The organism is Streptomyces thioluteus, assembly GCF_039535865.1.
This window is the reverse complement of sequence record NZ_BAAAXZ010000126.1, coordinates 1-46606: the sequence shown is the minus strand read 5'-3', so window position 1 is coordinate 46606 and position 46606 is coordinate 1. Positions and strand designations below refer to the sequence as shown.

The window sequence follows — 46606 nt, the reverse complement described above, 5'->3', positions numbered from 1 at the left end:
GCTTGATCAGCACGCCGAAGACGTCCGAGACCGACTCGTTGAGCGCGCCGGACTGGCCGTAGTACTCCAGGTTGGCGGTGTACTGGGTGACGCCGTGGGTGAGCTCGTGGCCGATGACGTCGAGCGGGATGGTGAAGTCCAGGAACATCGTGCCGTCGCCGTCGCCGAAGACCATCTGGTCGCCGTCCCAGAAGGCGTTGTCGTACTTCACGCCGTAGTGGACGGAGGCGTTCAGCGGCAGGCCGGCGTCGTCGATGGAGTGCCGGCCGAAGACCTTGAGATAGAAGTCGAAGGTGGCGCCGAGGCCCGCGTGGGCGCGGTTGACGGTGGCGTCCTTGCCGGGCGGGTCGCCCTCGCCGTGCACCCGGGTGCCGGGCAGCTGCGTCAGGTGGTGGGCGTCGTAGACCGTGCGCTGTGCCTTGTCGGACGGGGTGCCCGTGGGGGCGGCGAAGCCGCGGGCGGCCGTGACCCGGCGGCGGGTGCGCAGGGCGCCGTCGTGCTCCAGGGTGCGGCGGGCGGGCTCGTGGTGCAGGGGGTCCTCGGACTCGGCGAGGCGGTCGAGGACGTGGGGAGGAATGATCGTGCAGAAGGGACGGTGCGCCGTCCCGGTGGGGTCGTCATTCATGGCCCGAATGTGGCACCGGGTCACCCGCATGTCACTCCCTGGTGCCATGATTAATGAAATCGAGTGTTTGGGCGGCTTTGACCGGCAGATTCCGTTCCGCACTGGTAGATGCCGTGGACGCCCAGGTGGCCCCGGGCGTCCCGCATGCTGAAACGCCCCTCCGCAATCCGTCGGCGCTCGGTTAGTGTGCTGCACATCATGCGCTACGGGCTGCTTCTTCTTAGCTGCCGCGGCGAGGGTTCGCAGTCGTAGGCCGACGCCCTCCCCGCGGGATCCGGTGCTGCGGTCAGGCTCAGCACCGCGTCGGTCGACCTCCTTCCGAGCCCGTACGAGGAGCTCCGCGCAGATGCCCGCGACCACCGCCCCCTCCGCCTCCGTCGGCCGTCCCACGCCCCTGACCGCCGCCACCGTCACCCAGCGGCCGTCGGGGATGCCCGTCCACAAGTACGGCCGCTACGAGGCGGTGGACCTGCCCGGCCGCACCTGGCCGGACCGCCGCATCACCAAGGCCCCCCGCTGGCTCTCCACCGACCTGCGCGACGGCAACCAGGCGCTGATCGACCCCATGTCGCCGGCCCGCAAGCGGGAGATGTTCGACCTGCTGGTGCGCCTGGGCTACAAGGAGATCGAGGTCGGCTTCCCGTCCTCCGGCGCCACCGACTTCGCGTTCGTCCGCTCGATCATCGAGGACGGCGCGATCCCGGAGGACGTGACGATCTCCGTGCTGACGCAGGCGCGCGAGGAGCTGATCGAGCGGACCGTGGAGTCCCTGCGCGGGGCGCACCGCGCCACCGTGCACCTCTACAACGCCACCGCGCCGGTCTTCCGCCGGGTCGTCTTCCGCGGCTCGCGCGAGCAGGTGAAGCAGATCGCGGTCGACGGCACGCGGCTGGTCATGGAGTACGCGGACAAGATCCTCGGTGACGACACCGTGTTCGGCTACCAGTACAGCCCCGAGATCTTCACCGACACCGAGCTGGACTTCGCCCTGGAGGTCTGCGAGGGCGTGATGGACGTCTGGCAGCCGGAGGCCGGCCGCGAGATCATCCTCAACCTGCCCGCCACGGTGGAGCGTTCGACCCCGTCCACGCACGCCGACCGCTTCGAGTGGATGTCGCGCCGGCTGTCCCGCCGGGAGTTCGTCTGCCTCTCCGCGCATCCGCACAACGACCGCGGCACCGCCGTCGCCGCCGCCGAACTGGCCGTGATGGCCGGGGCGGACCGCGTCGAGGGCTGTCTGTTCGGCCAGGGCGAGCGCACCGGCAACGTCGACCTGGTGACCCTGGGCATGAACCTCTTCTCCCAGGGCGTGGACCCCGGAGATCGACTTCTCGCAGATCGACGAGATCCGCCGCACCGCCGAGTACTGCAACCCAGATGGAGGTCCACCCGCGCCACCCCTACGCGGGCGACCTGGTCTACACCGCCTTCTCCGGCTCCCACCAGGACGCCATCAAGAAGGGCTTCGAGGCGATGGAGACCACGGCCGCGGCGGCGGGGAAGACCGTGGACGACATCGAGTGGGCCGTGCCGTACCTGCCCATCGACCCGAAGGACGTCGGCCGTTCGTACGAGGCCGTCATCCGCGTCAACTCCCAGTCGGGCAAGGGCGGCATCGCCTACGTCCTCAAGCACGACCACAAAGCTCGACCTGCCGCGCCGGATGCAGATCGAGTTCTCCAGGATCATCCAGGCCCGGACGGACGCGGAGGGCGGCGAGGTCACCCCGCAGGAGATCTGGTCCGTCTTCCGCGACGAGTACCTGCCCACGGACGACAACCCGTGGGGCCGCGTCGAGCTGCGCGCCACCCCACACCTCGACGGCGAGCGACGGCACCGACGCGCTGGACCGTCGAGGCGGTCGTGGACGGCGCCGAGACGGTGCTGACCGGTACCGGCAACGGTCCGATCTCCGCCTTCTTCGACGCGCTCGGGGCGACCGGCATCGACGCCCGCCTGCTGGACTACACCGAGCACACCATGAGCGAGGGGGCCAGCGCCCAGGCCGCCTCGTACATCGAGTGCGTGATCGACGGCCGGGTGCTGTGGGGCATCGGCATCGACGCCAACACCACGCGGGCCTCGATCAAGGCGGTCGTGTCGGCGGTGAACCGGGCGTACCGGCCCTGACGGGCGCCCGGTTGACGGCCGTTGGTGCCTGCTGACGGGCGTCGTCCCCCGCCCGTCGTCAAGTGCGCGCCGCCCAAACCCACCGCATCCGGTGGGCCCGGCGGCGCGCGGGGCCGACAGGCACCCGAAGACCGCGCACGAGGTACTGACGCCACATCATCGATGTGGCTAACAATCACGTCAACGCGGCGACGAGGCCGTGGCGTTATGGAGGTGTGCGCCGTGATGCACGCGCAAGGCCGACCACAGCCCCGACCGGTGTGTGCTGGGCGTACGTACCGTGTGGCGCACCGTCGGGGGACGGCGAGTTCTTCTGCCCCGGCTGCGGCGGGGACCGCAACTACCACCGCCGCACGGGCCGCCGGCGCCTCGTCGTGCTGGGCGTCCCGCTGCTGCCGCGCGGGCCGGTGGGGCCCGGTCGTGGAGTGCACGGCCTGCGGCGAGCGGTACGGGACGGACGTCCTCGACCACCCGACGACGACGCGGTTCTCCGCGATGCTGCGCGACGCGGTGCACACGGTGGCGCTGGCCGTGCTCGCGGCGGGCGGCACCGAGGCCCCCACGGTCCGCCGGGCGGCGGTCGGGGCGGTGCGCGCCGCGGGCTTCGCGGACTGCAGCGAGGAGCAGCTCGTCACGCTGATCGAGGCACTGGCCGCGGACACGGGCCGGCTGCCGGGCAGATACCCGGCGCCGGCGGTGGCCGGGCGGGACGGCTTCGATCCGTGCGGGACGGCGCTGGCGATCGAGCTGCACGAGGCGCTGGAGCCGCTGGCGCCGCACCTCGCGCCGGCCGGGCGGGAGTCGATCCTGCTCCAGGGCGCGCGGATCGCCCTGGCGGACGGGCCGTACCGGCCGGCGGAGCGGGAGGTTCTGGCGACGGTGGGGCGGGCGCTGATGCTGTGCCCGGAGGACACGGATCGTCTGCTGACGGCGGCGCGGACGACTCCGTCGTAGGGGTTTTGTCCTCAAGCGCCGGACGGGCTGAATCAGCCCGTCCGGCGCTTGAGGACGAACGCGGCGCAGCCGCGTTGCCCCGCGCGGAGCGCGCGAGAAACGGTGAAAGGGCGGGGCGGGGAGCAAAACCCCTACGACGGAGTCGTCCGCGCCGTGCGGGAGAATGGCCCCATGACCCTCTTCCGCGACGACGGCATCGTGCTGCGCACCCAGAAGCTGGGCGAAGCGGACAGAATCATCACCCGCTTCTCACCCGCACCCAGCGCGCGTCAGCGGACTCGAAAAGACTCCCCCGTACGAGTGATGCACCGAGACGCCGAACGCGTAGGAAGGCAGCGGATGGGTCGCCATCGACGCTCTGCCCCCTTGACCTCCGATGAAGCGGCAGCCGGCCCCCGGGCGGCCAGGGAACCCCTGACGAGCGAGACGACCGAACACCTCGACCCCGCCGAAGCACCCACCGTCCCGATCCCCGTCGTCCCCCCCGACCCCGGACCTCCGTCCCGGCACCGGACGGCACCGCAGCCCGCACCGGCCGGTGCGCAAGGACCGCGAACCGGAAGGGGCCCCGCAGCCGCGGAAGCCCCCCGAGCCGGCCCCGGCCCCGGCCCCCGCCGCAGCCGCGGCCGCAGCCGGGACAACCGCCAAGGCTCCCACCAAGAAGGCCTCCGCCAAGACCTCCACCAAGGCACCCACCAGGAAAACCTCCGTCAAACCCCCTGCCAAGGCGTCCGCCAGGACGAAGGCGCCCGCGCGGACCGGACTGCTCGGCGCCTCCGCGGCCGTGGCGATGGGTGCGGTGGCGATGGTCTCGGGGCTGCTGCCCGGCAATCCGCTGTCCGTCGGCGACAGCAACGGCGCCGGCCACGGCGGCACCAGCGGCCAGGTCCGCGCCGACGCGCCCATCGACGTCCCGTCCGCCGCGCGGCAGCAGAAACCGCCCGCCGCACGCCACTTCGGCCCCACGGTCCCGGCCGCGCGGCCGGAGGCGGCGGCCAGCCGGGCCTACGAGCGCGAGGCCGCCCCGGCCACACCGGCCGCTCGCGTCACCCCGGCCGTCGTCCGTCCCTCCACGACATCCGCCCCCAGATCCGCCGAGGCCACCCCGGCCGAGGCCCGGACGACCGGCGCGAGCGCTCCCCGCAGGCCCGGATCGGGCGGGCCCACCGGGACCCCGGAAAGCGCCCCTTCCACGGCCGCGTCGCACCAGGCCGCAGCGGCCTCCGCGGCCGCGTCCGCTTCGGCGTCCGCGGCGGTGCTGCCCGCCGCGGCCGACGACGACCCCGCGGCCCATGCCGCGGCCAGAGCGGCGGAGGGTCTCCGGGGCTCGGCCGCGCGCACGGTGGTCGCCCTGGTCAACGCCGAGCGGGCGAAGGCCGGTTGCCGTCCGCTGCACACGGACGCGCGGCTGACGTCGCTGGCCCAGTCGTTCAGCGACGACATGGCCCGGCGGGGGTTCTTCGACCACACCGACCCGGACGGCCGGTCCCCCTGGGACCGGGCCACCCGCCGGGGGCATCAGAAACCTCGGCGGGGAGAACATCGCCCGCGGCCACCCCGACCCGCACACGGTGGTGGAGGCCTGGATGCGCAGCGCCGGGCACCGGCAGAACATCCTCAACTGCGATTACCGGTCGCTCGGGGTCGGTATCCACCACGGTCCGGGCGGCCCCTGGTGGACGCAGGACTTCGGCTACTGAGCCGGCACGCCGGAAGGGCCGCCGGGCCGGACGCGCGGCGGCCGCTGGCAGCGCGGGCAGAAGTAGCTGGACCGGTTCATCCACGGCCTGCGGCGCATGGGCGTGCCGCAGCGCCGGCAGGGCTCGTCCTCGCGTCCGTAGGCGTCCAACGACCGGTCGAAATAGCCGGATTCGCCGTTGACGTTGACGTAGAGGCTGTCGAAGCTGGTGCCGCCGACGGCCAGGGCCTCGTTCATGACCTCGCGGATGTGCGTCAGCAGCTCGGCGGTCCGCGGCCGGGTGAGGGCGGCCGTCGGGCGGTCGTAGTGCAGCCGCGAGCGCCACAGCGCCTCGTCGGCGTAGATGTTGCCGACGCCGCTGATCAGCGACTGGTCGAGCAGGGCCCGCTTGATCGTCGTCCGTCTGCGGCGCAGCGCGGTGTGGAAGGCGGCGTCGTCGAAGGCCGGGTCCAGCGGGTCCCGGGCGATGTGCGCGATCACCTCGGGGAGGCCCTCGTCGCTGCCCGGCACGGTGTCGTGGAGCGAGAGCCCGCCGAAGGTGCGCTGGTCGACGAAGCGCAGCTCCGTACCCGCGTCGTCGGTGAAGCGGACGCGGACGCGCAGGTGCTTCTCGTCGGGCGCGTCCTCGGGCTGGACGAGGAGCTGGCCGCTCATGCCGAGGTGGGCCAGGACCGACAGACCCGCCGTCTCCAGCGGCAGCCACAGGTATTTGCCCCGCCGCCGCGCGGGCCCGAGCCGCTGCCCGGTGAGCCGGGCGGCGAAGTCGGCCGCCCCGGCCGGATGGCGGCGGACGGCCCGGGGGTGGAGCACCTCGACACGGTCGACGGTGCGGCCGCACACCCATGCCTCCAGGCCGCGCCGGACGACCTCGACCTCGGGCAGTTCGGGCACGTTCTTCCTCCACGGGTGGGACGCGTCGACGAAAACGGCCGGCCCGGGGCACATGTCGTGCCCCGGGCCGGCCGGTGGTTCAGCGGGAGGAGTCCGCCTCGCCCGAGGGCGCGGCGCCGTCCTTCTCCGCCTTGGCGCGGGCCTCGGCCGCACCGTTGATCGCGCGCCAAGCGGACTCGGCCGCCTGCTGCTCTGCTTCCTTCTTGCTGCGGCCGGTGCCGGTGCCGTACTCGACACCACCGACGCGGGCAGCAGCCGTGAAGGTCTTCTCGTGGTCGGGCCCGGTCTCGGTGACCAGATACTCGGGAACCCCCAGCCCCTCCGTCGCCGTGAGCTCCTGGAGGCTGGTCTTCCAGTCCAGGCCGGCGCCGAGGTTCGAGGACTTCTCGATCAGCGGGTCGAAGAGCCGGTGCACGAGCTCCCCGGCGGCGTCCAGCCCCTGGTCGAGGTAGACGGCGCCGATCACGGCCTCGAGGGTGTCCGCGAGGATGGACGCCTTGTCGCGTCCCCCCGTGCCCTCTTCGCCGCGGCCGAGCCGGATGAAGGACCCGAGGTCGAGACCCCGGCCCACCTCGGCCAGCGCCCGTGAGTTGACCACCGCGGCCCGCAACTTGGCCAGTTGGCCCTCGGGCAGGTCCGGGTGCTTGCGGTACAGCGTGTCCGTGACCACCAGGCCGAGGACGGAGTCACCGAGGAACTCCAGTCGCTCGTTGGTGGGCAGCCCGCCGTTCTCGTAGGCGTAGGAGCGGTGGGTCAGCGCACGCACCAGAAGGGCGGTCTCGAGTCTGTACCCGAGCCGCCCTTCCAGAAGCGTGAGAGACGAGGCTGCGTCCTGCGGCGCCTGTGCATTCCCGCGGGAGCGGGACGGCGTGGTGGCGTCTGACATGAAGCCTGTCACCCGCCGATCAGACCTCGAGGACCTGGCGCTTGTTGTAGGTGCCGCAGCTCGGGCACGCGATGTGCTGCTGCTTCGGCTCGTGGCAGCGCTCGCACGCCACCAGGGTGGGGACCGCAGCCTTCCACTGCGACCGGCGGTGGCGCGTGTTGCTGCGCGACATCTTCCGCTTCGGAACAGCCACGGCTACTTCTCCTGTGAGTCATCCCCGCCGGAGCGGGGTGCGTTGTCCTTCTCGCCGTCCTGGTCGGAACCGGCGAGTCCCTGCAGTGCCGCCCAACGAATGTCGACGGTCTCGTGGTGGTGGTCCGGCTCGTCCGCCAGCCGCGCCCCGCACTCGGAACACAGGCCCGGGCAGTCCTCCCGGCACACCGGCTGCAGCGGCAGTGCGAGCACCACCGCGTCACGCAGCACGGGTTCGAGGTCGAACAGGTCGTCCTCGAGGAAGAGGATGTCACTCCTCGTCGTCCTCGGCGTCGTCGTCCGCGGCCGCGATGCGGCCCCGGGCGTCGGCGTCGGGGTAGGAGTACATCTCCTGGAAGTCCGCTTCGAGCTCGTGCTCGATCGGCTCCAGACACCTTACGCACTCCCCGGTGAGCGGTGCACGGGCGGTGCCTGTGACGAGCACCCCTTCCATGACCGACTCCAGACGGAGGTCGAGCTCCACGGTCGCGCCCTCGGCGACTCCGATGACCTCGATACCGAGGTCGGCCGGGGCCGGGAGGGAGCGGGAGAGCCGCTTCAGCGCACCGGGACGCCGCCCCAGCTCGTGTGTGTCGAACACAAGAGGGAACGGTGATCGAGGCGGGCGTTCAGGGCTTCCTGCTTTCTACGCTGCGGGCGGCGGCCGCACTCACTGCACACCGTGAGGTGCGCCGAGGGCAGCCCGGATCGCGGACGTACTCGCGACCGAAGAGCCAGATACTTGACGGTCCGCGATCGGCCCAATCCGCGCCTTCCGCCCTTCCCCGCCGGAGGCGGGTCCGCGGGTGGCGGCGGGCGTCAGCGCCCCTGCTCGTACCGGCGGAGCTGCTCCAGGTCGATCATGCTCGTGTCGAAGAAGCTGGTCTCGTCGAGCGCACCGCCGCCGCGCTGCGCGGCCCCCTGCCGCCCTCCACGGGCTGCTCCTGGCCCTGCATGTCTGCGGGTACGCGCCGTAGCCCGGGCGCCGCCCTGCCAGGCGTACGGGTCGGCCTGCTGCTGCGGGTAGCCGCCCGCGGCGTACGGGTCCGTCTGCTGCGGGAACTGCTGCCAGTCGTACGCGCACGGGCTGCGGCTCGTGCTACGGTAGCGGAGCGGGGGGCTGGTAGCCGGGGTACTCCGGCGCGGAGGTCCGCTCCGGAGCCTGTGCGGGCTCTCCGCCAGCCGGCGAGAAGTCGCGCGTCGCTGGTGGGGCTTCGGCGGCGGAGCCGTCCGTCCGCCAGGGCGCCAGTTCGTCGGCGGGGCGGGCGCCCAGCAGGTTCTCCGGCCGCGCGGCCGACCGCCTCCAGGGTCTTGGCCAGCACGGCGGAGACCCGCCCGAGCTTGGCGTCCACGTAGGCGTGGCGTTGTGCCGCTGCGCGGCGGGGTCGGCGCTGCGTCGGGACAGTCGTGCCGTCCGGGTCCTCGGGGTCGTAGCCGTCGCCGAGGCCAGAGCAGCTTCTCGCGGCGCGCTCGACCGAGCACGGGTCTTGGTGAGGACGACTCGAAGTTGGCCAGCTTGCTGTCCACGTAGTCGTGCGGCCTCGGCGCGGTATCTCTCGCGGCCTCTCCCGGCGGGCCTCGGCGAGGAGCGGATGCGCGTGCCTCCTCGCGGGACTCCCGGCGACATCGGTGTCGTGAATGATCAGCGAGCCGCGGTGGGGCCCGGGCGGACTCGATGATCCGCTCGGCCTCTTCGCGCGGGCCTCGGCGACTCAGCCTGCCTCCGGTCGCGATGAGCTCCCGTGCCGCGCCAGCGAGCCGGTGCAGGGCGTCAGCGCCACCTCCTCCAGGAGGTGTCGAGCAGCTCGGCCGGTTGATGACTGCAGGAGTCCGGACATCGGCATGGAGCGGGCGCGCGGCAGACGGTCGCGACGATCTCGGTCTGAGTCTTCTTCTGTACGTCCACACTGACGATCGCCACTCTCTTCCGTCTGCCGGCTGCGAACGGCACGGACTGTACGGCCGGGGCCGGCCGCCCGGCGTTACTGTACGGGTCGTCAGGTCACACGCGGGAGCTCAGCGCCGGCCGAGCCGCTCGGTGAGGGCCTCCAGCACGGGCGCCGGGACCAGGTGGGAGACGCGCGCCGCCCCAGGCCGCGACCTCCTTGACCAGCTGGACGAGAGAAGCTGTAGGTGGGGTTGTGGGGACGTAACAGGGTCTCGACGCCCGAGAGGCCGTGTTCATCTGGGCCATCTGCAGCTCGTAGTCGAAGTCGCTGACGGCCCGCAGCCCCTTGACGATGGCGGGGATGTCGCGCTGCTTGCAGAAGTCGACGAGGAGGCCGTGGAAGGCCTACCACCTCCACGTTCCGTACTCGGCGCGGTGACCCGGCGCAGCAGGGTCTATCCGCTCCTCGACGGTGAAGAGGCCTGCTTCGACTGTTGATCATCACGGCCACGTGCACGACGTCGTTACAGCCTGGAGGCACGGGCGATGATGTCGAGGTGTCCCATTGGTGACGGGGTCGAACGACCCCGGACAGAGGCGCGGCGCAAACACGGTGGTTCCTCGCTCTCCGGTCCATTCATGGATCGTGCGTGGCGCGTCCTTGCCGCCGCGAACGCCGAGAGCGGCGCGACCGTACCAAAACGTGCCTTCGCCGTAGCGACGGGCCTCTCAGTGCCTCGAACCCCGCCGGCCAGCGGAACTCGCACGCCCCTGGTGCTGCGCTCACCCCACGGTGACAGGGCCTCCTCGGCGATGCCAGCTGCCGACGCCGAGTGTGAGGAGGATCTCGCGGAGTTCGTCATCGGTGACCGAGTAGGCGGGTCGAGGAAGACGACGTCGTAGGGGGCCGCCGGGACCGACGGGACCGGCCGCGACACTGCCTCCGCCCGGCCGGCCCGGACCTCGGCGCCGGGCAGCGACGGACCGGACGTTCTCCCGGATCACCGGACCGCGCGCGCGCGTCGGCCTCCACCAGCAGGGCGTGCGCCGCGCCGCGCGACAGCGCCTCCAGGCCGACGGCTCCGGAGCCGCCGTACAGGTCGAGGACGCGGGCGCCCTCCAGGGAGCCGAGCAGCGACGACCAGGTCGAGAAGAGGCCCTCGCGCGCCCGGTCGGAGGTGGGGGCGGGTGCCGGTGCCCGGCGGGACGGCGATGCGGCGTCCGCCGGCGGTTCCGGCGATCACGCGGGTCATGGGGGTCGGTGGTCCTTTGCGGGGGCGGGTGGGGACGGGTGCGGTTGCGTGTTCCCTCAGCGTAGGCCGTGCGGGAGGCGGGGACCGGTACGGGAGGCGGGGACCCGTGCGCGGGCAAACAAAAAGCCGGCCCCGTAGCCGGGACCGGCTGTGCAACCGAAAGGCTGCGCCACTGGCGAGAAGCCGCTAGCGCGAGACCTTGCCGGCCTTGATGCACGAGGTGCAGACGTTGAGCCGCTTCGGCGTCGCACCGACCTTCGCACGCACCCGCTGAATGTTGGGGTTCCAACGGCGGGAGGTACGGCGGTGCGAGTGCGAGATGCTGTTGCCGAAGCCCGGCCCCTTGCCGCAGACGTCGCAGTTGGCAGCCACGGGTTACTCCAAAGACGGGTCACCCCCGCTTACGCGGGAACGACAGGCACGTACGGTGAATCCCTGCGTGCCGAGAATCTCAGTGAGTGACCGGCATTGTCAGGGGATGGCCTGACTCTCGTCAGGCAACCGGAGCAGCATACAACGACCGCTCCAGGACAACGAAACTACCATGACCGGCCCGTATCCCGCCCATCCGGACCCCCGGGGACCCCGGCACGGCTAGGGTGCCCAGCGTTGTCCACAGCCGATGGTTCACAGCCGACAGGAGGAGCGCGGGTGGCGCGATCGCTGGACGCCGCTGCGGTACGCGACTGGTGCGCCCTGGCGCTCGACGCGCTCGGCCGCGCGCGCGAGGAGATCGACGCGATCAACGTCTACCCCGTCGCCGACGGCGACACCGGGACGAACCTCTACCTGACCGTCGAGTCCGCCGTCCGCGCCGTGGACGCCGTCTTCGACGCCCACGCCACGGCGGGCCCGGCCTCGCGCCCGGGGCTGCCGGAAGCGGTCCGGGCGATGGCGCACGGGGCCCTCATCGGCGCGCGCGGCAACTCCGGCACGATCCTGGCGCAGCTGCTGCGCGGCACGGCGGAGGTCCTGGCGGCGGCCGGTGACGAAGGTCACGACCAGGGCGCCCTGCTGCGGCGGGCGCTGCGGCGGGCGGCCGAGTCCGCCTACGAGGGCGTCGCCCGGCCCGTCGAGGGCACGATCCTCACCGTCGCCGCGGCGGCCGCGGCCGCCGGGGAGCGGACCGCGGGCGACGCCACCGCCGTGGCCCGCGCGGCGCACGCGGCGGCCCGTACGGCCCTGGAGGCCACCCCCTGCCAGCTCGACGTGCTCGGCCGGGCCGGGGTGGTCGACGCGGGCGGCCGGGGCCTCGTCGAGGTGCTGGCGGCCCTCTCGGGCGCGCTCGGCGGCAGCGGCGTCCCGGTGCCCGCGAAGGCCTCCCCGGCGCACCCGTGGCGTGCCGAGGGCTGCCCGGCGGACACCGGCGACGGGGTCGCACCGGGCGCCGCCGGCCCGGCGTTCGAGGTGATCTACCTCCTGGACGCGGACGACGACGCCGTCGCCCGGCTGCGCGCCCGGCTGGACGTCCTCGGCGAGTCCCTGGTCGTCGTCGGCGGCGACGGGCTGTGGAACGTCCACGTCCACGTGGACGACGCCGGGGCCGCGGTCGAGGCCGGCATCGAGGCCGGCCGGCCGCACCGCGTCCGCATCACCCACTTCGGCGCCGCGGACCGGGAGCGCACCCGCGTCCCCGAGCGCGTGCAGCGCGCCGTCGTGGCCGTCGTCCCGGGCGAGGGGCTGGCCGCGCTGTGCGCCGGGGCCGGGGCGACCGTGGTCGCCGTCCGGCCGGGCGAGCCGCCCGCCAGCGGCGAGCTCGTCCAGGCGGTGCGGCGCGCGCACGCGCACGAGGTGGTGCTGCTGCCCAACGACGCCGACCTGCGGCACACGGCCGCCGCCGCGGCCGAACAGGCCCGCACCGAGGGCGTGCGCGTCGCCCTCATCCCCACCCGCTCCCCGGTCCAGGGCATCGCCGCCCTCGCCGTCCACGAACCCGGCCGCCGCTTCGACGAGGACGTCGTCGCCATGACGTCCGCCGCCGGAGCCACCCGGTACGCCGAACTGACCGTCGCCGAGCGCCGGTCCTGGACCATGGCCGGCGTCTGCCAGGCCGGGGACGTGCTCGGCCTGATCGACGGGGACGTGGCGGTCATCGGCGAGGACCTGTCCGCCACGGCCGCCACCGTGCTGGACCGGATGCTCGCGGCGGGCGGCGAGATGGTCACCCTCGTCCTGGGCGCCGGCGTCCCCGACGCGGTCGCCGAGCGGCTGGAGCGGCACGTCCGGGCCGGCCACCTGGCCGTGGACACCGTGGTCTACCGGGGCGGGCAGCAGCCCGCGGCGCTGCTGATCGGCATCGAATAGCCCGCGGCCGCCGGTGAACCGGCATCGGATGGCCCGGGTTGTCAGTGGCTTGGTGTGAGTTGTCAGTGGCCTGGTGTGGAATGGGTACGTGCCCGCGCTCGACGAAACCCCTCAAGAAGCTCCTCGGCGGCACCACCGCGAAGGTGATGGCCGAGCACCTCGACCTGCACACCGCCGGTGACCTGCTGCACCACTACCCGCGCCGCTACGCCGAGCGCGGCGAGCTGACGCGCCTGGCCGACCTGCCGCTCGACGAGCACGTCACGGTCGTCGCCCAGGTCGCCAAGTCCGCCATGAAGACCTTCAACCACGGCCGGGGCATGCGCCTGGAGGTCGTCGTCACCGACGGCAGCGGCTCCCTGACCCTGGTCTTCTTCGGGCGCGGCGCCTACGCGCGGGAGAAGGAGCTGGTCCCCGGCCGGCGCGGGATGTTCGCCGGCAAGGTGTCGGTCTTCAACCGCGCCCGCCAGCTGCTCCACCCCGACTACGAGCTGCTGGACCGCGACAGCGGGGCCGGCGCCGCGGAGGAGTTTCGCGGGCCGGCCGCTGCCGCTCTACCCCGCCTGCAAGCAGGTCCAGTCCTGGAAGATCAGCAAGGCCGTGGACGTGCTGCTGGCCCACTTCGAGGCCGACGGCTGGCAGGGCCTCGTCGATCCGCTGCCGCCCGCGCTGCGCGAGGGCCGGGGCCTGGCCGAGCTGCCGGACGCCCTCCGCAAGGTCCACCGCCCGCGTGCCAAGGCCGACGTCCAGGCCGCCCGGGACCGGCTGAAGTGGGACGAGGCGTTCGTCCTCCAGGTCGCCCTGGCCCGCCGCCGGCACGCCGACGCCCAACTGCCCGCCGTGGCCCGCAAGTCCGTGGCCGACGGCCTCCTCGACGCCTTCGACGCCCGGCTGCCCTTCACCCTCACCGACGGCCAGCGCTCGGTCTCCGCCGAGATCTTCGACGACCTGGCCACCGAACACCCCATGCACCGCCTGCTCCAGGGCGAAGTCGGCAGCGGGAAGACGATGGTCGCCCTGCGCGCCATGCTCGGTGTGGTGGACGCGGGAGGCCAGGCGGCGATGCTCGCCCCCACCGAGGTGCTGGCCCAGCAGCACCACCGCTCGATCACCGAGATGATGGGCGACCTCGCCGAAGGAGGCATGCTCGGCGGCGACGACCGGGGGCACCAAGGTGGTGCTGCTCACCGGCTCCATGGGCGCGCCGGCCCGGCGGCAGGCCCTGCTGGACCTCGTCACCGGCGAGGCCGGGATCGTCGTCGGCACCCACGCCCTGATCGAGGACAAGGTGCAGTTCCACGACCTCGGCCTGGTCGTGGTGGACGAGCAGCACCGCTTCGGCGTCGAGCAGCGCGACGCGCTCCGCTCCAAGGGCAAGCAGCCGCCGCACCTGCTGGTGATGACCGCGACCCCCATCCCGCGCACGGTCGCCATGACCGTCTTCGGCGACCTGGAGACGTCCGTCCTGGACCAGCTCCCCGCCGGCCGCTCCCCCATCGCCACCCATGTGGTGCCCGCCAAGGACAAGCCGCACTTCCTGACCCGGGCCTGGGAGCGGGTGCGCGAGGAGGTCGAGGGCGGCCACCAGGCGTACGTGGTCTGCCCGCGCATCGGCGACGAGGAGGAGAAGCCGGCCAAGGGCGACGCCGACGGGGACGAGAAGCGGCCACCGCTGGCCGTCCTGGACATCGCCGGGCAGCTGGCGAAGGGCCCGCTGGCCGGGCTGCGCGTCGAGGTGCTGCACGGCCGGATGCAGCCGGAGGCCAAGGACGACGTCATGCGGCGGTTCGCCGCCGGCGAGGTGGACGTGCTGGTCGCGACCACGGTGATCGAGGTCGGGGTGAACGTCCCCAACTCCACGGTCATGGTGATCATGGACGCCGACCGGTTCGGCGTCTCGCAGCTGCACCAGCTGCGCGGACGCGTCGGGCGGGGTTCCGCGCCGGGCCTGTGCCTCCTGGTCACGGAGGCCGGCGAGGCGAGCCCGGCCCGCGCCCGGCTGGGCGCCGTGGCCGCCACGCTCGACGGCTTCGAGCTGTCCCGGATCGACCTGGAGCAGCGCCGCGAGGGCGACGTCCTGGGCCAGGCGCAGTCCGGGGCCCCGGTCCTCGCTGCGGATGCTCGCCGTCATCGACGACGAGGAGGTCATCGCGGCGGCGCGGGAGGAGGCGACGGCGATCGTGGCCGCGGATCCGGCCCTGGAGCGGCTGCCCGCGCTGCGGACGGCGCTGGACGCGCTGCTGGACGCGGAGCGGGAGGAGTTTTTGGAGAAGGGGTGACCTTCTCCCCACCCCGCCCCTTCACCGTTTCCTCCGGGGCTCCGCCCCGGGCCCGCTGCAATGCGGCTTCGCCGCATTGTCCTCAAGCGCCGGACGGGCTGGATCGGCGCGCCATTTCAGCCCGTCCGGCGCTTGAGGACAGCGCCCGCAGGGCGCTTCGGGGCGCAGGGGCGCAGCCCCTGCGGGAAACGGTGAAATGGGGGTGCCCCTCTGGGGGAGGGACCGGGGCACAACCCCCGCGCCGGCGGCCCCCTACCCCTCCCGCCACCTCCACCCGTGATCCACCGGCCCGATCCCCTCCCCCAGCGCGAACCCCGCCGCGATCGCCCCCGTCACGTACTCCTTCGCCGAGGCGACCGCGTCCGGCACGGACAGCCCCCTCGCCAGCCCGGACGCGATCGCACTCGCCAGCGTGCCACCCCGTCCCGTGCATATGCCGGTTGTCATGCCGCGGCGCCCGCAGCCACCGCTCCGTCGTCCCGTCCCGTGAGCAGGTCCACGGCGTCCCCCTCCAGGTGCCCGCCCTTCACCAGGGCCCACCGCGGCCCCCAGTTCCAGCACCGCCCCGGCCGCCCGGCGCAGGTCGGATTCCCCGTGCACGCGGACGCCCGTGAGCCACGCCACCTCGTCGAGGTTGGGCGTGGCGACGGTCGCGAGCGGCAGCAGCTTCAGCCGCAGGGCGTCCCGCGCGGACGCGGCCAGCAGCGCGTCGCCGTGCTTGGAGATGCCGACGGGGTCGCAGACCACGGGCGCGTCCACGTCGGCGAGCAGTTCGGCCACGGTCTCCACGAGCTCGGCCGAGGCGAGCATGCCCGTCTTGACGGCCTGGACGCCGATGTCGTCCATGACGCTGCGGAACTGGGCCCGCACCGCCTCCGCCGGCAGCGGCCAGGCGCCTTGCACGCCCCGGGAGTTCTGCGCGGTGACGGCGGTGAGCACGCTCATGCCGTGCAACGCCGAGCGCGAGCATGGTCTTCAGGTCGGCCTGGATGCCCGCCCCGCCGCCGGAGTCGGACCCGGCGACGGTCAGCACACGCGGAGGCACGCGCGGAGGCACACAAGGAGATATCGGCATGGGGCCAATCTAGGCTCAGGCGTCCTCCGGCCGTCGGGGCCCTCGTCGACGGGGTCCCCGTACTCGTACCCGTCCCCGAAGTGGTCCCAGCCGCCCGTGCGGTCCCAGGGTGCGCCGTCGACGGTCACCTGGGGCAGGGCGGAGGGCTGACCACCTCGCCGATGACCCGCCAGCGGGCGGGCAGCTTCACGTCCGGCGGGAAGGTCGCGACGATGGCGTGGTCCTCTCCCCCGGTGAGCACCCACTGCAGCGGGTCCACGCCCACCGCCTGCCCGATGTCGGACATCTGCGTGGGGACGTCGATCGCGGCGGTGCGCAGGTCGATGCGGACCTTGCTGGACTCGGCGATGTGCCCGAGGTCCGCGATCAGCCCGTCGCTGACGTCCGTCATGGACGTGGCGCCGAGCGAGGCGGCGGCGGGCCCGGCGTGGTACGGCGGTTCGGGCCGGCGGTGCGCCTCGACGAAGGCGCGCGGGGAGCGGAACCCCCGGGAGAGGACGGCCAGTCCGGCCGCGGACCAGCCCAGCCAGCCGGTGACCGCGACGACGTCGCCGGGCTGGGCGCCGGAGCGGGTGACCGGTTCGTGGTTGCGCAGGTCGCCCAGGGCCGTGATGGAGACGGTGATCGTCTCGCCGCGCACCACGTCGCCGCCGACCACCGCCGCCCCGGCCACCTGGCACTCGTCGCGGATGCCGTCCATGAGCTCCACGGGCCAGGTGGCGGGCAGTTCGGCCGGGACGACGAGGGCGAGGAGCACGGCGGTGGGCACGGCGCCCATCGCGGCGATGTCGGCCAGGTTCTGTGCGGCGGCCTTGCGTCCCACGTCGTAGGCGGTGGACCAGTCACGCCGGAAGTGCCGCCCCTCCAGGAGCACGTCCGTGCTGGCCACGACCCTCCGGTCGGGCGCTGCGACCACCGCGGCGTCGTCGCCCGGTCCGAGCCGGACGGCCGGAGTGGTGGTGAGCCGGGAGGTCAGCTCCCTGATGAGCCCGAACTCCCCCAACTCGCCGACGGTGCCTTTCACTGCGCTCCTCCTCGGAGTTCCGTTGCCTGTTTCCGACAGGCCCGCGCGCCGCGCAGGCCGCGCGGGTCTCCCCGTGCCGTGCGGCGGCGCGGTACGGTGGCGTCTCTTCTCCCCACATGATCCTCGAAGCCGCCCTGGAGGTTCGTGGTACAGGCGTACATCCTGATCCAGACCGAGGTCGGCAAGGCGTCGACCGTGGCCGAAGTCATCTCGAAGATCAACGGTGTGATCCGGGCCGAGGATGTCACGGGCCCCTACGACGTGATCGTGCGCGCCCAGGCCGACACCGTGGACGAGCTGGGCCGCATGGTCGTGGCCAGGGTCCAGCAGGTCGAGGGCATCACCCGCACGCTGACCTGCCCGGTGGTCCACCTCTAGCCCCTCGTATGCTCGGTCGGTGAACCTTTCGCTCCGCCGACCGGCCGGCCGATGGCCGGCCTGCCTGTCCGCCGCCGTCCTGCTGGGCACGGCCGTCGCCTGCTCGGCGGCGGACCGGGCCGCCGGGCCGGCGGTGCCCACGCCCCCGCCGACGGGGCGGCAGGCCGAGCTCTGCCGGGCCCTGCACGACGCGCTGCCCGACGTGGTCGGCGGGCTGAAGCGCCGTTACCACCGACCCCGTCTCGGACTTCACCGCCGCCTGGGGCGACGGCCCGTCGATCACCCTGCGCTGCGGGGTGCCGAGGCCGAAGAGGTTCGAGGACGCCACGACGGACGCGGCGGTGATCGACGGGGTGAGCTGGGCCCCCGAGAAGCTCCGAGGCGGAGGCGTCCGCCTCACCACCCCGCTGCGCCCCGTGTACATCGAGGTGACGCTCCCGAAGAAGGTCGTCGGCGACAGCGGGGACATGAGCGCGCTCATCGACCTCGCCGCCGCCGTCCGGAAGACGGTGCCCTCCCTGGACCCGGACGACCAGGGGCCCAACGACCCGCGCGCCTAGCGCAGCCCGGTCGGACGGCGCAGCGCCGCCTGGACCAGCAGGTCCACCAGCTCCGGGTAACTGACGCCGCTCTCCTGCCACATGCGCGGGTACATGGAGATCGGGGTGAAGCCGGGCATGGTGTTGATCTCGTTGATGACGAACTCGCCGTCCTCGCCGAGGAAGAAGTCGGCGCGGACCAGGCCCTCGCAGGAGGTGGCGTCGAAGGCGCGGACGGCCAGCTCCTGGACGCGGCGGGTCTGCTCCTCGGTGAGCGGCGCGGGCACGATCCCCGAGGCGGAGTCGATGTACTTGGCCTCGAAGTCGTAGAAGCTGTGCGCCTCCACGGGCGGGATCTCGGCCGGGACGCTGGCGCGCGGCCCGTCCTCGAACTCCAGCACCCCGCACTCGATCTCGCGGCCGCGCAGCAGCGCCTCCACGATGACCTTGGGGTCGTGGCGCCGCGCCTCCTCGATCGCCGCGTCCAGGCCGTCGGCGTCGTCGACCTTGGTGATGCCCATGGACGAACCGGCGCGGGCGGGGCTTCACGAAGAGCGGCCAGCCGTGCTCCTCCGCGAAGTCGACGATCTTGCGGCGGGCGGCGACCGGATCGGCCTGCCACTCACGGGGGCGGATCACCTCGTACGGGCCGACGGGCAGCCCGTAGGAGATGAAGATCCGCTTCATGTACTCCTTGTCCTGGCCGACGGCCGAGGCGAGGACGCCCGCGCCGACGTAGGGGATCCCGGCCAGGTCCAGCATGCCCTGGAGGGTGCCGTCCTCACCGTACGGGCCGTGCAGCACCGGGAAGACGACGTCGACCTCGCCGAGCGCCTTGGGCACGGCGCCGGGCTCGGAGTAGACGACCTCGCGCTTGGCGGGGGCGACGGGCAGCAGGACCTCGCCCTCGGCCGACTCCGCGAGCTGCTCGACGCTCGGCAGCGCGCGGTCGGCGATGGCCATCCGCTCGGGATCGTCGGCGGTCAGCGCCCAACGCCCGTCGGTGGTAATGCCGATCGGCAGCACGTCGTACTTGGTGCGGTCGATCGCGCGCAGCACGGCGCCTGCGGTGACCACCGAGATCGCGTGCTCGGAACTGCGGCCGCCGAAGACCACCGCGACACGGGGCTTGCGGTCGGGGCTCTGGGTGGGGTTCTCGCTGCTCATATCGCGTCGAGAGTACCTTGTGGCCCCCGTGTCCTCAGTGCCGCTCGGGCTTGGCGCTGCGCGACATCAGCTCCTTGAGGGCGACCATCGGCGGCTTGCCCTCGTGGACGATGCCCACGACGGTCTCGGTGATCGGCATGTCGACCCCGTGCCTGCGCGCCAGATCCAGCACGGACTGGCAGGACTTGACGCCCTCGGCGGTCTGCCGGGTGACCGCGATGGTCTCCTCCAGGCTCATGCCGCGGCCGAGGTTGTGGCCGAAGGTGTTGTTGCGCGAGAGCGGCGAGGAGCAGGTGGCGACGAGGTCGCCCATGCCCGCGAGTCCGGCGAAGGTGTGCGCGTCGGCGCCCATCGCCAGCCCCAGCCGGGTGGTCTCGGCCAGTCCGCGGGTGATGAGGGACGCCTTGGCGTTGTCGCCGAGCCCCATCCCGTCGGCGATGCCCACCGCGAGCGCGATGACGTTCTTGACGGCGCCGCCGAGTTCGCAGCCGACCACGTCGGTGTTGGTGTACGGGCGGAAGTACGCGGTGTGGCAGGCCCGCTGGAGGCGCGTGGCCACCTCCTCGTCGCGGCAGGCGACGACGGCGGCGGCGGGCTGCCGGGCGGCGATCTCCTTGGCGAGGTTGGGGCCGGTGAGGACGGCGACGCGGTCCGCGGAGACCTTGGCGACCTCCTCGACCACCTCGCTCATCCGCTTGGCCGTGCCGAGTTCGACGCCCTTCATCAGGGAGACCAGCACCGTGTCGTCGGCCAGCAGGGGCGTCCACTCGGCGAGGTTGGCGCGCAGGGTCTGCGAGGGGATCGCGAGGACGGTGAAGTCGGCGCCCGCCGCGGCCTCCGCGGGATCGGTGGTGGCCCGTACGGCGGCGGGCAGTTCGACCCCGGGAAGGTAGTCGGGGTTCGTACGGCCGGTGTTGACGGCGTCCACGACGGAGGCGCGGCGGCCCCACAGGGTCACCTCGCATCCGGCGTCGGCGAGGATCATCGCGAAGGCGGTGCCCCAGGAACCGGTGCCGAAGACGGCGCAGCGCGTCACTTGTTGTCCTCCTGGCTCCTGCGGCGCGCCGCCGCGCGGGCCTTCTTGAGGTTGTACGGCTCGGCGGGGGCCGGCTCGCCCCGGAGCTCGGCGAGGAGTTCGGTGATGTCGGCCATGATGCGCTCGGTGACCTCGCGCAGCACCTCGGCGGTCGGCTCCTTGCCGTAGTACGCGGAGAGGTCCACCGGCGGTCCGGCCAGCACCTTGAGCGTCTTGCGCGGGAAGAGCCGCAGCTTCTTCTCCTTGGCGTACGGCGGCATGGCCTCGTGCGCGCCCCACTGGGCCACCGGGATCACGGGTGCCCGGGTGAGCAGTGCGACGCGGGCGGCGCCGGTCTTGGCCTCCATGGGCCACAGGTCGGGGTCGCGGGTGAGGGTGCCCTCGGGGTAGAAGGCCACGCACTCGCCCTTGTTGATGGCGTCGACGGCGGCGCGGAAGGCGTTGGCGGCGTCGGTGCTCTCGCGGTAGACGGGGATCTGGCCGGTGCCGCGCAGCAGGGTGCCGACGAAGCCGTTGCGGAAGAGGCCGGCCTTGGCCAGGAAGCGGGGGACGCGCCCGGTGTTGTACTGGAAGTGCGCGTAGGAGAGCGGGTCCAGATAGGAGTTGTGGTTGACGGCGGTGATAAAGCCGCCGTCGGCCGGAATGTGCTCCATTCCGCGCCACTCCCGCTTGAACAGAACCACGAGCGGCGGTTTCGCCAACACCGCCGTAAAGCGGTACCAGAAGCCGATTCTGTGGCGGGACACGCGTACACCCTTCTCTTGGGACCTGGAAGCTTCCGCGGGTCCGCTGCGCACCCTGCGGCCGGACAAGTCTGGCCCCGGGTACCCGGTCTGTCGAGAACACCGTAACCCCGTGCCCCTCCGCGGACCCCGGCAGCCGGTGGCGGGCAACAATGAACGCCGTACGCGAGACGGGAAGGAAGGACTGCCGTGGCCTGGACCCTGGTGGTGCCGTTGAAGCCGCTGGCCCGGGCCAAGAGCCGCCTGGCGGACGCCGTCGGGGCCCTGCCGCGGTCCGCGCTGGCGCTGGCCTTCGCGCTGGACACGGTGGACGCGGCGCTGGCCTGCGCGGCGGTGGACGGTGTGGTGGTTGTCACCGACGATCCGCTGGCGGGCGCGGAACTGGCCGCGCTCGGCGCCCGCACGGTGCCCGAACCGCCCGGCGGCCAGGGGCTGAACGCGGCGCTGGCGCACGGCGCGCACACCGTCCGCGCGCACCGCCCGGGGGCGGCCGTGGCGACGCTGAACGCCGACCTTCCCGCACTGCGCCCGGCGGAACTCGGGCGGGTGCTCGATTCGGCGGCGGAATTCCCGCGGGCATTTCTCGCCGATGCGGCGGGAATCGGGACGACGCTGCTGGCGGCGGCTCCCGGAATGGCTTTGGCGCCGGCGTTCGAGGGCCGTTCGCGCGCCCGGCACCGGGCTTCCGGCGCCCGGGAAATCCTGTTGTCCGGGGTGGATTCCGTGCGCCGGGACGTGGACACCGGCGCGGATTTGCGGGCCGCGCTGGCCCTGGGCGTGGGCCCCAGGACGGCCGCGCTCGCCGGGGAGCGTCCGGAGGCCAGGGTTCCGCCCCCGGTGCGGTGACGGACTAGGCTGCGCCCATGCAGGCCACCGCGTACACCTACGATCCCGAGACCCGTTCCGGCAGCGTCCTCCTGGACGACGGCACCCCGGTGTCCTTCGACGCCGCCGCGTTCGACGCGGGCGGGCTGCGGCTGTTGCGGCCGGGGCAGCGGGTGCGGATCGAGTGCGAAGGGTCCCAGGACGCCCCGGAGGGCCTCCGTGTGACCTTGGTGACCCTCCAGACCTTCTGAGGGCCCCGAAGGGCGTTCACGCCCGCCGAGGACGCCTCCTGTGCCGTCACACACCGCGGGCCGGGCTCCCCGGAGGGAGCCCGGCCCGGCGGTGACGCCGTCCGCAGCCTTTACTTCTTCTTGGCCGTGGTCTTCTTGGCGGTGGTCTTGCGCGCGGTGGTCTTGCGCGCCGGAGCCTTGACCGCGGCGGCCTTCTTCGCCGGAGCGGTCTTCTTGGCCGTGGTCTTCTTCGCCGCGGCGGTGGTCTTCTTCGCCGTGGTCTTCTTGGCGGTCGCCTTGGCCGGAGTGGCCTTCTTCGCCGTGGTCTTCTTCGCCGCCGTGGTCTTCGCCGCGGTGGCCTTCTTCGCCGCGGTCGTCTTCTTGACGGCCGCCTTCTTGGCGGTGGCCTTCTTCGCGGTGGCCTTCTTGGCCGCGGCCTTGGTGGTGGCCTTGCCGCCCGTGAGGCTGCCCTTGGGCGCCTTCTTCACGGCGACCTCGCCGCCCTTCGGCAGCTTCTTCGAGCCGCTCACCAGGTCCTTGAAGCCCTGGCCGGCGCGGAAGCGCGGAACCGCGGTCTTCTTGACCCGAACACGCTCGCCGGTCTGCGGGTTGCGGGCGTAACGGGCCGGGCGCTCGACCTTCTCGAACGAACCGAAGCCGGTGACCGAGACCCGGTCGCCGGCCACAACCGCGCGCACAATGGCGTCGAGTACGGCATCGACAGCGTCAGCGGCCTGCTGACGGCCGCCCATCTTGTCGGCAATCGCTTCAACGAGCTGCGCCTTGTTCACGTCTTCCCCTTCGGAGACTTTGCTGGAATTGTTCCAGCCTTTTCGCACGTTAGGCAGATATATACCGCAAATCAAACACGAAACGGTCTAATCACCCTTGTGCCGCAACGAACCCGACCCATCACGGAGTTCCGTCGGTGCCGCGCTCTGAAGGGAAACGGCCCTCGTCGAGGTCCTTCATCAGCCGGTCCAGACGCATTGCCGCGCCTGAGAGATCGTGCTTCGCCGCAGCCGTGATGGCCAGCAGCTTCCGGGACAGCGCCATCCGTACGCCCTCCGGGACTTGCAGTGCGCGCACCCGGGAGTGCGCTTCCTTGAGTTGGTCCGCGACGAGCCGGTAGAGCTCGAGTTGGCTGTCGCGTTCCATGCACCGATTGTGCCATCTGAGGCGAGTTGTCGCCTCACAGGGCCTCAACAAAGGGGTGCGCCCCCTGTCCGAAGACAGGGGGCGCATCATGCCAAACCTGGGGTGAGCAGCGGAAATCCGGGGTCCCCGGGAGTCCTCCGCGCTCCGCCGAACGGGCGTGAAATTCGGCCTCAGAGCAGGGTCGTGGAGGGCTTGAAGCCGGGCCGGCGGGCCTCGAAGACGGCGATGTCGGCCTCGTGCCGAAGGGTCAGTCCGATGTCGTCGAGCCCCTCCAGCAACCGCCACCGGGCGTTCTCGTCAAGGTCGAAACCGGCCGTGATGGCCCCGGCCCGCACCTCGCGGGCGACGAGGTCCACGGTCACCTCCGCCGTCGGGTCGGCCTCGGTCAGCTCCCACAGCCGCTCCACGGTCTCCTGCGGGAGGACGACCGTCAGGAGCCCGTTCTTGAGCGAGTTGCCGCGGAAGATGTCCGCGAAGCGGGACGAGACGACGGCCCTGAACCCGTAGTTCTGCAGCGCCCAGACGGCGTGTTCGCGCGAGGAGCCGGTGCCGAAGTCGGGGCCGGCGACCAGGACCGAGGCGCCCGCGCGCTCGGGGCGGTTGAGCACGAACTCCGGGTCCCTGCGCCAGGCCTCGAAGAGCCCGTCCTCGAAACCGTCGCGGGTGACCTTCTTGAGCCAGTGCGCGGGGATGATCTGGTCGGTGTCGACGTTGCTGCGGCGCAGCGGGACGGCCCGGCCGGTGTGTGCGGTGAAGGCTTCCACCATGCTCTCCTGTTGCTCGTGCGGTGTGCTGCGGTCGGCGTGCTGCGGTACAGTGCCGCGCGCTCAGGCCGCCAGGGCGGGCGCGGCCGTGAGGTCGGCCGGCGAGGCGAGATGGCCCAGCACCGCGGTGGCGGCGGCGACCTGGGGCGAGACCAGGTGGGTGCGGCCGCCCTTCCCCTGCCTGCCCTCGAAGTTGCGGTTGGAGGTCGACGCCGACCGCTCGCCGGGCGCCAGTTGGTCCGGGTTCATGCCCAGGCACATCGAGCAGCCCGCGTGCCGCCACTCGGCGCCGGCCGCGGTGAACACCTTGTCCAGCCCCTCCTCGACGGCCTGCAGCGCCACCCGGACCGAGCCCGGGACGACCAGCATCCGGACGCCCTCGGCCACGGAACGGCCGTGCAGGACGGCCGCCGCGGCCCGCAGGTCCTCGATCCGCCCGTTGGTGCACGAGCCCACGAAGACGGTGTCCACCCGGATGTCCCGCAGCGGCTGACCCGGCGTCAAGTCCATGTATTCCAGGGCCTTTTCGGCGGCGAACCGCTCGGAGGCGTCCTCGTACGAGGCCGGGTCGGGGACGGCCGCCGCGAGCGGGGCGCCCTGCCCCGGATTGGTGCCCCAGGTGACGAACGGCGAGAGCTCGGAGGCGTCGATGACCACCTCGCGGTCGAAGACGGCGTCGTCGTCGGTGCGCAGGGTGCGCCAGTAGGCGACCGCCTCGTCCCACGCGGCGCCCTCGGGGGCGTGCGGGCGGCCCTTGAGGTAGGCGAACGTCGTCTCGTCGGGGGCGATCATGCCGGCCCGGGCGCCCGCCTCGATGGACATGTTGCACACGGTCATCCGGGCCTCCATCGAGAGCTTCTCGACGGCGGGGCCGCGGTACTCGATGACGTGGCCCTGACCGCCGCCGGTGCCGATCCTGGCGATCACGGCCAGGATCAGGTCCTTCGCGGTGACCCCGTCGGGGAGTTCGCCCTCCACGGTGACGGCCATGGTCCTGAACGGGGCCAACGGCAGGGTCTGGGTGGCCAGCACGTGCTCGACCTGGCTGGTGCCGATGCCGAAGGCGAGCGCGCCGAACGCGCCGTGGGTGGAGGTGTGGCTGTCGCCGCAGACGACGGTGGTGCCGGGCTGGGTCAGTCCCAGTTGCGGTCCCACCACGTGGACAACGCCCTGCTCCACGTCGCCCAGTGGGTGCAGCCGTACGCCGAACTCGGCGCAGTTGCGGCGCAGGGTCTCCAGCTGGGTGCGCGAGACCGGGTCCGCGATGGGCTTGTCGATGTCGAGCGTGGGGGTGTTGTGGTCCTCGGTGGCGATGGTCAGGTCGCGGCGGCGGACCGGGCGTCCGGCCTTGCGCAGCCCGTCGAACGCCTGCGGGCTGGTGACTTCGTGCAGCAGGTGCAGATCGATGAAGAGGAGGTCCGGCTCGCCCTCGGCGCGCGTGACGACATGGTCGTCCCAGACCTTCTCCGCCAGTGTCCGTCCCATCGCTGTCCCTCCGGGTTGGGTGCTGTGGGTACAGGTTGGCGGCTTCCGCCGAAATATGAACTTGCGTTTCACAGAGTGAGACGCGAGTATCGTTGCATGGACAATTCTGGCGGCGCGGTCGGCGCCTCGAGCGGAGTGGGCGTTCTCGACAAGGCGGCTCTGGTGCTGAGCGCCCTGGAGTCCGGCCCGGCCACGCTGGCCGGGCTGGTCACGGCCACCGGGCTGGCGCGACCGACGGCGCACCGGCTGGCGGTGGCCCTGGAGCACCACCGCATGGTGGCGCGCGACATGCAGGGCCGCTTCATCCTCGGCCCCCGGCTGAGCGAACTGGCCGCGGCGGCGGGCGAGGACCGGCTCCTGGCCTCGGCCGGGCCGGTGCTCACGCATCTGCGCGACGTGACGGGCGAGAGCGCCCAGCTCTATCGCCGCCAGGGCGACATGCGGATCTGCGTGGCCGCCGCGGAACGGCTGTCCGGATTGCGGGACACGGTGCCCGTCGGGTCCACGCTGCCCATGAAGGCGGGCTCGGCGGCGCAGGTGCTCATGGCCTGGGAGGAGCCCGAGCGGCTGCACCGCGGGCTGCAGGGCGCCCGCTTCACGGCGACGGCGCTGTCCGGGGTGCGGCGGAGGGGGTGGGCGCAGTCGATCGGCGAACGCGAGCCGGGTGTGGCGTCCGTGTCGGCGCCGGTCCGCGGGCCGTCGAATCGCGTGGTCGCGGCCGTCTCGGTCTCCGGACCGATCGAGCGGCTGACGCGGCATCCTGGGCGGATGCATGCGCAGGCGGTGCTGGACGCGGCGGTGCGGCTGACGGAGACGTTGCGGAGGAACGGGTAGTCCGCTGACGCGGTGAGTTTGCCCCGGACCCTCCCCCAGAGGGGGTACCCCCACTTTCACCGTTTCTTCCGGGGAGACCCCGGGCCCCATTCGCCCTTCGGGCGAAGTCCTCAAGCGCCGGACGGGCTATTCAGCCCGTCCGGCGCTTGAGGACAGCGCGCGGAGCGCACCCCGTGCGCCGCCCCAGCCCATACGCCGGCATCCCGCTGTACAGCGACTCGTGCGACCCCGCCGGCACCACATACGTCTCGTGCCAGACCCCCACCCGGCCCGCCCCCGCCCGCGCCCGCCGGTTGAAGGCGGTCCACGCCGGGCGGTGCAGGCGCCCCCGGCCGCGGGCGTACGCGAGCAGCTTCTCGCGCGACTCCCAGTACTGGACGACCATGTACTCCCGCGGCCCGGCCGACAGCATCCGGTACGCCAGCAGCCCGCTCCCGCGGTTCGCGCCTCAGCTCCCGGACCATGCGCGGCATGCCCGCCATCACGGGCAGCCAATGCCGCACGGACCGCCACCGGTTGACCCGCATGCCGATCAGGAAGACGACCACCTCCCCCTCGGCCGCCGCCGTGACGCGCTCCGCGATCGGTGTCCCGCTCATGGCCATGCCGTCCCCTCGGGGTCGTCGGAGGTCATAAGATAGCGCCGCTATCCATGCTCGGATAGTGCCACTGTCCAAGGAGGTGCGCAAGCACGATGCGCCTGGCCGAGCTCAGCGAACGCAGCGGGGTGTCCACCGCGACGATCAAGTACTACCTGCGGGAGGGGCTGCTCCAGCCCGGGCACCGGGTCTCGGCGACCCAGGCCTCCTACGACGAGGAACACCTGCGCCGGCTGCGCCTGGTGCGGGCCCTGATCCAGATCGGCCGGATGCCCGTGGCCACGGCCCGGGAGGTCATCGCCGCGGCCGAGGACGAGTCGCTCGACCCACTACATGCGGCTCGGCGCGGCCACCTGGGCGCTGCCGCACGACGCGGCCCCACAGGCGGACGACGCGTCCGCCACGGCCGCTCACGCCGCCGTGGAGGCCCTCCTGGAGCGGCTGGGCTGGCAGCACCACGGCGGCCCGGCGTACGAGACGCTGGTGGCCTCCGTGGCCGCGCTGTACCGGCCTCGGCTACCCGTGCGACACGGCGCACCTGCTGCCGTACGGCCGGCTGGCGGCGGAGCTCGCCGTCACCGACCTGGACCTGGTGGCGGCGGAGCGCGACGCCGACGGGGCAGATCGAGGCGGCGGTGGCGCTCACGGTGCTGTACGAGCCGGTGCTGCTGAGTCTGCGGCGGATGGCGCACGCGGAGGAGTCGGCGCGGCGGTTCGCCCACCGGGACGCGGAGGCGGCCACGCCGCCAGCACCAGGCCCGGCGTCCGTCCCACCCGATCAACGTGATGACCTGCGCCAGATGCGGTGCCAGACCGGACAGTTCCACGACGCGGTGACGCGCCGCCCGCGCCCGCGCGAAGGTCATCAGCAGCCGCAGCCCGCCGAGGTCCAGGAAACTCCACCCGGGACATCTCCAGCCGCACGTCCTCCCGGACGGCCGCCACGGACCGGCAGGGCGTCCCGCAGCTGCCGGTGCGAGGAGGCTTCCACGACGCCCTCCAGGCGCGCAGCCCCTGCGGGCGGTAGGTGCGGACGACGAGGAGTTCGGCGGTCCGCACCAGGGGGTCGGCCTCGACGACGCGGGAGTGCGCGGACTCGACGGCGTCCCGTACGGAGGGCGTCGCAGCGGCGGACGTCGTACTGGCAGACGGCCAGTGCCCGCCCGGAGCCGAACTCCGCGTCCAGCGACGCCTCGTGGGCCCGGCAGCCGGCAGGCGTCGCCCCCGTCGCGCAGGGCGGCGGTCAGGTCGGCGGCGACCCGCAGGGCGCGGAAGCCCTCCGCGCGCGAGCGGGCCGCGGCCCGGCGCAGGCGGCCGAGCAGTGCGGCGGACTCCAACCCGCCCCCGCCGGCGAGGAATTCGCCGAGGGGGAGGACCTCCACGCGGCCCTCGGACCGGCCCTGGTCGAGGAGGGCGGCGGGACCGCGGGGGTCGCGGGGCCTGCCAGGTAGAGGATCTTGTCCTGGGCGTCCAGGCCGTCGCGTACGAAGTCGCGCAGGACCGCGGTCCGCTCCTCGTCCGACGTGTAGGGCAGGCAGACATGGTCACCGCGGGCCGGAGGTCACCGACATGGACCCGGCGGAGGCGCGCCACGGGGATGGGCCATGCCGGGAATTATGGTGGCGGACCCCGGTCCCGGAAAGGGCGCGTGGAAAACGAGAAGATGCCCCCCGCGAATGCGAGAGGCATCTTCCTTACTTGTACCCCCGACCGGATTCGAACCGGCGCTACCGCCTTGAGAGGGCGGCGTGCTAGGCCGCTACACAACGGGGGCAAGTCATCTGCTCGACCATGAGGTCTTGCGCTGGGCTACCAGGACTCGAACCTAGACTAAATGAACCAGAATCACTCGTGCTGCCAATTAACACCATAGCCCATGGTGTTACCAGTACCCCCGACCGGATTCGAACCGGCGCTACCGCCTTGAGAGGGCGGCGTGCTAGGCCGCTACACAACGGGGGCCCTAGCGATTCCTTCCAGGAATCAACCTGTCAGGAACCAGTACCCCCGACCGGATTCGAACCGGCGCTACCGCCTTGAGAGGGCGGCGTGCTAGGCCGCTACACAACGGGGGCTAGTCACTGCATTTCGAAGAGAATGTTATCAGCAATTCGAAGGAATTCTGTAATTCTCTTGCTGGGGTACCAGGACTCGAACCTAGACTAAGTGAACCAGAATCACTCGTGCTGCCAATTACACCATACCCCACCAGAACTCGACCCCCCTGAAGGGGTCTTGCTCGGGCTTGCGCCTCCCGCTCCGGCACTCTCGGCCCTCTCGGGCGGCCGCAGGAAGAACATTACCCGAAGGTGGACGGGGCACCAAAATCGATAACCGGGCGCAGCAGCCCGGGCAGCTCGTCAGCCGGCCCGGACGCGCCGTACGCCGTCCGGCACGGCGGTCCCGCCCGTCCCTCCCGTGCGGTCCCAGCGCACACCCGCGTGCAGCCCCGCGGCCTGGCGCCGCGACCGCGTGCGGTCTCCAGCTGGTCTCCCCACGTGAGACGACCTCGCCGGGGCGCAGCCCGAGCCTGGCGCAGGCGTCCCGGAACGCCCCGGGGGTCGGGCTTGGCGCAGCCCAGCAGATCGGCCCCCCAGCACGTCCTCGAAGTGCCCGGCCACCCCCAGGGCGGCCAGCTTGCGCCACTGCTGCGCCGTGGTGGCGTTGGGAGAGCACCGCCTGGCGGAAGTGGCGCCCCACGGCCTCCAGGGCGGGCCCCCGCGTCGGGGAAGAGCGTCCAGGCGGCCTCGTAGTGCCGCACGTAGCGGGCGAACCAGGCGTCGGCCGCGGCCCCGTCGAGCCGGGCGCCCAGGAACGCCCGTACGCGCTCGCGCCGGTGCTCCTGGAAATCGATCTCCCCGGCGAGGAAGCGGGCGAACTGCGCCTCCATGGCCTCCCGCCACAGCGAAAAAGGCCCGCCCGGCGGTTCCGTACCGCGCGAGCAGGCCTTCGGCCTCGAGATGCCGCGTCACACACCGGTCCGGTCGGAGCCGGTGTGGTCGAAGAGGGTGTCGTCGACGTCCCAGAGGACCGCACGCAGGGGCACGCGGTCGAGGCTACCGGCCCGGACCGGGCTAGGTCAGTGCCTCGACGGCCGCCTTCGCGCCGTGGCCGACCACCCGGCCCACCGCGGCGACGGCACGCACCGCGACCGACAGGCCGCCCTGGGCCGCCACGTCCAGGGTGGCGTCCCGCGACCCTGCCGGCGAACTCCCCCCGCGTCCCCGGGACGGTTGCTTCCTGCTGCGCTTGCGCTTGTCACCGAGCATGCGGACACCTTACGGAAGAGGAAACGGCGTCCGGGAGGCCGAAGGGGCTCCCGGACGCCGTTTCGAACAGAACCGTTACGCGGCCAGCTTCGCCAGCGCCGCGTCCACGCGGGACAGCGTGCGCTCGCGGCCCAGGACCTCCAGGGACTCGAACAGCGGCAGGCCGACGGTGCGGCCCGTGACGGCCACCCGGACCGGGGCCTGGGCCTTGCCGAGCTTGAGGCCGTGCTCCTCGCCGGCGACGACGACGGCGGCCTTGATCGCCTCGGCGTTCCAGTCGGCGGCGGCCAGCTTCTCGCGGGCCGTGCGCAGCAGCGCGTCCGAGCCCTCCTTCATGGCCTTGGCCCAGGACGCCTCGTCCTCGGCCGGCTGGTCCAGGAAGAGGAAGTCCACGTTGGCCGTGATGTCGGAGAGGACCGTGAGACGGGTCTGCGCGTGCGGGGCGATCGCCTCGAACTGCGCCCGGTCGAACGCCTCCGGCGCCCAGGTGGCGTGCGGGGCGCGCAGCCACGGCTCGCAGGCCGCGATGAACGCCTTCACGTCCAGCTGACGGATGTGGTCGGCGTTGATCGCCTCGGCCTTCTTCAGGTCGAAGCGGGCCGGGTTGGCGTTGACGTCCTTGATGTCGAAGGCCGCCACCATCTCGTCCATCGAGAAGATGTCCTGGTCGCCGGAGAGCGACCAGCCCAGCAGGGAGAGGTAGTTGAGCAGGCCCTGCGGCAGGAAGCCGCGCTCCCGGTAGAGGTTGAGCGAGGACTGCGGGTCGCGCTTGGAGAGCTTCTTGTTGCCCTCGCCCATGACGTAGGGCAGGTGGCCGAACTCCGGGACGGCCTTGGCGACGCCCAGCTCGATCAGCGCCTTGTAGAGGGCGATCTGCCGCGGGGTGGAGGAGAGCAGGTCCTCGCCGCGCAGGACGTGGGTGATCTCCATCAGCGCGTCGTCGACCGGGTTGACGAGCGTGTACAGCGGGGCGCCGTTGGCCCGGACGATGCCGAAGTCCGGCACGTTCTCCGGGGTGAAGGTGAGCTCGCCGCGGACCAGGTCGGTGAAGGTGATCGTCTCGTCGGGCATCCGGAAGCGGACGATCGCCGGGCGGCCCTCGGCCTCGTAGGCGGCCTTCTGCTCGGGGGTCACGACGCGGCACTTGCCGTCGTAGCCGGACGGCTTGCCGGCGGCGCGGGCGGCCTCGCGGCGGGCGTCGAGCTCCTCGGCGGTGCAGTAGCAGTGGTAGGCGTGGCCGGAGGCCAGCAGCTTCTCCGCGACGTCGCGGTAGATGTCCATGCGCTGCGACTGGCGGTACGGCGCGTGGGGGCCGCCCACCTCGGGGCCCTCGTCCCACTCGAAGCCCAGCCAGCGCATGGCCTCGAGCAGCTGCTCGTACGACTCCTCCGAGTCGCGGGCCGCGTCGGTGTCCTCGATGCGGAAGACCAGGGTGCCGCCGTGGTGGCGGGCGAACGCCCAGTTGAAGAGGGCGGTGCGGACCAGGCCCACGTGGGGGTTGCCGGTCGGCGAGGGACAGAAACGTACGCGGGGGGGTACCCCCTGCTCGAGCGAAGTCGAGAGCTTGGGGGAGTTCGCGTTAGCCACGCTTGATCACCTTGTTGGTGAGAGTGCCGATGCCTTCGATGGTGACGGCGACCTCGTCGCCGTCGTTCAGGGGTCCGACCCCGGCCGGGGTGCCGGTCAGGACGACGTCGCCGGGGAGCAGCGTCATCGCCTCGGTGATGTGGACGATCAGGTCCTCGACCGAACGCAGCATCTGCGAGGTGCGGCCGCTCTGCCGGGTCTCGCCGTTGACCGTGCAGGTGATGGCGAGGTCGGCCGGGTCCAGCTCGGTCTCGATCCAGGGGCCGAGGGGGCAGGCGGAGTCGAAGCCCTTGGCGCGGGCCCACTGCTTCTCGCGCTGCTGGACGTCGCGCGCGCGGTGACGTCGTTGGCGCAGGTGTAGCCGAGGATGACGTCCTTGACGCGCTCGCGCGGGACCTCGCGGCACATGCGGCCGATGACGACGGCCAGTTCGGCCTCGTGGTGCACGTCCTGGGAGAAGGAGGGGTACAGGACCGGGTCGCCGGAGCCGACGACCGAGGTGGACGGCTTGAAGAAGGCGACGGGCACCTCGGGCACCTCGTTGCCCAGCTCCGCGGCGTGCTCGGCGTAGTTGCGGCCGATGGCGACGACCTTGCTGGGGAGGACGGGCGGCAGCAGGCGCACCTTGTTCAACGGGACCTTGGTGCCGCTGAGCTCGAAGTCGCCGTAGGGGATGCCCTTGATGATGTCGAGGACGGGGCCGCCCTCTACTGAGGCGTCCCCCTCCACGGCGCCGTATCCGACGTTGCCGTCGATGGAGAATCTGGCGATGCGCACGGGTTGCTGGGCCCCTTGTCTGGTTGGCCGGAGTCTGACACTCCAGGCTATCCCGGGAGGCGTCGGCGACCCGTGCGCCGCAGGTTTTCGTCCTGGCCCGTCAGTCCTGGGCCTGCGGCACCGGCGCCACCATCAGGGTGGTGCGGCGGGGGTTGGCGGTGACGGTCGGCAGCTCCAGCGCGTGCTCCGGACGCTCGGCGTCGAACAGGCCCTTGCTGTCCGCCAGGTGCGCGAGCGTGGTGCGGCGCGGGTTGGCCGTCTTCCGCCGGGCAGGGCGGGAGGGCCGGATGGGCTTGGAGGTGGTGGTCACTGAAGTGCCTCGTGTGGTCGGGGTGACGGGCAGATGAGCAAAGGTCCAGGCTAGGCGCGCCTTTCCCCGCCGTGCGGGACGGAAAGCAAGGAGTCACCTGTGAGTTTGCTCACGAATCTCGCGACAAAAGCCGCATTGCGGGCGGGTGTTCGGTGCGAACGAAACGGACATTGTAGGGCTGAACCTGACGTTCCGCTCCTGATCATGGCGACTGGGACACGGGGCATTCAACGAGGCAACGGGGACGAGTCCTCCCTGTACGCCCGATATAAAGACCCACCTTTTCCACACTCCGTTATCTCTGACGAACACGGTGTGACCGGTTTCGGAGGTGGCTGCACCGGCCTTGTTGGGAGATCCGGCACTGTGCTGGAATTCCACGGACCGCCAGGGGGGCACCGCGGTCCCCCCACGACTCGACACCGTCCCTCCGCTTCATACCGGCGGGACGCCTGGTCCAGAGGTTGCGACGCTAGTGCAGGGACGTTTCAAGAGGGATGGCAGCGCTGCGGCGGAGAAGGAGCCGCGCGCTGTGACCGACCGCGGCACGTCCGTCGACGCGCCGACCGGCGGCGAACCCGCCGAACGGCCGAAGGCGAAGGGCCCGAGCGGGCCGGGCTCACGAATAGCCCTGCGCAACTGGCGCATCTCGACCCGACTCGTCTCACTGCTCGCCCTCCCCGTCGTCGCGGCGACGACGCTGGGTGGTCTGCGCATCGAGGACTCGCTCAAGAACCTCGACCAGCTCGACCACATGAAGCTGCTGACGGAGATGACCGGGGCGGCCACCGACCTGGCGAGCGCGCTCCAGGACGAGCGCGACCAGTCCGCCGGTCCGATCACCAAGCTCAACCCCAAGGACGACGCCGTCGTCTCCTCGCGGCAGAAGACCGACCGGGCCATCAAGGACTTCGTGGACGTCACCGCCCGGGTGAAGGCCGGCGACGGCTCGATGGTCGGTGTGTCGGCGACCCTCGTCGACATCTCCAACCAGCTCAAGAAGATCCAGGAGATCCGGAAGGCGGCGTACAAGAAGGACGACTACATCTCGCAGACGGTCAACCAGTACAGCCGTCTGGTCACCTCGCTGCACGGGCTGTCCCAGGACATGGCCCAGGCGTCCAGCAACGCCGACATGATCTCCGCGGCCCGTACGCTGGCGGCCTTCTCCTCCGCCAAGGAGTACGCCTCCATCCAGCGCGCCGTGATCAGCGCCGGACTCGCCAACCCGAAGGGCCCCGGCCTCCTCGAGAACGACCGTCAGACCGGCCACGCGGCGTGGTACGACGAGCAGGAGGCCCTCAAGCGGTTCCAGGCCATCCACGGCGACGAGGACCGCGACCTGCTGCAGGAGCTGAACGGCAGCTCGACCGACGTCGTCTCCGCGGAGACCTACGCGGACCGGGTGCTGACCAACCCCGCCCTCCTCAAGGCCGACAACAAGTCCTACCGCGACTGGTTCGACCAGGACACCGTCAAGATGACGGCGATGACCAAGATCGAGAAGACGCTTCTCGAGCAGATGGAGCAGAAGTCCGCCGAACTGCGCGACGACGCCCAGTCGGACGCCATCTTCAACGCGGCCCTCATCGTCCTCGTCCTCGGCATCTCGCTGGTCGGCGCCTTCGTCGTGTCCCGGTCCATGGTGCGCTCGCTGCGCCGCCTCCAGGACACCGCCCAGAAGGTCGCCCAGGACCGTCTGCCCGAGCTCGTCAAGCAGCTCTCCGAGGCCGACCCGCAGGACGTCGACACGTCCGTCGAGTCCGTCGGCGTCCACAGCCGCGACGAGATCGGCAAGGTGGCCGCGGCCTTCGACGACGTGCACCGCGAGGCCGTCCGCCTCACCGCCGAGCAGGCCCTCCTCCGGGGCAACGTCAACGCGATGTTCACCAACCTCTCGCGCCGTTCCCAGGGCCTCATCCAGCGTCAGCTCTCGCTCATCTCCGAACTGGAGTCCCGCGAGGCCGACCCGGACCAGCTGTCCTCGCTCTTCAAGCTCGACCACCTCGCGACCCGTATGCGCCGTAACGGTGAGAACCTCCTCGTTCTCGCCGGTGAGGAGCCCGGCCGACGGTGGACCCGCCCGGTCCCGCTGGTCGACGTCCTCCGCGCCGCCGCGTCCGAGGTGGAGCAGTACGAGCGCATCGAGCTGACCGGTGTGCCGGCGACCGAGGTCGCGGGCCGCGTGGTCAACGACCTCGTGCACCTCCTCGCCGAGCTGCTGGAGAACGCGACGTCGTTCTCCTCCCCGCAGACCAAGGTCAAGGTCACCGGTCACGCACTGCCGGACGGCCGCGTGCTGGTCGAGATCCACGACACCGGCATCGGCCTGTCCGCCGAGGACCTGGCCGCGATCAACGAGCGGCTCGCCAGCCCGCCGACCGTGGACGTCTCCGTCTCGCGGCGCATGGGTCTGTTCGTGGTCGGCCGCCTGTCCCTGCGACACGGCGTCCGCATCCAGCTCCGCCCGTCCGACTCGGGCGGCACCACGGCGCTCGTCATGCTCCCGGTCGACGTGGCCCAGGGCAACAAGCGCCCCACGCCGGGCGTTCCGGGCGGTGCTCCCGGCATGCCGGGCGGCGGCGTTCCCGGCATGCCCGGTGGCGGAATGCCCGGCCTCCCCGGCGGTGGCATGCCCGGCGGCCCCGGTGCCCCCGGCCTCCCCGGCGGCACCAACCTTTCGAAGGGTTCCCCGTCCCTGCCCGGTGGCGGCGGTCCCGCCGGCGCCCCGCAGGGCGGCGGCGCCCCGGACCCCGCGCCGAGCCTCGGCCAGCTTCCGGACAGCGGGCCCCGCCCGCCGATCCCGTCGCGCACCGGCGGCAAGACCAGGAGCGGTCTGCCCACGCGGGTGAAGGGTGCGACCCCGGGCGCCGGCGCGCCGACCGGCGGCCCGAGCCTCTTCGACTCGCCCACCCCGCCCTCCGCCGCGGACCGCACGTCCGACGACGGCCGTCCGCCGCTCCCGGCCCGGGGCGGCAAGCGCCCCGCCGTGATCGCCCCGGTGGGCAACGGCCGCCGCCCGCAGCTGCCCAAGCGCGGGGACGCCCCCACCGGGGGAGCCTCCGACGGCAACGGCCTGCCCACCCGTCCGGCGCCGAGCTGGGGCAACGACAAGCCCGCGGCCCCGGCCGCCCCGCAGCCCGCCGCTCCCGCGGACGACTGGCCGCTCGCCTCCGGCTCCGGCCGTGCCGCGCGGGAGACCCCGCGCGGCCACGAGCAGACCGAGGCCCCGGCCGGCCCCGCCGCCTTCGGCACGCCCGGCCCGCAGAACGGCCCCGGTGACACCGGGCAGTTCGCGCTGCCCGCGGAGCCGCAGTCCGGCACGACCGGCCAGTTCGCGCTGCCCTCCGACACGGCGCAGTTCCCGCAGCTCGCGCCGGTGCCGGACAACAGCACCACCGGCCGTACCCCCATGCCTCCCACGCCGGCCGACGACCCCGTCGCCACCGGTCAGTACCCGCGCCTCGCGCCCGTGCCCGAGCCGGAGAGCAGCACCACCGGACGGACGGCCCTGCCCGGCGCCGGCCCGGACGCGGCTCCGTCGGACACCGCGCAGTTCCCGCAGCTGGCGCCGGTGCCCGGGCCCGGGGCCGGTACGCCGCCCGCGGGGACCCCGCTCTTCCAGGAACTGGAGTCGCACTGGTTCCGCGAGGAGAACCAGGCGCCCGCCGAGCCGCAGCAGGAGCTGCCCCGGCGCGAGCCGGCCCGGCCGCTCCGCGGCACCGACGCGGCGGACGACGGGAACGCCCGGGCCGACTGGAACGAGTCCCCCAACGACGCGCGCTGGCGCCGGGCCGAGCAGCTGCGCGAGCCCCTCGCCGGCGGCACCACCGGATCCGGGCTGCCGCGCCGTGTCCCCCGTGCCAACCTCGTGGAGGGCACGGCCCAGCAGCAGTCCCTGCCCGGAGGCCCGCAGGTCTCCCGCGCGCCCGAAGAGGTGCGCGGGCGGCTGACCAACCTCCGCCGCGGCATCCAGCAGGGACGTCAGGCCGGCACCGGGCCGGCCACCGGTAGCAGCAACAATGTTGGCCCCACCTACCAGCAGGAGCGTTAGTTGAGTCCGATGAGCCAGGCGGCGCAGAATCTGAACTGGTTGATCACCAACTTCGTGGAGAACACCCCGGGGGTGTCCCACACGGTGGTGGTGTCCGCCGACGGACTTCTGCTCGCCATGTCCGAAGGGTTCCCCCGGGACCGCGCGGACCAGCTGGCAGCCGTGGCCTCCGGCCTGACCTCGCTGACGTCCGGCGCGAGCCGGATCTTCGAGGGCGGCCCCGTGAACCAGACCGTGGTGGAGATGGAGCGCGGCTTCCTCTTCATCATGTCGGTCTCGGACGGTTCTTCCCTGGCCGTCCTGGCGCACCCGGAGTGCGACATCGGCCTCGTGGGCTACGAGATGGCCCTCCTGGTCGACCGCGCGGGCACCGTCCTGACGCCCGACCTCCGCGCCGAACTGCAGGGAAGCCTGCTGAACTGACCGTACACACACCGCAAATCCCGTCCGACCGTACGGCCGAAAGCTCCCACCGGCCCCCGCTCGACGGCATCATTGCCTTCCTGCTGTCCCGCCCGGAGGATTCATGACCCCGCCCGTCTCGCCCGGCCCGTACGGCGCATCTCACCACATGCCGTACGGGAGTGAAGGCGATCAGCCACTGGTCCGTCCCTACGCCATGACGGGCGGCCGGACCCGGCCGCGCTACCAGCTCGCCATCGAGGCGCTGGTCAGCTCCACGGCCGATCCGTCCCAGCTGGGCACCCTGCTTCCGGAGCACCAGCGGATCTGCCACCTGTGCCGCGAGGTCAAGTCGGTCGCGGAGGTCTCCGCGCTGCTCAACATGCCGCTCGGCGTGGCCCGGATCCTGGTCGCGGACCTGGCGGAGGCCGGCATGGTGGCGATCCACCAGCCGGGCGGCGGCGGCGAGGCCGGCGGTACGCCGGACGTGACACTGCTCGAAAGGGTTCTCAGTGGACTTCGGAAGCTCTAGCGGGAACGCCGGCCGCTCGACGACCTCCGCGAAGATCGTGGTGGCCGGCGGCTTCGGCGTGGGCAAGACCACGTTCGTCGGCGCGGTCTCGGAGATCAGCCCGCTGCGCACCGAGGCCGTGATGACGTCCGCGTCCGCGGGCATCGACGACCTGAGCCACGTCCAGGACAAGACGACCACGACCGTGGCGATGGACTTCGGCCGCATCACCCTGGACGACGACCTGATCCTGTATCTGTTCGGTACGCCCGGGCAGGACCGGTTCTGGTTCATGTGGGACGACCTCGTCCGGGGCGCCATCGGCGCGGTCGTCCTGGTCGACACGCGGCGGCTGGCCGACTGCTTCCCCGCGGTCGACTACTTCGAGAACAGCGGACTGCCGTTCGTCATCGCCCTCAACGGGTTCAACGGCGAACAGCCCTACGCGCCCGAGGAAGTGCGCGAGGCGCTGCAGATCGGTCCCGACGCACCCATCATCACCACCGACGCGCGGCACCGGAACGAGGCGAAGAGCGCCCTCATCACGCTCGTCGAGCACGCGTTGATGGCCCGGCTCAAGTAATCGCCCCAAGTCGCCGCGGAGACGCGGAAGATCAGATTCCGGCGGGCTGTGGGATTGGCCACGGCCCGCCGCCGCGCTTCATAACGTTTCGACAGTGATTCGATACTGAATTGACCGGCTCGCGACAGGACGACGGCACAGCCCGCATTCATTCGACTCCGCTCCGCGCACGATCGGCCCGCCTTTTGGCGCCGCTCGCTCTTAATGCCCGTTTTATGTCGCACCGATCGCGCCGGGCACCGACTTCCCCCGGTGTTTGGAACGCACCTGCCCGGCGTGCTGGAATTCCCCGAACTGGGCCGTCGATGGCCCAGCCGAAAGACGGCACGACTCCACGTGCCGGCGCCGAGAGGTTGTTGGACGAGTGAGGCGAAGAAAGACAGGCACCGCGCAGCAGGCACGAGACGCGCGGGGCAACTTCACACCACCGTCGCAGGCGGCGGCGTCGTCCTCCGGCGCTCCCGAGACCCCCGCCGTGCCCCAGGGCGAGGGCGGACGCTTCTCCCCGCGCAACTGGCGGGTGGCCACCCGGCTGAACGCGATCCTCCTCATCCCGGTGCTCGTCGCCCTCGTCTTCGGCGGACTCGACGTCAAGAAGTCCGTCGACAACTGGACCGAGGCCGAGGACGCGGCGGACACCGCGCGCGTCGTGCGCTCCGCCGCGGACTACGCGCAGGCCCTCCTAGAGGAGCGCGACACCAGCGTCATCCCGCTGCTCGCCGGGCGGCCTGACGACGAAGGCGTCAAGAAGGCCCGCGAGGCGACGGACTCGGCCCAGGCGGAGTTCAACAGGACCGTCAAGTCGATGCCGGACACCGAGAGCCTCCAGCGCCGTCTGAAGGCCGTCCGCGACGCCGAGCCGAAGCTCCCCGAGATCCGGAAGAACGCCTTCAAGAGCGAGGCGGCCCGGACCGAGGACGCCTACGGCTCCATCCAGCGCCCGCTGATGGCCTTCACCAACGAACTCGGCCTGGGCACCGGCACCGTCACCTCCTACGGCCGCATGGTCTACGCGGTCTCCCTGGCGAAGGCCGCCGAGTCGCTGCAGCGCTCCATGGGCACGCACCTGCTGGCCCAGCCCCAAATGGCGAACAAGGACCGGCAGTTCCTGCTGACCTCCTTCGCCTCCTACAACTTCCTGGAGTACATCGCCGCGGACGAGTACCGCAGCGGCGGCTCCAAGGCCGACGTCCGGAACCTCCAGGAGGCACTGGCCAAGGCACAGGGCGACCGGCAGAACAAGATGGCCCTGGCCATCATGTCCGGCGCGTCCGCGGAGAAGCTCAAGGCGCAGGGCATCACGCCCGAGTCCTGGTACACCACCGCCACCGGCAAGTTCGACGCCTACCGCGACCTCGAGAAGCGGCTGGCGGACAAGGCCGTGGACGAGGCCACCAAGGTCTCCGAGGACTCCCAGCAGACCGCCCTCGTCAACTCCTCGGTCATGGTGGTCGCCCTGCTCGCCGCGTTCTTCGTGGCCGGGCGCATCGCCCGCTCGATGAGCCGCAGCATGCGCCGCCTGCGCGGTGCCGCCTTCGAGGTCGCCGAGCAGCGCCTGCCGGCGCTGGTCGACCAGCTGTCGCGGACCGAGCCGGGCCGGATCGACACCCGGGTCCAGCCCATCCCGATCACCACCAAGGACGAGATCGGCGAGGTCGCCCGCGCCTTCGACCAGGTCCACCGCGAGGCCGTCCGGCTCGCCGCCGAACAGGCCCTGCTGCGGGGCAACGTCAACGCGATCTTCACCAACCTCTCCCGCCGCAACCAGAGCCTGATCGAGGGCCAGCTGGAGCTCATCACCGGGCTGGAGAACAACGAGGCCGACCCGGACCAGCTGGAGAACCTCTTCCGGCTCGACCACCTCGCCACCCGCATGCGCCGCAACGGCGAGAACCTCCTCATCCTCGCGGGTGAGGAGCCCGGCCGCCGCTGGGACCAGCCGATCCCGCTGGTGGACGTGCTCCGCGCGGCCTCCTCCGAGGTGGAGGCGTACGAGCGCATCCAGCTGGACGGCGTCCCGGAGGCCGAGATCCACGGCCTGGCCGTGACCGACCTCGTGCACCTGCTCGCCGAGCTGCTGGAGAACGCCACCACGTTCTCCTCCCCGCACACCAAGGTCCGCGTCACCGCGACCCGGCTGCCCGACGGCCGCGTGATCATCGAGATCCACGACAAGGGCATCGGCCTCACCCCCGAGGACTTCGCGGACATCAACCACAAGCTGGCGAACCCGCCGACGGTGGACGCCGCGGTCTCCCAGCGCATGGGTCTCTTCGTGGTCGGCCGCCTCGCCATGCGGCACGGCATCCGCGTCCAGCTGCGCCCCTCCGGCGAGCAGGCCGGCACCACCTCGCTGGTCATGCTCCCCGAGCGCATCACGCACGGTGGCGGCGGCGAGGACGAACTGGCCGGCGACGACTTCACGGTCTCCCGCATCGTCCCCGAGCAGCAGGCGGCGGCCCCGGTCGCCCCGGGCCTGCGCACCGCGGCGGAGCTGGGCTTCGACGACTCGCGCTACGAGGCCCCGCAGGGCGCGCAGGGCGCCGGCCTGCCCGACCCGCTGGACCGGTCCCGGCTCCGCGAGGAGCGCCGGGCGGCCCTGGAGGAGGCGCACGCCCAGGCCGCGGCCCAAACCCCGGCCGGCGACCCGCTGTTCCCCGAGGCCGCGCCCCAGCAGCCGTTCGGGCAGCAGCAGTCGCACGAGCAGATGCTGCCGCACGACACCCGGCAGACCCCCTTCCCGGCTCAGGCACCGGCCGACCAGCCGTATGCCGAGCAGCCGTATACGGAAGGCGGCTACGCCGGGGGCGGCTTCACGGACCAGCAGACGTACGGCGACTACAACGCCCCCGCCGCGCAAGGCGAGTGGAGCGAGTCAGGTACGTACCAGCACGCGTACACGCCGGGTTACGGAGCGGAATCGGAATCTCAGCCGACCGCTGACACGGCCCAGCCGGAGCGCGTAGAGTTCGACCGTCCGGGCCCCGCCACGAGCGGCCCTCCCTCGCTGACCGGGTCCGGTCTGCCGCGCCGCGACAAGCAGTGGCAGCAAGCGGACACGGGCGAGGAGGCCACGAGGGACGGCGGAGAAGCGGACCGGTCCCAGCAGGGACTCGCGCAGCGGTCCCGGCCCGACGAGGGCGGAACCGACGCGCAGTCGGCCAACGACGAGCGCTGGCACCGCGCCGAGCAGCTCCGGGAGCCGAAGGCCGGCGGGATGACCTCCTCCGGTCTCCCCCGCCGGGTGCCCAAGGCGAATCTGGTCGAGGGCAAGGCGGCGGACGCCGCCGAGCAGCGACCGGGGCAGCCGCAGATCTCCCGTGCACCGGAGGACGTCCGCGGCAGGCTCGCCAACCTGCGCCGCGGTGTCCAGCAGGGGCGCAGCGCGGGAACGGACTCCTCGGAGTTCCCCGCGATCACCGCGCACGAGCAGCACCAGCAACACGACCAGGGCTTCGGCCCCGGCGGCACCTACGAGCAGGAGCGTTAGTGTGAGCCCGATGAGCCAGGCGGCGCAGAACCTGAACTGGTTGATCACCAGTTTCGTGGAGAACACCCCAGGGGTGTCCCACACCGTCGTGGTCTCCGCCGACGGACTCCTTCTGGCCATGTCCGAAGGGTTTCCGCGGGACCGCGCGGACCAGCTGGCGGCGGTGGCCTCCGGCCTGACCTCGCTGACCGCGGGTGCGTCCCGGATCTTCGAGGGCGGCGCCGTGAACCAGACCGTGGTGGAGATGGAGCGCGGCTTCCTCTTCATCATGTCGATCTCGGACGGCTCGTCGCTGGCCGTCCTCGCGCACCCGGAGTGCGACATCGGCCTCGTGGGCTACGAGATGGCCCTCCTGGTCGACCGCGCGGGCAATGTGCTGACGCCCGACCTCCGTGCCGAACTGCAGGGGAGCCTTCTCAACTAGCAAAGAGGCAGTGCGTTTCGCGCCACCGCGCCTTAAGGTGCGGTGGCGCGACCAGCAGCAGACAGCAAGTCGGAGGAGGAGACGTGGCAACGCCCCCAGGCGGTTACCCGTATGGCAATGATCAGCAGGCGGGGCCGCCGCTGAACCGCTTCAACTTCCCCTCCGCGCCCAGTCCAAGGGCCCAGCCCGAGCCCCAGGCCCAGCCTCAGTTCCCGCCCCCGGCGGGACAGGGCCGGGGGCAGCACCGACGCCCGGCGGCGTCGGGCGAACGCAAGAACAACCCGCTGGTCCGTCCGTACGCGATGACCGGCGGCCGGACGCGGCCGCGCTACCAGCTCGCCATCGAGGCGCTGGTGCACACCACGGCCCAGCCCGCCCAGCTCCAAGGGCAGTTGCCGGAACACCAGCGCATCTGCCACCTGTGCCGCGAGATCAAGTCGGTTGCCGAGATCTCCGCACTTCTGTCCATCCCGCTCGGCGTCGCCCGAATCCTCGTCGCCGACTTGGCCGAGGCCGGGCTCGTCGCCATTCATCAGCCCGGCGGCGACGCGTCCGCCGGCGGCCAGCCTGACGTGACACTGCTCGAAAGGGTGCTCAGTGGACTTCGGAACCTCTAGCGGCGAGGCAGCCCGCTCCACCACCTCCGCGAAGATCGTGGTGGCCGGTGGCTTCGGCGTGGGCAAGACCACGTTCGTCGGCGCGGTCTCGGAGATCAACCCGCTGCGCACGGAGGCCGTGATGACGTCCGCGTCGGCGGGTATCGACGACCTCACGCACGCGCCGGACAAGACCACGACGACCGTGGCGATGGACTTCGGCCGTATCACCCTGGACCAGGACCTGATCCTCTACCTGTTCGGTACGCCCGGGCAGGACCGGTTCTGGTTCATGTGGGACGACCTCGTCCGAGGTGCCATCGGCGCGGTCGTCCTGGTCGACACGCGGCGGCTGGCCGACTGCTTCCCGGCGGTCGACTACTTCGAGAACAGCGGCTTGCCGTTCGTGATCGCGTTGAACGGCTTCGACGGGCATCAGCCGTATACGCCGGACGAGGTGCGGGAAGCCCTCCAGATCGGGCCGGACGCGCCGATCATCACGACGGATGCCCGTCATCGCAATGAGGCGAAGAGTGCGCTGATCACGCTGGTCGAGCATGCGCTGATGGCGCGTCTGCGGTAGGGATTCCGCCCCTGGCCCGCCCTTTCTCCCCCAGCTACCGCTGGGAGGTGCCCCCAGTTCCCTCCGGGGAGACCCCGGACCCCATTCGCCCTTCGGGCGAAGTCCTCAAACGCCGGACGGGCTGATATTCAGCCCGTCCGGCGTTTGAGGACACCCGCGCGCAGCGCGAAGGGCCCGCACTCCTGTGAGGAGTGCGGGCCCTTCGCGTAAAAGATTCAGCCCTGCCAGCTGTGCGGCGCCGTGAAGCCGGCGGACCGCTCCAGACGACGCCACCGCGCCGGCGACCGCCGAGGCGCCGGCACCACGGCCGCGTCCCCGGCCGACGCGCGCGCGAGCAGCACCGCCGTGACGGCCGCGAGCTCCTCGGGCCCGGCCTGGCCCTTCTCCACGCGGACGAGCGTGTCAGTCATGTCTGTTCCTTCTACTGGGGCGGGTTGCCGTGCTTGCGCGACGGCAGGTCCGCGTGCTTGGTGGCGAGCATCGCCAGCGACCGGATGAGGACCTGCCGGGTCTCGACCGGGTCGATGACGTCGTCCACGAGGCCCCGCTCGGCCGCGTAGTACGGGTGCATGAGCTCGGCCTTGTACTCCTTGACCATGCGGGCCCGCATCGCGTCCGGATCGTCGGCCTCGGCGATCTGCTTGCGGAAGATGACGTTGGCGGCGCCGTCGGCGCCCATGACGGCGATCTCGTTGGTCGGCCAGGCGAACGTGAGGTCCGCGCCGATCGACTGCGAGTCCATGACGATGTACGCACCGCCGTACGCCTTGCGCAGGATCACCGAGATCCGCGGCACGGTGGCGTTGCAGTAGGCGTACAGCAGCTTGGCGCCGTGCCGGATGATCCCGCCGTGCTCCTGGTCGACGCCGGGCAGGAAGCCCGGCACGTCCAGAAGGGTGACGAGGGGGATGTTGAACGCGTCGCACATCTGGATGAACCGCGCCGCCTTCTCCGACGCCTCGATGTCCAGGACACCGGCGAGGGACTGCGGCTGGTTGGCGATGACGCCGACGACCTGGCCGTCGAGCCGGGCCAGGGCCACGATGATGTTGGTGGCCCAGCGCTCGTGGACCTCGAGGTACTCGCCGTCGTCGACGATCTCCTCGATGACCTTGCGCATGTCGTAGGGGCGGTTGCCGTCCGCGGGGACGAGGTCCAGCAGGGCCTCGCCCATGCGGTCGGCCGGGTCCTCGCAGACGACCCGCGGCGGGTTCTCGCGGTTGTTCTGCGGCAGCAGCGACAGGAGGTAGCGGACCTCCTCCAGGCAGGTCTCCTCGTCGTCGTAGGCGAAGTGCGCGACGCCGGAGGTCTCGGCGTGCACGTCCGCGCCGCCGAGCCCGTTCTGGGTGATCTCCTCGCCGGTGACCGCGCGGACCACGTCCGGGCCGGTGATGAACATCTGCGAGGTCTCGCGGACCATGAAGACGAAGTCGGTCAGGGCCGGCGAGTACGCCGCGCCGCCCGCGCACGGACCGAGCATCACCGAGATCTGCGGGATGACGCCCGACGCCCTGGTGTTGCGCTGGAAGATGCCGCCGTAGCCGGCCAGCGCCGAGACGCCCTCCTGGATACGGGCGCCCGCGCCGTCGTTGAGCGAGACCAGCGGCGCACCGGCCGCGATGGCCATGTCCATGATCTTGTGGATCTTGGTGGCGTGGGCCTCGCCCAGCGCGCCGCCGAAGATGCGGAAGTCATGGGCGTAGACGAAGACGGTACGGCCGTGGACGGTGCCCCAGCCGGTGATCACGCCGTCGGTGTACGGCTTCTTGGCCTCCAGGCCGAATCCGGTGGCACGGTGCCGCCGCAGCGGCTCCACCTCGCAGAAGGAGCCCTCGTCCAGCAGCAGATCGATACGCTCGCGGGCCGTCAGCTTCCCCTTGGCCTTCTGTGCCTGGGTAGCCCGGTCGCTGGGACCACGCCGAACCTGCTCGCGGATGGCGTGCAGCTCGGCGACGCGCCCGCGGACGTCACTCGCCTCTTCGGGCGCACCTTCGAGATTGCTCATGGATAGACGGTACGCGGCGTCGGCTCCGGAACATCATGTCGACTCCGCACAAGGTAGTGCTCGATTTCGTGGGCAGGGAGTACAGAAAGGGGCCGTGCACTATCAGGGAAGAGCGTGCGCCGGGGCGCCCCACGCTGTGAGTACTCCACAAAGGTGCGCCCCGTCCGCCGTGCATCTCAGAGCTTGACGGCCGGCGGGCCGAGCTCCACCTCGCAGCGGTGCGACGCGCACGCGGTCCCCGGTACGACCGTCAGCCGCAGGGCGGCGCCGGTGCCCCGCACCCGTACCGACGCGTCGTGCGCCAGGACCCGGCGCACGGGCCGGTCCCAGGTCAGCTCGACCGGTGCGCCGGTGCGCGGCGGCTCGGAGAGGTGCAGGACGGCCCGTCGGCCGCACCGGCGCACCAGCACGGAGGCGGGGGCGGACACGGTGAGACCGGCCACTGTACCGGCGCGGAGGAAGTTGGCGGCGAGGACGCCCGGCGGGCCGAGCCGGACGGCCTGGCAGGCGGCCGAGTTGGCCAGGACGGTCAGCCGGTCGCCGTCCGCCGCGCGCGCGGCGACCTCGGCGCGGGAGGCTCCCGGCATCAGCACATAGGCGTAGGAGCCGGACACCGGGTCGGTGCCGTGCGGGTGCCAGAGGGTGAGGAAGCGCCGGGTGAGCGGGAGCGCCGAGCCCGCGGCGTTGATGTCCCGCCAGGCCCCGGTGCGGCTCTCGCGCAGGACGCCGAGCTCGGCACCGCCGGGGAAGACCCAGCCGCCGTGGCCCTCCAGATGGGCCCAGCGGACACCGTGGAGCACCCCCTCGTGCCCGGCCCCGCCGTCCACGGTCAGCCGGGGGTCGCCGTCCGCGCCGAGCGGCCGGTGGTCGACGACGGTCTCGACGGGGACGCCGTCCCGGGCGGTGATCCCGGCGCCGAGGCAGACGACGGAATCGTCGGCGAAGAACCAGGACTTGTACGCCTCCAGCGTGGAGGAGAGCCCCTTGAGGTGCTGGCCGACGGCCGCGTACGTCCCGTCGGTGACCCCGCCGACCCAGCGCACCGCCGGTCTCGGCG

Annotated in this window: 37 protein-coding genes, 5 tRNA genes and 12 pseudogenes; 20 read left to right on the top strand and 34 right to left on the bottom strand. The window is 72.1% G+C overall.

Going from position 1 to position 46606, the window contains the following annotated elements:
- Positions 1-625 (bottom strand): M4 family metallopeptidase (locus ABD794_RS16870; protein ID WP_344964282.1); only part of this gene is annotated, 625 nt, incomplete at its 3' end.
- A 430-nt stretch (positions 626-1055) separates the two neighbouring features.
- Between ABD794_RS16870 and leuA the strand changes: the two are divergent.
- From leuA to ABD794_RS19135, 4 genes and pseudogenes are all read left to right on the top strand, one after another.
- A pseudogene (leuA, locus tag ABD794_RS16865) lies at positions 1056-2755 on the top strand (2-isopropylmalate synthase).
- A gap of 262 nt (positions 2756-3017) precedes the next feature.
- Positions 3018-3709 (top strand): annotated as a pseudogene (locus ABD794_RS16860) (TerB family tellurite resistance protein).
- Between the two features lie 790 nt (positions 3710-4499).
- Positions 4500-5168 (top strand): annotated as a pseudogene (locus ABD794_RS16855) (CAP domain-containing protein); the annotation flags it as partial.
- 127 nt (positions 5169-5295) lie between these two features.
- Entirely contained in the window at positions 5296-5409 is a 114-nt protein-coding gene (locus ABD794_RS19135) for a CAP domain-containing protein (protein WP_425586049.1), read from the top strand.
- Here the strand turns inward: ABD794_RS19135 and mutM are convergent.
- The 9 genes and pseudogenes from mutM to rpmB all read right to left on the bottom strand — a co-directional run bounded on the left by mutM (position 5403) and on the right by rpmB (position 10890).
- On the bottom strand, positions 5403-6299 hold the full coding sequence (gene mutM, locus ABD794_RS16845) for a bifunctional DNA-formamidopyrimidine glycosylase/DNA-(apurinic or apyrimidinic site) lyase (protein ID WP_344964281.1): 897 nt from the start codon (positions 6297-6299) through the stop codon (positions 5403-5405). The genes ABD794_RS19135 and mutM overlap by 7 nt on opposite strands.
- A 79-nt stretch (positions 6300-6378) precedes the next feature.
- Positions 6379-7185 (bottom strand): ribonuclease III, encoded by an 807-nt coding sequence (gene rnc, locus ABD794_RS16840; protein WP_344964279.1) that lies wholly within the window; start codon positions 7183-7185, stop codon positions 6379-6381.
- A 19-nt stretch (positions 7186-7204) separates the two neighbouring features.
- On the bottom strand, positions 7205-7378 hold the full coding sequence (gene rpmF, locus ABD794_RS16835) for a 50S ribosomal protein L32 (protein ID WP_003951102.1): 174 nt from the start codon (positions 7376-7378) through the stop codon (positions 7205-7207).
- Between the two features lie 2 nt (positions 7379-7380).
- Positions 7381-8010 (bottom strand): annotated as a pseudogene (locus ABD794_RS16830) (YceD family protein).
- Between the two features lie 186 nt (positions 8011-8196).
- Positions 8197-8904, bottom strand: a complete 708-nt coding sequence (locus ABD794_RS16825; RefSeq protein WP_344964276.1) for a hypothetical protein — start codon at positions 8902-8904, stop codon at positions 8197-8199.
- Positions 8905-9148: 244 nt separating this feature from the next.
- Positions 9149-9283 (bottom strand): hypothetical protein, encoded by a 135-nt coding sequence (locus ABD794_RS16820; RefSeq protein ID WP_344964275.1) that lies wholly within the window; start codon positions 9281-9283, stop codon positions 9149-9151.
- A gap of 110 nt (positions 9284-9393) precedes the next feature.
- A pseudogene (gene coaD, locus ABD794_RS16815) lies at positions 9394-9877 on the bottom strand (pantetheine-phosphate adenylyltransferase).
- Positions 9878-9946: 69 nt separating this feature from the next.
- Positions 9947-10518 (bottom strand): annotated as a pseudogene (gene rsmD / locus ABD794_RS16810) (16S rRNA (guanine(966)-N(2))-methyltransferase RsmD); the annotation flags it as partial.
- Between the two features lie 186 nt (positions 10519-10704).
- Positions 10705-10890 carry a 50S ribosomal protein L28 gene (gene rpmB, locus ABD794_RS16805; RefSeq protein ID WP_199891199.1) on the bottom strand — a complete coding sequence of 62 codons (186 nt, stop codon included), beginning with the start codon at positions 10888-10890 and terminating at the stop codon, positions 10705-10707.
- Positions 10891-11169: 279 nt separating this feature from the next.
- On the opposite strand from rpmB, the gene ABD794_RS16800 reads away from it, so the two are divergent.
- Together ABD794_RS16800 and recG are read left to right on the top strand one after the other, a co-directional pair.
- The gene (locus ABD794_RS16800) at positions 11170-12822 is read left to right on the top strand and encodes a DAK2 domain-containing protein (RefSeq protein WP_344964274.1); all 1653 of its coding nucleotides are present in this window, start codon (positions 11170-11172) and stop codon (positions 12820-12822) included.
- An 80-nt stretch (positions 12823-12902) separates the two neighbouring features.
- A pseudogene (recG, locus tag ABD794_RS16795) lies at positions 12903-15101 on the top strand (ATP-dependent DNA helicase RecG).
- Between the two features lie 252 nt (positions 15102-15353).
- On the opposite strand, the gene thiD reads toward recG, so the two are convergent.
- Together thiD and ABD794_RS16785 are read right to left on the bottom strand one after the other, a co-directional pair.
- Positions 15354-16046: a bifunctional hydroxymethylpyrimidine kinase/phosphomethylpyrimidine kinase gene (thiD, locus tag ABD794_RS16790; RefSeq protein WP_344964273.1), complete on the bottom strand. Its 693-nt coding sequence runs from the start codon at positions 16044-16046 to the stop codon at positions 15354-15356.
- A gap of 81 nt (positions 16047-16127) precedes the next feature.
- Positions 16128-17200 (bottom strand): annotated as a pseudogene (locus ABD794_RS16785) (thiamine-phosphate kinase).
- A gap of 144 nt (positions 17201-17344) precedes the next feature.
- Here ABD794_RS16785 and ABD794_RS16780 point away from each other — a divergent pair.
- Positions 17345-17578 carry an Lrp/AsnC ligand binding domain-containing protein gene (locus ABD794_RS16780; RefSeq protein WP_344030818.1) on the top strand — a complete coding sequence of 78 codons (234 nt, stop codon included), beginning with the start codon at positions 17345-17347 and terminating at the stop codon, positions 17576-17578.
- A 278-nt stretch (positions 17579-17856) separates the two neighbouring features.
- Entirely contained in the window at positions 17857-18138 is a 282-nt protein-coding gene (locus tag ABD794_RS16775; protein ID WP_425586051.1) for a DUF3515 family protein, read from the top strand.
- Here the strand turns inward: ABD794_RS16775 and ABD794_RS16770 are convergent.
- The 3 genes and pseudogenes from ABD794_RS16770 to ABD794_RS16760 all read right to left on the bottom strand — a co-directional run bounded on the left by ABD794_RS16770 (position 18135) and on the right by ABD794_RS16760 (position 21066).
- A pseudogene (locus ABD794_RS16770) lies at positions 18135-19284 on the bottom strand (D-alanine--D-alanine ligase family protein). The gene ABD794_RS16775 and the pseudogene ABD794_RS16770 sit on opposite strands and share 4 nt — an antisense overlap.
- Positions 19285-19318: 34 nt before the next feature.
- On the bottom strand, positions 19319-20320 hold the full coding sequence (locus ABD794_RS16765) for an NAD(P)H-dependent glycerol-3-phosphate dehydrogenase (protein ID WP_344964271.1): 1002 nt from the start codon (positions 20318-20320) through the stop codon (positions 19319-19321).
- On the bottom strand, positions 20317-21066 hold the full coding sequence (locus tag ABD794_RS16760) for a lysophospholipid acyltransferase family protein (protein WP_344964269.1): 750 nt from the start codon (positions 21064-21066) through the stop codon (positions 20317-20319). Before ABD794_RS16760 ends, ABD794_RS16765 begins: the two co-directional genes overlap by 4 nt.
- Positions 21067-21252: 186 nt before the next feature.
- Here ABD794_RS16760 and cofC point away from each other — a divergent pair, with 186 nt between their 5' ends.
- Together cofC and ABD794_RS16750 are read left to right on the top strand one after the other, a co-directional pair.
- Positions 21253-21909 (top strand): 2-phospho-L-lactate guanylyltransferase, encoded by a 657-nt coding sequence (gene cofC, locus ABD794_RS16755; RefSeq protein ID WP_344964267.1) that lies wholly within the window; start codon positions 21253-21255, stop codon positions 21907-21909.
- A 17-nt stretch (positions 21910-21926) separates the two neighbouring features.
- Positions 21927-22139, top strand: coding sequence for a hypothetical protein (locus ABD794_RS16750; RefSeq protein WP_344964265.1), 213 nt, complete (start codon positions 21927-21929; stop codon positions 22137-22139).
- A gap of 110 nt (positions 22140-22249) precedes the next feature.
- On the opposite strand, the gene ABD794_RS16745 is transcribed toward ABD794_RS16750, so the two are convergent.
- The 4 genes from ABD794_RS16745 to leuC form a co-directional block, all read right to left on the bottom strand.
- Complete coding sequence (locus ABD794_RS16745; protein WP_344964263.1) at positions 22250-22909, bottom strand: HU family DNA-binding protein; 660 nt, start codon at positions 22907-22909, stop codon at positions 22250-22252.
- 121 nt (positions 22910-23030) lie between these two features.
- A complete protein-coding gene (locus ABD794_RS16740; protein ID WP_344030834.1) occupies positions 23031-23276 on the bottom strand; it encodes an SCO5555 family protein in 246 nt (81 codons plus the stop codon).
- A 170-nt stretch (positions 23277-23446) separates the two neighbouring features.
- Entirely contained in the window at positions 23447-24040 is a 594-nt protein-coding gene (gene leuD, locus ABD794_RS16735; RefSeq protein WP_344964287.1) for a 3-isopropylmalate dehydratase small subunit, read from the bottom strand.
- Between the two features lie 63 nt (positions 24041-24103).
- Complete coding sequence (gene leuC / locus ABD794_RS16730; protein ID WP_344964260.1) at positions 24104-25525, bottom strand: 3-isopropylmalate dehydratase large subunit; 1422 nt, start codon at positions 25523-25525, stop codon at positions 24104-24106.
- A 96-nt stretch (positions 25526-25621) separates the two neighbouring features.
- On the opposite strand from leuC, the gene ndgR reads away from it, so the two are divergent.
- Entirely contained in the window at positions 25622-26359 is a 738-nt protein-coding gene (gene ndgR / locus ABD794_RS16725) for an IclR family transcriptional regulator NdgR (protein WP_344964258.1), read from the top strand.
- 130 nt (positions 26360-26489) lie between these two features.
- Here ndgR and ABD794_RS16720 read toward each other — a convergent pair.
- Positions 26490-26958, bottom strand: a pseudogene (locus ABD794_RS16720) (DUF4188 domain-containing protein).
- Positions 26959-27053: 95 nt separating this feature from the next.
- On the opposite strand from ABD794_RS16720, the pseudogene ABD794_RS16715 reads away from it, so the two are divergent.
- Positions 27054-27674 (top strand): annotated as a pseudogene (locus tag ABD794_RS16715) (MerR family transcriptional regulator); the annotation flags it as partial.
- A 527-nt stretch (positions 27675-28201) separates the two neighbouring features.
- Here ABD794_RS16715 and ABD794_RS19130 read toward each other — a convergent pair.
- From ABD794_RS19130 to ABD794_RS16665, 11 genes and pseudogenes are all read right to left on the bottom strand, one after another.
- Complete coding sequence (locus ABD794_RS19130) at positions 28202-28456, bottom strand: hypothetical protein (RefSeq protein ID WP_425586050.1); 255 nt, start codon at positions 28454-28456, stop codon at positions 28202-28204.
- 203 nt (positions 28457-28659) lie between these two features.
- Positions 28660-28732 (bottom strand) — tRNA-Glu (locus tag ABD794_RS16710).
- 30 nt (positions 28733-28762) lie between these two features.
- Positions 28763-28835: transfer RNA gene (locus ABD794_RS16705), tRNA-Gln, on the bottom strand.
- A gap of 12 nt (positions 28836-28847) precedes the next feature.
- A tRNA-Glu gene (locus ABD794_RS16700) sits at positions 28848-28920 on the bottom strand.
- Between the two features lie 40 nt (positions 28921-28960).
- Positions 28961-29033: transfer RNA gene (locus ABD794_RS16695), tRNA-Glu, on the bottom strand.
- A gap of 61 nt (positions 29034-29094) precedes the next feature.
- Positions 29095-29166, bottom strand: a tRNA-Gln gene (locus ABD794_RS16690).
- Positions 29167-29257: 91 nt separating this feature from the next.
- The gene (locus tag ABD794_RS16685) at positions 29258-29848 is read right to left on the bottom strand and encodes an HAD family hydrolase (protein WP_344964256.1); all 591 of its coding nucleotides are present in this window, start codon (positions 29846-29848) and stop codon (positions 29258-29260) included.
- 184 nt (positions 29849-30032) lie between these two features.
- The gene (locus ABD794_RS16680; RefSeq protein ID WP_344964254.1) at positions 30033-30227 is read right to left on the bottom strand and encodes a hypothetical protein; all 195 of its coding nucleotides are present in this window, start codon (positions 30225-30227) and stop codon (positions 30033-30035) included.
- Positions 30228-30302: 75 nt separating this feature from the next.
- Positions 30303-31814 (bottom strand): glutamate--tRNA ligase, encoded by a 1512-nt coding sequence (gltX, locus tag ABD794_RS16675; RefSeq protein WP_344964252.1) that lies wholly within the window; start codon positions 31812-31814, stop codon positions 30303-30305.
- Positions 31807-32591, bottom strand: a pseudogene (locus ABD794_RS16670) (fumarylacetoacetate hydrolase family protein). The gene gltX and the pseudogene ABD794_RS16670 overlap by 8 nt, the downstream one beginning before the upstream one ends.
- 100 nt (positions 32592-32691) lie before the next feature.
- Complete coding sequence (locus tag ABD794_RS16665; protein ID WP_425586048.1) at positions 32692-32901, bottom strand: hypothetical protein; 210 nt, start codon at positions 32899-32901, stop codon at positions 32692-32694.
- A 475-nt stretch (positions 32902-33376) separates the two neighbouring features.
- Here ABD794_RS16665 and ABD794_RS16660 point away from each other — a divergent pair, with 475 nt between their 5' ends.
- The 8 genes from ABD794_RS16660 (at position 33377) to ABD794_RS16625 (ending at position 43544) form a co-directional block, all read left to right on the top strand.
- A complete protein-coding gene (locus ABD794_RS16660) occupies positions 33377-36955 on the top strand; it encodes a sensor histidine kinase (protein ID WP_344964250.1) in 3579 nt (1192 codons plus the stop codon).
- Positions 36956-37378: a roadblock/LC7 domain-containing protein gene (locus ABD794_RS16655; RefSeq protein WP_344964248.1), complete on the top strand. Its 423-nt coding sequence runs from the start codon at positions 36956-36958 to the stop codon at positions 37376-37378.
- A 103-nt stretch (positions 37379-37481) separates the two neighbouring features.
- Positions 37482-37889 carry a DUF742 domain-containing protein gene (locus tag ABD794_RS16650; RefSeq protein WP_199891176.1) on the top strand — a complete coding sequence of 136 codons (408 nt, stop codon included), beginning with the start codon at positions 37482-37484 and terminating at the stop codon, positions 37887-37889.
- Positions 37870-38451 (top strand): GTP-binding protein, encoded by a 582-nt coding sequence (locus ABD794_RS16645; protein WP_344031774.1) that lies wholly within the window; start codon positions 37870-37872, stop codon positions 38449-38451. Before ABD794_RS16650 ends, ABD794_RS16645 begins: the two co-directional genes overlap by 20 nt.
- Positions 38452-38815: 364 nt before the next feature.
- Positions 38816-41941, top strand: coding sequence for a sensor histidine kinase (locus ABD794_RS16640; protein WP_344964245.1), 3126 nt, complete (start codon positions 38816-38818; stop codon positions 41939-41941).
- A 1-nt stretch (position 41942) separates the two neighbouring features.
- Positions 41943-42365, top strand: a complete 423-nt coding sequence (locus tag ABD794_RS16635) for a roadblock/LC7 domain-containing protein (RefSeq protein WP_049717348.1) — start codon at positions 41943-41945, stop codon at positions 42363-42365.
- A gap of 83 nt (positions 42366-42448) precedes the next feature.
- On the top strand, positions 42449-42982 hold the full coding sequence (locus ABD794_RS16630; RefSeq protein WP_344964242.1) for a DUF742 domain-containing protein: 534 nt from the start codon (positions 42449-42451) through the stop codon (positions 42980-42982).
- Positions 42963-43544: a GTP-binding protein gene (locus ABD794_RS16625; RefSeq protein WP_049717346.1), complete on the top strand. Its 582-nt coding sequence runs from the start codon at positions 42963-42965 to the stop codon at positions 43542-43544. The genes ABD794_RS16630 and ABD794_RS16625 overlap by 20 nt, the downstream gene beginning before the upstream one ends.
- Before the next feature lie 215 nt (positions 43545-43759).
- Here ABD794_RS16625 and ABD794_RS16620 read toward each other — a convergent pair whose 3' ends face one another.
- The 3 genes from ABD794_RS16620 to ABD794_RS16610 all read right to left on the bottom strand — a co-directional run.
- Complete coding sequence (locus ABD794_RS16620; protein ID WP_344964240.1) at positions 43760-43954, bottom strand: acyl-CoA carboxylase subunit epsilon; 195 nt, start codon at positions 43952-43954, stop codon at positions 43760-43762.
- Between the two features lie 11 nt (positions 43955-43965).
- Positions 43966-45549 carry an acyl-CoA carboxylase subunit beta gene (locus tag ABD794_RS16615; RefSeq protein ID WP_344964237.1) on the bottom strand — a complete coding sequence of 528 codons (1584 nt, stop codon included), beginning with the start codon at positions 45547-45549 and terminating at the stop codon, positions 43966-43968.
- Positions 45550-45725: 176 nt separating this feature from the next.
- The coding region (locus tag ABD794_RS16610; RefSeq protein ID WP_344964234.1) for a polysaccharide lyase family 8 super-sandwich domain-containing protein at positions 45726-46606 on the bottom strand (881 nt) is incomplete at its 5' end.

Excerpts from the sequence above, each read along its gene's own strand:
- ABD794_RS16750 (WP_344964265.1), top strand. The coding sequence starts at position 21,927 with ATGCAGGCCACCGCGTACACCTACGATCCCGAGACCCGTTCCGGCAGC.
- ABD794_RS16685 (WP_344964256.1), bottom strand. The coding sequence starts at position 29,848 with ATGGAGGCGCAGTTCGCCCGCTTCCTCGCCGGGGAGATCGATTTCCAG.
- ABD794_RS16650 (WP_199891176.1), top strand. The coding sequence starts at position 37,482 with ATGACCCCGCCCGTCTCGCCCGGCCCGTACGGCGCATCTCACCACATG.
- rnc (WP_344964279.1), bottom strand. The coding sequence starts at position 7,185 with ATGTCAGACGCCACCACGCCGTCCCGCTCCCGCGGGAATGCACAGGCG.
- ABD794_RS16740 (WP_344030834.1), bottom strand. The coding sequence starts at position 23,276 with ATGGAACGCGACAGCCAACTCGAGCTCTACCGGCTCGTCGCGGACCAA.
- thiD (WP_344964273.1), bottom strand. The coding sequence starts at position 16,046 with ATGAGCGTGCTCACCGCCGTCACCGCGCAGAACTCCCGGGGCGTGCAA.
- leuC (WP_344964260.1), bottom strand. The coding sequence starts at position 25,525 with ATGGGACGGACACTGGCGGAGAAGGTCTGGGACGACCATGTCGTCACG.
- ABD794_RS16680 (WP_344964254.1), bottom strand. The coding sequence starts at position 30,227 with ATGCTCGGTGACAAGCGCAAGCGCAGCAGGAAGCAACCGTCCCGGGGA.
- ABD794_RS19135 (WP_425586049.1), top strand. The coding sequence starts at position 5,296 with ATGCGCAGCGCCGGGCACCGGCAGAACATCCTCAACTGCGATTACCGG.
- ndgR (WP_344964258.1), top strand. The coding sequence starts at position 25,622 with ATGGACAATTCTGGCGGCGCGGTCGGCGCCTCGAGCGGAGTGGGCGTT.
- ABD794_RS16620 (WP_344964240.1), bottom strand. The coding sequence starts at position 43,954 with ATGACTGACACGCTCGTCCGCGTGGAGAAGGGCCAGGCCGGGCCCGAG.
- ABD794_RS16615 (WP_344964237.1), bottom strand. The coding sequence starts at position 45,549 with ATGAGCAATCTCGAAGGTGCGCCCGAAGAGGCGAGTGACGTCCGCGGG.